Origin of the sequence: Pseudonocardia sp. NPDC049635 (genome assembly GCF_040659795.1) — a bacterium.
GTDB lineage: Bacteria > Actinomycetota > Actinomycetes > Mycobacteriales > Pseudonocardiaceae > Pseudonocardia.
Genome location: NZ_JBFAON010000002.1, coordinates 226322 through 282640, shown reverse-complemented (window position 1 = coordinate 282640; position 56319 = coordinate 226322). Strand labels below are relative to the sequence as shown.

Sequence of the window (56319 nt, the reverse complement as noted above, 5' to 3'; positions counted from 1 at the left end):
GTCGTCGATCTCCCGGGTCCACGACAGCTCGAACACCAGCGGCAACGTGACACTCTGCAACGCCCCGAACAGCGCGTTCAGCGCGATCAGCCCGGGGAGCATGATCTCGCCGTAACCCTCGGCGACGAATCCGCCGCGGCCCAGCACGATCACGAAGACCAGCAGGAAGAAGAACGGCTGCACCAGCACCTGGGCCAGGAAGGAGGGCAGTTCCTTCCCGGTGACGACGATGTCGCGGCGCAGCACCGCGAGGAAGGCACGCCTGCTCATCGCAGGTCCCGGCCGGTCAGGTCGATGAAGACGTCCTCCAGGGTGGCGGAGCCCAGGCGCACGTCCCGCGCGGACGCGCCGTGCCTGCCGAGCAGGTCCACCACCGGCGCCAGCAACCGCGCCGGGTCGCCGACCACCGACAGCCGCAGCGCGACGGTGGCCTCGGTGTCGCCGGCGCGCCCCGGTGGGCTCTCGACCCGGGCGACGTCGGCCAGCTCGGACAGCGCGGACCGCAGCGGCTCGACGCCCTGCGGCCCCGGTTCGGCGACGATCTCGATGCTCCCGCTGCCGGGCAGCGAGCGCACCAGCGCCTCCGGGGTGTCGAGCGCCAGCAGCCTGCCGTGGTCGACGATGCCGATCCGGTGCGAGAGCTTCTGCGCCTCGTCCATGTCATGGGTGGTGAGCACCACCGTGATGCCCTCCTCGCGCAACCCGAGGACGTAGTCGTGCACGAACAGCCGGGCCTGCGGGTCCAGCCCGGTCGAGGGCTCGTCGAGGAAGAGCACCTCCGGCTCGTGCATGAGCGCCCTGGCGATCATGACGCGCTGCGCCTGACCACCCGACAGATCGTCGGCGACCGCCTTCGCCCGGTCGGTCAGGCCCATCCGGTCCAGCAGCTCGTCGGCCCGGCGGTTGCGCTCGGCGCGGCCGACGCCGTGATAGGCGGCGTGGAACACCAGGTTGTCGCGCACACCGAGCGAGCGGTCCAGGTTCTGCCGTTGCGGAACGACCGCGAGCTTCGCGCAGACCGCGACCGAGTCGCGTACGACGTCCAGCCCCGCCACCCGGGCGATACCCGACGTCGGCAGCACGCGGGTCGTGAGAACACCGACGGTGGTGGTCTTACCGGCCCCGTTCGGGCCGAGCAGCCCGAAGATCTCACCTTCGGCGACCTCGAAGGACAGGCCGTCGACCGCGTTGCGGTCCGCCTTCGGATAGCGCTTCACCAGGTCGAGGACCTCGACCGCGGCCCGTCCCATGACATCCCCTCACAGCGTGTGCCCGCGATGATCCTGCTCCAGCGACGCGACCACCGCGAGCAGATACTCGCGGATCACGCCGGCGTGAGCGCGCGGGGGATCGGGGACCCGCGGGACCCGGGCCGCGGACCGGGCCGCGAGCAACCGTCCACGGCCGGCGTCGGTGATGGCCACCCGGCGGACCCGCCGGTCGCCCCGCACCGTCGCACGCACGGCGAGACCGTCGTGCTCGAGTGCGTCGAGCACCGGCGTGAGCGTGGTCGGGCCGACCCGGACGCGGGCGGCCAGCTCGCGCTGGACGAGCCCGTCGGTGCCGTCGAGTACCTGCAGGACCGCGAACCCGGTGCCGGACAGGCCGAGATCCGCGGCCCGCCGGCGTCGGTGCGCGGACACCCCGGCACCGGCGCGGACCAGCAGGTCCGCGAGCGTGCTCGGCCGGTCGGGGACGGCGGGGCGGGACGGACGGGGGCGCGGCTCCTCGGGCATCGCGGCAGCCTAGGGGCGGTGCACCGGTCCCCGGGGCCGATCGGGCCCACCGGGCTGCGCCTGCGAACCGCACGGCACAGGGCCCGTGCACAGCACGAGACCACAGCACGAGACCGGCCCCTGCGAGACCGGACCGTGCGGGACCTGATCCTGCGGAACCTGACGTACGGGACCTGATCCCGCGGAACCCGACCGTGCGGCCCCGGACCGAACTGCGTACCGACGGTGCGATCCACGGACGGTGCGATCCACGGACGGTGCGATCTGCGGACGGTACGGACACGGATCCGGGCCGGGCGGCCCGCCCGGCCCGGCCACGGCGCACGCTCGGCCGGTGACCACGTCGAGTCCGCCGGCCGACCCGCTGGCCCGCCCACGGACCGCGCTCCCGGCGGTGAGCGAGCACGGCGAGCTCGTCGTCCGCACACCGGAGGAGGTGCCGGTGGACCTACCGCCCGGCCTGGTGGTGGTCCTGCCGGGCGGGTTCCGGATGCGATCCGGGGCGGCCCCTCCTCCCGACCGGTCCGATCCGCCGCGCGCCCACGTGCCGCCACCCGAGATCACCGTCCCGGACGCCGAACGGACCCGGGCCCGGGCGGCGGAGCTGGTGCGGCTCGTCCGGGAGGTGCTCACCGGACGCCGTCCGGTCGCTCAGCTCACCTGCCTGGCCACCCCGCAGGCACTGCGCTACCTCCGGGCCACGGCACGCCCCGCCCCCCGTCGCATCCGTCCGGACGGACGGGCACGGGCACCGGGTTGCGGCGGCCGCGCTGCACCGTCGGTGCACGTCGGCCAGCCGCACCCGGACGCCGCGGAGATCTGTGCGACCCTCCCGATCAGTGGCCGGGTGCGGGCGCTCAGCCTGCGGATCGACCGGGCCGACGGCAGCTCGCCCTGGGTGCTCACCGCCGCGCGGTTGCTGTGACCACGGTCAGCGACGCCTGCGGTTCGCCTTCTCCGCCCGACGGCGCTCCGCCCGGTTGACCCCGCCCTCACCCGTCGAGCCGTTGCCGTTCGGGTTCTGCGGTGCCGGATTGCGGGCAGCCGGGTTCCGGGGCGCCGGGTTCTGCCGGGCCACCGGGTGCTGCCGGGCCGGGTTCACCGGAGCCGCCCCCCGCGGCGCCGCCGCCCGGTAATGGCCGCTGCGGCCACCCGGCGCCGCAGCCGGGCCCTCGCCACGCCGGGCCACGCCGCCGTCCTCACCGGGCCCGCTGTACTGCAGGTTCTGCGGCGGGGTGGTGCGGAAGAGGTTCGGGAGGACGACAGTGCTCTCGCTCGGGTCCTCCGCGGGAGCGCGGCGGATCACCGGGATCTCGGTGGTCTCCGGCTCGGCGTCCTGGACCGGCGCCGCGGGCTGCTGCACCTGGACCACGACGTTGAACAGGTGCCCGATCGTCTCCTCCTTGATGCCCTCGAGCATCGCGGTGAACATGTCGTAGCCCTCGCGCTGGTACTCGATCACCGGGTCGCGCTGCGCCATCGCGCGCAGTCCGATGCCCTCCTTGAGATAGTCCATCTCGTAGAGGTGCTCGCGCCACTTGCGGTCGATGACCTGCATCAGGACCTGGCGCTCCAGCTCGCGCATCCCGCCCTGTGGCCCGATCAGCGCGTCGATCTCGGCCTCACGGCGGGCGTAGGCCTTCTCGGCGTCCTCGAGGATCGCCTTCTCCAGCTGCTCCGCGGTGAGATCGTCGGGATCCTCGGCCAGGGTCCTCCAGTCGATCGAGACCGGGTAGAGCCCGCGCAGCGCGGTCCAGAGCTTCTCCAGGTCCCAGTCCTCGGCGTACCCCTCGGCGGTGGCCGCGGACACGTAGCCCCGGACCACGTCCTCGAGCATGTTGCGGGTCTGGCGCTGCACGTCCTCACCGTCGAGCACCCGCCTGCGCTCGTCGTAGATGACCTTGCGCTGCTTGTTGAGGACCTCGTCGTACTTGAGGACGTTCTTCCGGATCTCGAAGTTCTGCTGCTCGACCTGCGTCTGCGCGCTCCGGATGGCGCGGGTGACCATCTTGGCCTCGATCGGCACGTCGTCCGGCAGGTTGAAGCGGTTCATGATCGACTCGACCACGTGGCCGTTGAACCGGCGCATCAGCTCGTCACCGAGCGAGAGGTAGAAACGCGACTCACCCGGGTCGCCCTGACGGCCGGACCGCCCGCGCAGCTGGTTGTCGATCCGGCGGGACTCGTGCCGCTCGGTGCCCAGCACGTAGAGCCCGCCCGCCGCGCGGACCTCCTCGGCCTCGGCCTTGACCTGCTTGCGCATCCGGTCCAGGACGGCGTCCCACGCGGCCTCGTACTCCTCGCGGGTCTCGACCGGGTCGAGCCCCTGCCCGCGCAGCTCCAGGTCGGCGAGGAACTCGGGGTTGCCGCCGAGCATGATGTCGGTGCCTCGACCGGCCATGTTGGTGGCGACGGTGACGGCGCCGGCATGTCCGGCCTGGGCGATGATCGCCGCTTCCCGGGCGTGGTTCTTCGCGTTCAGCACCTCGTGCGGTACGGAGCGGCGCAGCAGCAGCTTGGCGAGGTACTCGGACTTCTCGACGCTGGTCGTGCCGATCAGGACGGGCTGACCCTTCGCGTGCTTCTCGGCGATGTCGTCGGCGACCGCCTCGAACTTCGCGGTCTCGGTCTTGTAGATCAGGTCCGGCTGGTCGACGCGTACCCGCGGCTTGTTCGGCGGGATCGACACGACCGACATCTTGTAGATCTCGTGCAGCTCGGCGGCCTCGGTCTGGGCCGTACCGGTCATGCCGGCGATCTTGTCGTAGAGCCGGAAGAAGTTCTGCAGCGTGATCGTCGCCAGGGTCTGGTTCTCCGGCTTGATCTCGACGCCTTCCTTGGCCTCGATCGCCTGGTGCAGGCCCTCGTTGTAGCGACGCCCGGCGAGCACCCGGCCGGTGAACTCGTCGACGATCAGGACCTCGCCGTTCGAGACGATGTAGTCCTTGTCCTTCTTGAACAGCTCCTTGACCTTGATGGCGTTGTTCAGGTAGCCGACCAGCGGGGTGTTCGCGGACTCGTAGAGGTTGTCGATGCCGAGCTGGTCCTCGATCAGCGCGACACCCTCCTCGGTGATGCCGACGGTGCGCTTGCGCTCGTCGACCTCGTAGTGGATGTCCTTCGACAGCATCGGCGCCAGCCGCGCGAACTCCTGGTACCAGCGGGCGCTCTGCTCCGCCGGGCCGGAGATGATCAGCGGGGTCCTGGCCTCGTCGATGAGGATCGAGTCGGCCTCGTCGACGATCGCGAAGTTGTGGCCGCGCTGCACCATGTCGGCGACGTTCCACGCCATGTTGTCGCGCAGGTAGTCGAAGCCGAACTCGTTGTTCGTGCCGTAGGTGACGTCGCAGGCGTACTGCTCGCGACGCTGGACCGGGGTCATCTCGGAGAGGATCACGCCGACGGTCAGGCCGAGCCAGCGGTGGATCCGGCCCATCGTCTCGGAGTCGCGCTTGGCGAGGTAGTCGTTCGTGGTGACGACGTGGACACCCTTGCCCTCGAGCGCGTTCAGGTAGACGGCGAGGGTGGAGGTCAGGGTCTTCCCCTCACCGGTGCCCATCTCGGCCACGTTGCCCAGGTGCAGTGCGCCGGCACCCATCAGCTGGACCGTGAACGGACGCTGGCCCAGCGTCCGCCGGGCCGCCTCGCGGACCGTCGCGAACGCCTCGGGCAACAGGTCGTCGAGAGTCTCGCCGTCGGCGAGCCGCTGCCGGAACTCGTCGGTCTTCGCGCGCAGCTGCGCGTCGGTGAGGCCCTCGAACTCGGGCTCCAGGCCGTCGATGTGCGCGGCGATCTTGCCGAGCCGCTTCACCAGCTTGGTCTCGCCGGCCCGGAGGAGTCGACTCAGGAAGGGCACTGCCGACCTCATTCACGTTCGCGGTCAGGACACGGGACGGGTGTCACTCACCGGACGAGGTCACACCGCCCCGCCGCCATGGTACGGGCCCGCCGCCGCGGGTCCCGCGCCGCTTCGGCGAGGCTTCTCACGCCGCGACCGCCGGCAGCGCGCGGGCCGGCCGCACCACCGCCGGGCGCGGGTGCCCACCGCGGACGGCCGGGCACCCGCGCCGAGCGGTCAGCCGCCGAGCCGGATCACCCCGTAGTCGTACCCGTGGCGCCGGTAGACCACCGAGGCCTTGCCCGAGTCGCTGTCGGAGAAGAGGTAGAAGTCGTGACCGACGAGCTCCATCCGCGACAGTGCCTCGTCGACCGTCATCGGATCAGCCGGGTGAGTCTTCTCCCGCACGATGCGACCCGGCCGGTACTCCGCGGCCCACTGCTGTTCGAGCTGCTCGAGCTCCGCGTCGGGAAGGTCGTCGTCGTGCGATCGGGGCGCGGGAATCGCGTCGGTGGCGGGCGGTGCCGCCTCCATCAACGCGACGGCGGAGGCGTTCGCGGCGACCCGGGACGCGTGCACGCGATCACGGCGGCTCGGCTTGCGGCGATCGTGCGAGCGACGGAGCCGCTCGGCTAGCTTGCCGACCGCCAGATCGAGAGCGGCGTAGAAGTCGGGCGCCGACGCCTCGGCGCGGGCGACGGCACCGCAGCCGCCGCGACCGGTGATCTCAACACGCTGGCAGGACTTCTGCTGGCGGCGGTTCGGCTCGTGGAAGAGCTCCACCTCCATCCCGACGATCTTGTGGTCATGGCGCTCCAGGCGGGACAGCTTCTCCTCGACCAGACCACGGAAGTGGTCGGGCACCTGGACGTTCCGGCCGGTGACGACGATTTCCACTCGGACATCCCTCGCTTCGCCTCGTGCTGAACCCGGGACTCGACGACGGCCCCGGGGGGTGGGCTATCGGTCGTTCCTCCTGGTGTGCTAGCGGGTCGGAGTTCATCGGACGTTATCGGGAAATCTGCCGGCGGGACAGGCCGCTCGTCGACCCGGAAGCGGGACGTTCGGCCCATGGGTGACACCGCTCCGCCACGAGGGAACGGCGACCGGGTGATACCCGACCGCCACTTCGCACCCTCACCGGCGGGTGGCCCGGCACTACGCTCCCCGGGCCGCGGCGCACGGCCGTCCGGTCGTACACCGGGGACCCCGGACAGGTGTGACCCTCGTCACCGACTGCGGTGGTGCGTGGTGGCGTCGGCCAGCAGCACCGAGCCGATGGGTTCGCACCCGAGCGCACGCAACGCCTGTCGGCAGGCACGCAGGGTCGCCCCGGTGGTCACCACGTCGTCGACCAGCACCACCGGCTCCCCCGGACCCGCCTCCCTCCCGCGGTTCGCCGGGCGGAGCGCGACGGACAGGTTCGCGGCCCGGGCCGCGCCGTCCAGCCCGACCGAGTCCCGGGCCCGCCGGCCGAGCGCCAGCAACGTGGCCGTGCGGGCCGGCAGACCGGCCGCCGTGAGCCGCGGTTCCAGCGCCCGGCACAACCGGAGCACGTGGTCGCCACCGCGGGCCCGGGCGGCGGCCGGGCGGGAGGGGACGGGCACGAGACGGATCCGGTCGGGCGCCCGCCCGGCCACCGCCGGCAGCACGACCGCGACCGGCGGCACGAGCAACCCGGCGAGGTCCGCCGCGAGGTCGCGGCGACCGCGCTCCTTGTAGGCGAGCACCGCGCGGCGCAGCGGCCCGCGGTAGCGGCCGGCCACCGCGACCCGCCCGGCCCCGGGCACCGCGACCGACCACGGCCCCGCGGTGCTCTCGGCACAGGCCGGGCACCAGCCCCCGCTGTCCGGAGGGCCCGCACCGCAGCCACCACAGGTACGCGGGAACAGCAGGTCGAGCAGTGCCGCGACCGGTGAGCAGGACGGAGGACCCATGCCGTGGATACTGCCCCGTGGAACGGGCCACGTGCCGCGGTCCGGCCCCGCAGGGCAGGACTTGTCCACAGGTGGCCGATCCGTCCACAGACCGCGTGACGACCGGTGATCGAGGCGCACACCGGCGCACTCTGGTCCCGGGCGCCGGCTCAGCCCGGGTAGAAGGGCCGCGCCGCGGTGGAGGCGCCGACCGTCTGCTGCCAGGCGTCCAGGTCACCCCCGCTGTAGCTCCACAGACCGGTCCGGTCGGTCACGTAGATCGGCCGCCCGGGGGCGGCGGCCACCGCGCGCAAGGGAGAGGTGAGGTTGGTGCCCGGCACCTGGTCCAGGGTCAGGCCGTCGCTCGTCACGAGTGCCACCGGGCGCTCGGAGTCGGACGCGACGGCGAGCTGTTCGCTCGACCGCCAGTCGACGGCGACGACGTCGGTCAGCTCGTTCGGGCGCAGCTCCCGCAGCGGCCCGATCGCGGCTTCCCCGTCCGCACCGGGGATCACCGGCCCCACCATCGCGGCCCCGCCCGCGACCACGGCCAGCCGGCCGCCCTCCCGCGAGTGCGCCAGGTCGTCGATCTCACCCAGTCCGTCGAGCCGGCGGGTGTCCAGCGGTGCCTCCACCGGCGGTCCGGTCGCCGGGACCAGCACCCGGCGCAGCCGGCCGTCGGCGACCGCCCAGATCTCGTCGCCGGCTCCGTTCCAGCTCAGCGAGGTCACCTCGGCCCCGGACACCGGGGTCGCGGTCAGCTCGCCGTCCATCGGGCCGGTCAGCAGCCGGTGCGTCCCGGTCTCCTCCCGGGAGACGACCGCGATCCCGTCCCCGCGCGCGGAGGCCGCCGCCTCGACCACGTCGAACGACCCGTTGCCGGCCTGCCCCCGCACCGGCGTCTCCCGCCCGCCCTCGGCCAGCTGCCGCACCCGTCCGCCGTCGACCACCAGCGGGAAAGCCGGGAGCCGGTCGGGCGCCGAGACGAGGCCGGCCACGTCGTCACGGGTGATCTCGGGCTCGTCGGGCAGCAGTGGCTCACCGTCGGAGAGCACCCGCACTCTCGCCACACTGACCTCGGCCAGTGTCAGCACGACCTGTGCGGCGAGCAGCCGCCGGTCCGCCCCCGACAACCCGGAGACCCCGGTGAGATCGACGACGCTCACCCCGTCCGGCGACTCGGCCACGGCCGACCGCAGCCGGGCCGTCGCCGGGAACATCGTCACCGCCGCCCCGGCCAGCCCCGCCGAGGGGCCGCTCAGCAGGACCTCGATCGCACGGGAGGCCAGCTGGATCGGCCGGGTACTGGGGATGTAATGGGTGTCCGACATCAGCGTTCCGCGCTGCGGATCGGTGAACCACGCCCGCAGCGAGCGGTAGTTCGTGCGGAAGTCCGAGAGCCGGACCATGACCCCGGGCGGAGGCCGGTCGATCCGCCAGTGGTCCTCCTGCCGCACGACGCCGATGTCGACCTCGATCGGCCCGGTGGCCGTCTCGAACGCACCGGAGGGGCTGACCGTGCCGAGCCTGGTCCCGCGCAACCGCACCACCGCCCGGTCCCCGCCGTGCTCGGCGCTGTCCGGCGCGAACACCGTGTCGAAACGTTCGGTGAGCACGGTCAACGAGGCACCGTCGTCCCAGTCCGCGGCGGAGGCGGCGAGATAGCGGCGGGCGGAGGCGTGCCGGTCGTCCGGCCGGCCGGAGGCGTAGACGAACTCCCGGACCAGGCCCAGCGGGTCGGCGTCCTCGATCGGGCCGTCCGGCACCGCCGCACCGGTGTCCCCGGTCTGGCGGAGCACCTGGACCGACGAGTGGTCCGGCACGCTGGCGCAGCCGGCGAGCACGATGAGGCAGACCAGCATGCCCAGGCCGGTGCCGTACCGGCGCAGCCACGAGCTCACCGCTGCACCCCCGGGTCGGTGATCGCGCGTTCCGCAGGCAGCACCGGGGCGGCCTCGGCCGGGCGGGCGGCCTCCTCGCACACCGGCCGGTCCTCCGCCCGGCGGGCGGCCACACCCCGGGGCGGTGTCGGCACCGATGTTCCCGGGCGGCCGTCCCGGCACGCCGCGTCCTCCTCACCGGAGGGCGGCCCCAGCGGCAGCGGTGAGGTGGAGATGTGACCGCCGACCAGACGGGGCAGGGTCAACCGGAACGCCGATCCGTTGCCGGGCTCGCCCCAGGCCTGCAGCCAGCCGCCGTGCAGCCGGGCGTCCTCGATGCTGATCGAGAGACCCAGTCCGGTGCCGCCGCTGCGCCGCGCGCGGGACTCCTCCGCCCGCCAGAAGCGGTTGAACACCAGGTCGGCCTCGCCGGGCCGCAGGCCGACGCCGTGGTCACGCACCAGCACCGCCACCGAAGCGGGGTCCCCCGCCATCGTCACCTCCACCGGTCGGCCCTCGCCGTGGTCGATCGCGTTCGCCACCAGATTCCGCACGATCCGCTCGACCCGCCGGGGGTCGGCCTCGACGTACTCCCCCGCAGGCAGATCGAGCACCAGTTCGGTCCCGGCATCGGCGGCCAGGCCGCGGACGGCACCGACGGCGCGACGCACCACCGCGGACAGGTCGACCTGTTCGGCGCCCAGCTCGGCGACACCGGCGTCCAGGCGGGAGATCTCCAGCAGGTCGGCGAGCAGCTCCTCGAACCGGTCCAGCTCGGTGACCAGCAGCTCGGAGCTGCGCCGCAGAGCCGGGAGCAACTCGTCACGGGAGGCGTAGAGCACGTCGGCAGCCATCCGGACCGTGGTCAGCGGGGTGCGCAGCTCGTGGCTGACGTCGGAGGTGAACCGCCGTTGCAGCGCACCGAACTCCTCCAGCTGCGCGATCTGGGCGGCGAGGCTGCCCGCCATCTCGTTGTACGACTCGGCGAGCCGGGCCACCTCGTCCTCGCCCCGCACCACCATCCGCTCGTCGAGATGACCGCCCGCGAACCGCTCCGCCACGTCGGCGGCCTGCCGGATGGGCCGCACGACCTGCCTCGTCACCAGGCTGGCGATCGCCGCGAGCAGGACCAGCAGCACCAGGCCGCCCACGATCAGGGTGCTCTGCACCAGGTTCAGCGTCAGCCGCTCCCCCTCCAACGGGAAGAGCAGGTAGAACTGCAGGTCCCGGCCCGCGGTCGAGACCGGCTGCCCGATCACCAGCGTCGGTACACCGTCGACGGTCGTGTACTGGCGGCTCACGCCACCCTCGGCGACCGTGGCCCGCTGCTCCGGGGTGACGTCGTCCACCGGGCCCGAGGAGATCTCGGGGCCGTTGCCGATCCCGCTGGTCAGCGCGGCCCGGAACTCACCGGCCGTGGAGGTGCCGGGCGAGGAGTCCTCGGTGTTGGTGAGTCGTTGCAGCGCAGCGTCCAGGATCTCCTGAGCGCCCTCGCGGTCCGGGTCGACACCGGAGAGCTCACCCTCGAGCACCACCCGGCCCGTCTCGGCCTGGACCAGCGCGCCGTTGACCTTGCTCTGCAGCAGCCGCTCGGCGATCTCGCTCTGCAGCACGAGACCCAGCACGAGCACGACCGCCGAGGACAGGGCGAGCGTCGAGACCACGACACGCAGCTGCAACGACCGGCGCCACGACGCGGCCACCAGGGCGCCGAGCTCGTGCGCCTGAGCACGCAGCGGCGCCAGCCCCCGGAGCAGGCGCTCGACCCCCGGCAGCCGACGCAACCGGCGCCGGATCCCGAGCCTGCTCATCGCGGGCGCACCGGCTCGCGCATCACGGAGGCCCGGCCTTGTACCCCACCCCGCGGACGGTCAGGACCACCTCGGGCCGCTCCGGGTCGCGCTCCACCTTCGACCGGAGTCGCTGCACGTGCACGTTCACCAACCGGGTGTCGGCGGCGTGCCGGTAACCCCAGACCTGTTCGAGCAGGACCTCGCGGGTGAACACCTGACGGGGCTTGCGGGCGAGCGCGACCAGCAGGTCGAACTCCAGCGGGGTGAGCGCGATCGGCCGGCCGGCCCTGGTCACCTGGTGCGCGGGCACATCGATGTCGATCTCACCGATGGTCAGCTGCTCGGCGGGCTCGGACTCGTTGCGCCGCACCCGGGCCCGGATCCGGGCGACGAGCTCCTTCGGCTTGAACGGCTTGATCACGTAGTCGTCGGCACCCGACTCGAGGCCCAGCACCACGTCGACCGTGTCGCTCTTGGCGGTGAGCATGACGATCGGGATGCCGAACTCCGCCCGGATGGCCCGGCAGACGTCGATGCCGTTCATCCCGGGCAGCATCAGGTCGAGCAGGATGACATCCGGCTGTGAGTCCCGGACGGCGGGCAGAGCCCGGGTGCCGTCGGACACCACCGCGGTCTCGAACCCTTCGCCCCGCAGCACGATGGTGAGCATCTCGGCCAGGGCCGGGTCGTCGTCGACCACCAGCACGCGCGACTTCATGCCTGCCAATATCCCACCCCGGGCCCGGAGCCCTGCCGGGGAGGGTCCATGGGGACGCCCCCGGGCCTCCCGAGCACCAGGTGGGCGAGCGCCGGTGCCGGATCGGGCCCGCTGCCGTCGACGACGGTCCACGGGCTCAGCCAGCCCATCCCGGCGAGCTGGCGGTACACGGCGTCGGTGCGGGCCTGCAACCCCTCGTCGCTCTCGTAGACGTCCCGGGCCCGGCCTGCATCGGCGCGCTCGCGGGCGCGGGCACGTTCGGCGGCCACCTCACGGGGCGGGGCCAGCAACAGCTGGTGGTCGGGCACCGGGATACCGAACCGCTGCACCTCCAGCGCTCGGACCCACCCGACGACCTCGCCGTGGGCGTCCTGCCCGAGCCGGGCGGCGTTGTAGGCGGCGTTCGAGGCGACGTACCGGTCGACGAGCACCACGTCGTGCGACGCGAGGTCCGCGCGCAGCCCGGGGGCGGCGGCGCGCCGGTCGAGCGCGAACAGGATCGCCATCGCGTGCACCGACGACGCCAGGTCGCCCATCCGGCCGTAGAGGGCATCGCGGGCGAGCTCGGCGTGCACGTCGTCGTCGTAGCGGGGGAACGCCGTGACGCACACGGTCCGACCGGCCGAGGTCAGCTCGGCCGCCAGCCGGGCGGCGAGGGTGCGCTTGCCGGCACCGTCGAGGCCCTCGATGACCACCAGCCGTCCCACGGGCGCAGAGCCTAACCGGTGCCGAGCAGGCGGACCCGCGGCCAGGTCGTGGCGAAACCGGGGTGCAGGGCGAGCTCGTCGAACCGGTCGGTGCGGACCCAGCGCAGCTCGGTGCTCTCCCGTCCGCGCACCGACACCGGTGGCGCAGTGGGCGTCCGGGCGACGACGGTGGTGTAGGTCCAACCGCCGTGGTCGTCGACGAACTCGTCGAGCACCTGCACGGCGGCGGTGTCCAGCGAGGACTCCTCCGCGGCCTCGCGCAGCGCTGCGACCCGGGCGGCCTCACCGCGGTCGCGTGCCCCGCCGGGGATGCCCCAGGTGCCGCCGTGGTGGCTCCAGGACGCCCGGTGCTGCAGCAGCACCCGGTCCACGCCGGGCGGGTCGGCGTCGTCGCGGTGCCGGACGAGCAGCCCGGCCGCACCGAACAGGCCCCAGTGCCGGTGGCCGGCGGAGCACTGCACCCAGCCGTCGCCGGAACCGATCTCGATCATCGTCACCGATCCTGCACGGACGCCGGCGGCGCGGTGGTAGTGCGGACCACCGCGCCGCCGGTCGGGAGAGCGGACGTGCTCAGTAGCGGTAGTGCTCGGGCTTGTACGGGCCCTCGACGTCGACCCCGATGTACTCGGCCTGGTCCTTGGTCAGCTTGGTCAGCTCCCCGCCCAGCGCCAGCACGTGCACCCGTGCCACCTTCTCGTCGAGGTGCTTGGGCAGCCGGTAGACGTCCTTGTTGTACTCGGTGTGCTTGGTGAACAGCTCGATCTGGGCGATCGTCTGGTTCGCGAACGAGTTCGACATCACGAACGACGGGTGCCCGGTCGCGTTGCCCAGGTTCATCAGCCGGCCCTCGGAGAGCACCAGGATGGTGTGCCCGTCCGGGAAGATCCACTCGTCGACCTGCGGCTTGATGTTGATCTTGTTAATGCCCGGGATGCGGGCCAGCCCGGCCATGTCGATCTCGTTGTCGAAGTGACCGACGTTGCACAGGATCGCCTGGTGCTTCATCTTCTGCATCAGGTCGGTGGTGATGATGTCCTTGTTGCCGGTCGTGGTGACCACGACGTCGGCGGTGTGGATGACATCCTCCACCCGGGCCACCTGGTAGCCCTCCAGCAGCGCCTGCAGTGCGCAGATCGGGTCGATCTCCGACACGATCACCCGCGCACCCTGACCCGAGAGGGCCTCCGCGCAGCCCTTGCCGACATCGCCGTAGCCGGCCACGACCGCGACCTTGCCGCCGATCAGCACGTCGGTGGCCCGGTTCAGCCCGTCCAGCAGCGAGTGCCGGATGCCGTACTTGTTGTCGAACTTCGACTTCGTCACCGAGTCGTTGACGTTGATCGCCGGGAACAGCAGCTTGCCCTGCTCGGCGAGCTGGTAGAGCCGGTTGACCCCGGTCGTGGTCTCCTCGGTGACGCCGCGGATGTCCGAGGCGATCGTGGTCCAGCGCTTCGGGTCCTCGGCGAGGCTGCGGCGCAGCGTGTCCAGGATCACCCGCTCCTCGGCGGCGACGGTCAGGTCGTCGTCGTCGACCGTCGGCACGACGCCGGTCTGCTCGAACTCGACGCCCTTGTGCACCAGCAGGGTCGCGTCACCGCCGTCGTCGAGGATCATGTTCGGGCCCACCACGTTGCCCTGCTCGTCGGTGAACTTGAACAGCTGCTCGGTGCACCACCAGTAGTCCTCGAGCGTCTCGCCCTTCCAGGCGAACACCGGCACACCCTGCGGGTTCTCCGGGGTGCCGTGCGGCCCGACGACGGTCGCGGCGGCCGAGTCGTCCTGGGTGGAGAAGATGTTGCAGGACACCCAGCGCACCTGCGCACCCAGGCTGACCAGCGTCTCGATCAGCACCGCGGTCTGCGTGGTCATGTGCAGCGAACCGGCGATCCGGGCCCCGCGCAACGGCTTCGCCTCGGAGTACTCCCGGCGCAGGTCGATCAGGCCCGGCATCTCGTTCTCGGCCAGCCGGATGTCCTTGCGGCCCGCCTCGTGGCCGTTGATGTCGGCGACGGCGAAATCGAGCCCGTTGACGTTCTGCAGCTTGGGGTGGCCGGTGGTCTGGGATGCGGTCATAAGGTGGGTGCGCCTCCTCAGGCGATCGGGTCGAACTCGGTGGGCGCTCCGCACGGCAGGAGTGGGCGAACGGGACCAGGACGGGTCACGTCGGCCCTCCCTCCTCGTCGGAGACAGGCGCCCTTTCCTCGTCCGTGGTGGGTCGGGCCCGAGCGTGGCGGATCCTGCCCGCTGCTCACGCAGCCGAGCGGTTCACCGCTGCAGCGCCTCTCGGCACCCGACTCTCTCGCGGGTTCCATCGTTCCCAGGCGTCCGGCGGGTGTCAACTGCTCCGGACGCCGGTGACGATCATCCCAGCAGCCGCTCGACGAGCAGGGTGCCGGCCGCCCGCTCACGTCCGTGTGCCGCCAACAGACCCGCCGGGGCCAGCACGGACTCGCTGTCGACCGCGACGTCGACCTGCGTCAGGGCGGCCCTCAGCGCCGGATCGTGGCGCACCGTCGCGGCGACCGCGGCGAGCCCGGCCGGGTCCCGCTGCCGGAACACCCCACCGGTCAGCACGACGAGACCGATATCACCGGCCCCGGCCGCACGTGCGGTGGGCGGCCCGCCCGCCCCGGGGCCCGGCAGACCGGGCATGCCTCCCGGATCACCCGCGTCGATCCGGCCGGTGTGGCGCAGGTGACGCCGCAGCGCGACGACGGCGGCCACCGCCGCGAGCCGCCGGTCCTCCGCCGCGGCGCCGCGGTCGGTCGGGACCGCCGGCCCGGAGCCGGCGAGCGCGGCCACGGCCGGGCCGAGCAGGTCCGCCTCGACCGGGTCGACCAGTCCCTCGGCCTGACCCTCGACGAGTGCTCCGGCGGCCCCGTCCCGGACACCGAGGTCTCCCTCGACCGTCATCACCACCGGCGCCGGGCGCTCACCGTCACCCGGCCCGCATCCGTGCACGTCGGTGGTGGCCGACCCGACGTCCACCACCAGCACGCCGGCCCCGGTCAGCCGGGCCAGCATCCGCGCACCGTCCGCGACGGCGACCGGCGTACGGGTGCGGGGCCGCTCCCCGGAGCGACGGGGCCGGACCCCGAGCGACTGCCGCGCCGACAGCTCGGCGACGGCCTCGCGCACCGGACCGGGCACGATCTCACCGGGCCGGGGTGTCGGGTTCGGGCAGGTCCGCACGGTGTGCCCGCCCGCGCGCAGCAGCTGCAGCGCATCGGCACGGGCGGAGGGATCGACCGCGAGCAGCACCGACCATCGGCCGCGGGCCCTCGCCAGCAGGCCCGCGTTGTGCAGGAGCACCCCGGGGTCCATGCCGTCCGGGCCGCCGAGCAGCAGCACCGCACCGGGCTGCTGGTCCGTGAGCTCGCGGACCGCACCCCCCTCGAGCGGGCCGGAGTGCACGCCGACCACCCGGGCCCCGGCCGACCGGCAGACCCGGTGCCCGGCCTCGACCGTCGCGAGCCGTTCCGCACCGACCACCGCGAGCCGCAACGGCCCGCCCGCCGACGAACAGGCCAGCACCTGCGGGGCGGGGCCCCCGCCACGGCCCGTCGAGGCCGCGGCAGCGGCCACCGCGGCCTCGACGCCCTCGTGCACGTCGGGGGTGGTCGGGTGCTCGGCGAAACCGGCGGGGCTGCCGTCGGGCAGCACGAGCACCGCCTTCGTCCAGGACGAGCCGACGTCGAGGCAGACCGCGGGGGCGGCCGGATCGCCGATCGGGTCGGTCATGGACTGCGAGCGTACTGCCGCGGGATGACCACGGACAGTGTCCGATCGGTGGTCGGGCTACTCCGAGGACGCCTGCGCCTGCGAGGGCAGCTCGCCCCGCTCCCGCTTCCCGAGCACCGAGTGCTTCCGCGAGTAGGCGAAGTAGATCACCACTCCGAGGACCATCCAGAGCACGAACCGCAGCCAGGTCTCCACCGAGAGGTTCAGCATCAGCCAGACACACGCCAGCACGGCCAGGACCGGCACCAGCGGCACCAGCGGCGTGCGGAACCCCCGGGGCAGGTCCGGCCGGGTACGGCGCAGCACGACGACCCCGATCGAGACCAGCACGAACGCGAACAGGGTGCCGATGTTGACCATCTGTTCCAGGTCGTCGGCCGGGAAGAAGGTCGCGACCAGGGCGATCGCGGTGCCGATCAGCCAGGTGGCGCGGCCCGGGGTGCCGAAGCGGTTGGTCTTCGCCAGACCGGTCGGCAGCAGGCCGTCCCGGGACATCGCGAAGATGACCCGGATCTGGCCCAGCATCAGCACCATGACGACGGTGGTGAGGCCGAGCAGCGCGCCGAGGGCGATGATCGTCGCCGCCCAGTCCACCCCGAGCGAGGCGAACGCGGTGGCGAGGGTGGCCCGGGTGCCGTCGGGCTGGGTGGCCAGCTCGGTGTACGGGACCATGCCGGTGATCACCAGGGCGACCGCGACGTAGAGCACGGTGACGATGGCCAGCGAGCCGAGGATGCCCCGCGGCAGCGCCTTCGAGGGGTTCTTCGTCTCCTCCGCGGTGGTGGCGACCGCGTCGAACCCGATGAAGGCGAAGAAGACGATCGCGGCCGCGGCGAACACCCCGTAGACGCCGAACACACTGGAGGAGGCGCCGCCGAAGAACGAGAGCAGCGACTGCTGGATCCCGGTGCCGGTCTCGGTGGTACCCGCCTCGGGCGCGGGCACGAACGGGGTGTAGTTGGCGGCGTCGACGTAGAACAGCCCGAGAACGATCACGAACAGCACGATCAGGACCTTGAGCGCGGTGATCACCAGGCTGACCCGGCTGGACAGTTTCGTGCCGCGGTAGAGCAGCAGCGCCAGGGCGACGACCAGCAGCAGGGCGCCCCAGTCGAAGGAGAAGAAGCCACCGAGGTCGTACGAGGTCGAGACCTCGATCCCGAGCAGGCCCAGCGTCTGGGCCAGGTACTCCGACCAGCCCTTCGACACGTAGGCCGAGCCGACCGCGAACTCCAGGACGAGGTCCCAGCCGATGATCCAGGCGAGGAACTCGCCGAAGGTGGCGTAGGAGAACGTGTAGGCGCTGCCCGCGACCGGCACGGTGGAGGCGAACTCGGCGTAGCAGAGCGCCGCCAGGCCGCAGGCGACCGCGGCCAGCACGAACGACAGTGACACCGCGGGCCCGGCGATGTTGCCCGCGGTGCTCGCGGCGAGGGTGAAGATGCCGGCGCCGATGACCACGGCGACGCCGAAGACGATCAGATCGACCGTCCCCAGGTCCTTCTTGAGCCGGGTACCCGGTTCGTCGGTGTCCCGGATGGACTGTTCAACCGTCTTGGTACGGAAGATTCCGCCACCACGGCTCGTGACCGTCATGGGCGGTGAAGTTACGACCGTGACCCTGCTTGCGTCACGCATCGTGGCCAAGATTTGAGGTCACGATCCGATTGCGCGGCGGAATGTCTCGTTCGTCACACTATGTGCGCGAACGGGCCCCGTGCGGCACCCCGTGCGCCTCGGCGACCTCGGCCGCCAGCAGCTGCCCCCGGTGCGTGGACAGGCCGGCGGCGAGCGCCGGGTCGGCGGCGGTCGCCGACTCCCAGCCCTCGTCCGCCAGCCGCAGCACGTACGGCAGCGTGGCGCTGGTCAGGGCCCGGGTGGAGGTGTGCGGCACCGCGCCCGGCATGTTCGCGACGCAGTAGAAGACGGTTCCGTGCACCGGGTAGGTCGGGTCGGCGTGCGTGGTCGGGCGCGAGTCGGCGAAGCACCCGCCCTGGTCGATCGCGATGTCGACCAGCACCGCACCCCGGCGCATCTGCGCGACGAGCTCGTTCGGGACCAGGGTCGGCGCCTTCGCCCCTGGCACCAGCACCGCGCCGATCACCAGATCGGCATCGGTCACGGCATCGCGCACGGCGAGCTCGGTGGAGTACACGGTGCGGACCCGGCCCCCGTAGCGCGCGTCGATCGCGCGGAGCTTGTCGACATCGAGATCCAGCACGGTCACCCGGGCCTGCATGCCGGCTGCGACGGCGACCGCGTTCGCACCCGCGACACCCGCCCCCAGCACGACGACGTCGGCCCCCGGGGCCCCGGGCACGCCTCCCATCAGCACTCCGCGACCCCCGGCCGAGCGCATCAGGTGGTACGCACCGGCCTGGGGCGCCAGCCGGCCCGCGACCTCGCTCATCGGAGCGAGCAGCGGCAGCCTGCCGTCCGCGGTCCGCACCGTCTCGTAGGCGATCGACGTGGTGCCGCCGGCGAGCAGCGCGTCGGTGCACGACCGCGACGCGGCCAGGTGCAGGTAGGTGAACAAGGTCAGACCGGACCGCAGGAAGCCGTACTCGGACTCGATCGGCTCCTTCACCTTGAGCAGCAGCTCGGCGGAACCCCACACCTCGGCGGTGTCGGTCAGGACCTGCGCGCCGGCCTCCTTGTACTCCGCGTCGGCGATCGAGGAGCCGGCACCCGGGTCGTGCTCGACGACGACCTCGTGCCCACGCCGGACCAGCTCGTGCACCCCGGCCGGGGTCAGGGCGACCCGGAACTCGCCGTCCTTGGTCTCCTTCGGCACCGCGACGCGCATGTCCCGCTCCTCACCGACGATCTCGGTCAATGGTGAAGAACGAACGCGACGCACGCACCTCGGGCGGCTACAGGCCGTCGCCGGCGAGGAACACCGTGGCACCGTCGTCGCCGGTGGTGAGCACGGCGCCGGTGTCGGTGGCCGCGAGGTACACCGCCGCACCCCGCGGCAGCTCCAGCACCTCGCCGTGTGCCTCGACCGCGGCGCTGCCCTCGGTGCACAGCAGGATCCGGGCACCCGTCCCCGGGACGTCGAGCTTGTCCCGGCCGACGGTGTCCGCTCGACGCAACAGGAACTCCTGCACGTCGACGTCGTAGCGGTACCAGCCGTCGGTCTCCGGATCGGGGCGTGCGGTGCGCACCGGCGGCGGGGGCGCGGCGAAGTCCAGCACCCGCAGCAGCTCCGGGACGTCGACGTGCTTCGGGGTCAGGCCACCGCGCAGCACGTTGTCCGAGCTCGCCATCAGCTCGATCCCGGCACCCGACAGGTACGCGTGCAGGTTCCCGGCGGGCAGGTACAGCGCCTCACCGGGGCGCAGGGTGATCCGGTTGAGCAGCAACGCGGCCAGCACGCCTGCGTCGTCGGGATAGCGCTCGGAGAGGTCGAGCAGCATCCGGGCCTCCCCGGCGTAGCGCTCGCTGTCCGGCGAACGTGCGCCCAGCAGCCGCACGGCGCCCTCCTGCAGCGCGGGGACCAGCCCGTCGAGCACCGACTGCGGCAGCGTGATCCAGGTCGTGAACAGCGCGCGCAGGCCGTCCGAGCAGGGCTGCCCGGCGAGCAGCTCGGTGTAGGAGCCGAGCTCGGGGACGTCGAGCGCCCGCAGCAGCTCGACCGTGCGGGCCGGTTCGCGGAACCCGACCAGCGCGACGAAGTCGGTGAGCGCACAGAGCAGCTCGGGCTTGTGGTTGGCGTCGCGGTAGTTGCGGTTCGGCGCGTCCACCGCGATGCCCGCCGCGTTCTCCCGCGCCCAGCCCTCGCGCGCCTGCTCGAGGCTCGGGTGCGCCTGCAGGCTCAGCGGCTCCTCCGCGGCGAGCACCTTCAGCAGGAACGGCAGCCGACCCGACCACCGTTCCCGGCCGGGCCCGAGCGCCGCCACCGGGTCCGCGGCGATGAGGGCGTGCAACGGCCTGCCGGCCGTCACCTTCGACGGTGCGGCCGGGTGCGCGCCGAGCCACAGCTCCGCCTGCGGGTGCGGTGAGGGAACGGGCTCGCCGAGCAGGTCGGCAATGACGGTCCGCGACCCCCATGCATAGGTGCGGATCGGGTTCTCCAGCAGTTCCACGGGTCTCCCGGTGTCAGCTGTTCGCGGGTGTGTCAGGTGCTCAGCGTGGCCCGGCCGGCCAGGCCCAGGTAGACCGCGGCGATGTCGGCGCGCAGCGCCAGCACGGCGGCCCGCAGCAGGACGGCGTCACGGGTACCGCGCGGCACCTCCTCCACCGGGTGCGCGACGTCGGCGTTCGGCCACTCCCGGCCCAGCGTCCGGCGGCTGACGGCCTGCGGGTCCTCCTCGCCGGTGCCGAGCAGCACCAGCCTCGGCGCGGGTGCCGCGTCGCCGGGGGCCGGGTCGTCGAACGGGTCGTGGAACACCCCGGCCGAACGCTCCGCGAGATCCACCGCGACCCGCAGCCCGGCGAGCGTGCCCGCCTGGCCGAGATCGGCGGCGTGCGCGACGACGCCGGCGTGCGCGGCCAGGGCGATCGCCCCCTGCCGGGCCACCGCCGCGGCGGCCGGATCCACCCCCCACAGCAGCGGGGTGCGTTCGGCCAGCCGCAGCGCCAGCGACTTCGCCGGGTTCACGAACGGCTCGTGGCCCGGCTGGTTCCGTTCCGCCTCGGCGTCGAGGGCGTCGGCGAGCGCCTCCAGCCCGGCCGCCGGGGCGGGGGTGATCAGCTCCAGCTCGGTCACCGTCACCAGTGCGACCGCCAGTGCCTGCGCGAACCCGAGGCCCGCGGGCAGCGGGATCCGCGGCACGACCAGCCGGGCCCGCCCGGCGCCGGCCTGGGCGACCGGTCCGGCGTCCGGCGCGGACAGGATCGTCTCCGCGCCCCGGCGGACCGCGGTCGCGACCGACTCGGCCAGCTCCGGATCGGCCGGGTCCGCCGTGTGCGCGACGACCACGTCCAGCGGGCCGATCCAACCGGGGACGACAGGGGCGTGCACCACCGGGACCGGGCAGCGGTCACCGAGCAGCGCCGTCACCAGGTCGGCCACCGCCCCGGACACACCGGGCCTGCGCAGCAGCACCAGCGCCCGCGGCCGGTGACCGCGCAACCGCGCCAGGCCGGCCTCGTCGCAGGCGTGCACCGCGGAGCGGACCTGTGCCCCGGCGGTCGCGGCGGCCCGCAGCACGCCGGTGGTGTCCCGGGCCATCAGCTCGCCCGGGTCGGCCAGCAGGGTGTCGTCGAGCACGCCGTTCACCCGTCGTCCCTCGCCGGACCGGTGCCCGGGAGGGCCTCGTCCAGCAGCAGCACCGGGATCCCGTCGGTGACCGGGAACGAGCGGCCGCAGGAGGTGCAGGTCAACGCGTCCGCGCCCGGCTCCGCCGCGGTGCCGGGCCGCAGCGGGGCGTGCGCGTCACACGGGCAGGCCAGGATCTCCAGCAGCTGGGGATCGAGCTGTACGGCCACGGTTCTCCTCGTCGTCATCTCTGGAGTCGATGCTGCCACCACCGGTCCGCGCCGCGCGGCAGCCGACCGGGTACCGGCGCCCGCTGCGGCGGTCACCCGGGGTGCGCGGCGGCTCAGGCGCGCACGACCGCCAGCACCTCGTCCACCAGGCCGCGGACCGCCGCGTCGTCGGGTGCCTCGACGTTCAGCCGCAGCAGCGGCTCGGTGTTCGACGCCCTCAGGTTGAACCACGACCCGTCCGGCAGCGACACCGTCAGGCCGTCCAGCCGGTCGAGCTCGACCCCCGGTCGCGGGCCGTAGACCGCCTCGACCCGGGCGAGGGTCGCGGCCTGGTCGGTGACCGTCGAATTGATCTCGCCGGAGGCGGCGTACCGCTCGTAGGCACTCATCAGGCCGGACAGCGTGCCGCCCTGCTGCGCGCTGCGGTGCTCACCCAGCGCGGCCAGCAGGTGCAGCGCGGCGAGCATCCCGGAGTCGGCTCGCCAGAAGTCCCGGAAGTAGTAGTGCGCCGAGTGCTCACCACCGAACACCGCGCCGGTCTCGGCCATCGTCTGCTTGATGAACGAGTGACCGACCCGGGTCCGGACCGGGCGGCCACCGTGCTCGGCGACCAGCTCCGGGACCGCCCGGGAGGTGATCAGGTTGTGGATGACGGCGGCACCGGACTCGCCCGCTGCCCTGGCCCGCCCCAGCTCGCGCACCGCGACCAGGCCGGTGATGGCGCTCGGGCCGACCGCCTCGCCCCGCTCGTCGACGGCGAAGCAGCGGTCGGCGTCACCGTCGAAGGCCAGGCCCAGGTCGGCACCCTCGGCGACGACGAGCTTCTGCAGGTCGACCAGGTTCGCCGGCTCCAGCGGGTTCGCCTCGTGGTGGGGGAAGGTGCCGTCGAGCTCGAAGTACAGCGGGACCACCCGCACGTTCAGCCCGTCGAACACGGTCGGGACGGTGTACCCGCCCATCCCGTTGCCGGCGTCGACGACGACGGTCAGCTCCGGGCCCGCGTCCAGCGACGAGAGATCGACCAGCGAACGCAGATGGTCCGCGTACCCGGCGAGCATCTCGCGTCGGCGGACCGTGCCGCGGTTCGCGACCGGCTCGATCCCGTCGCGGAGCAGCCGGGCGGCGTCGTCCCGGATGGTCGCGAGCCCGCTGTCCTGCCCGATCGGCACCGCGCCTGCGCGGCAGAGCTTGATCCCGTTGTAGCGGGCCGGGTTGTGGCTGGCGGTGAACATGGCGCCCGGCAGGCCCAGCGAACCGGAGGCGAAGTAGAGCATGTCGGTGCTGGCCAGGCCGATGTCGACGACGTCGAACCCCTGGGCGGTGACCCCGTCGGCGAAGGCGGCCGCCAGCCCGGGTGAGCTGTCGCGCATGTCCCGGCCGACGACGACCGCGTCCGGCACGGGTGCGGCGGGCACCGCCCGGTCCGCCGCGACCAGGCGCGCGGTCGCCGCGCCGAGGGCGCGGGCGGTCGGTTCGTCGAGCTGCTCGCCGACGACACCGCGGATGTCGTAGGCCTTCACGATCGCCGAGAGGTCGGGCACGACGACTGACCCTATCTCAGGCGGTTCACCCGTCCGCGCTGTCCTCTCCGGGAGTCGGCAGCACCCGCAGGTGCCCCCGCCTGCCGGTCCCGCCGGGCCGGGCGACCACCTCGACCGGCCGGTCCACCCGGCCCGCCTCGCGGACGGCGTCGGCGAGCGCGGTGAGATCCTCGCCGGTGTGCTGGGGCGGGGCGAACTCGCCCTCGAACCGGACGACCTCCCAGCCGCGGGGAGCGGTCAGGTTGTGCGCGTGCCCGGTGCAGAGGTCGTAGGAGTGCGGTTCGGCCTGGGTCGCCAGCGGCCCGACGACGGCGGTGGAGTCGGCGTAGACGTAGGTGAGCGTGGCGACGGCGAGCTCGGTGCAGCCCGTCCGTGAACATCTCCGCACACTCAACACAGGGGGGACGATAGCCCGTATGCCCGCGTCCGCCGCACTGCGACGCGCACCCGGCTCGGCCGACGGCCGTCGCGTCGGGGCCTAGACTGCAGCCGTGCCCACCGCCCACCGCCTGCTCCGCCGCACCCCACGTCGCCGGGACCGGCGCGGCCGGGGGCTGCGCGGACTGATGTACCCGGTGTCGACGCCCGCCTTCCGCACCCGTGCCGAACGGTTCGACGCGAAGGTGCTGGAGGCCCTCGAACCGATCGAGGCGCGCTGGGGGCCGGAGCTGGCCGATCTCGACCTGGCCGTCGACGACGTGCCGAGCGTGGACCGGACCTCGCCCGACGAGGTGGTCTGGGGCACCGGGGTGCTCGCCGACGTGGGCGTCCCGCTGGCGCATCTGGTGCCGGCCGGGGTGGATCCGGCGGGGCTGCCGACCCGGGCGCGGATCGTGCTCTACCGCCGTCCGCTGGAGGCCCGGGCCACGGGTGGTGAGGACCTGGCCGACCTGGTGCACGAGGTGCTGGTCGAACAGGTCGCGGAGTACCTCAACATCGAGCCGGACGCGGTGGACGGCAACTGATGCACGACGGCCCGGGCACCTCACGGTGACCCGGGCCGGTACTGCTCAGACGGCTGCTCGTCGCAGCCGCCGTCGCTCCCGCTCGGAGAGGCCGCCCCAGATGCCGAAGCGCTCGTCCTGGGCCAGCGCGTACTCCAGGCACTCGGCCCGGACCTCGCAGCCCGAGCAGATCCGCTTGGCCTCCCGGGTGGATCCGCCCTTCTCCGGGAAGAACGCCTCCGGGTCGGTCTGCGCGCAGAGCGCCCGCTCCTGCCAGTCCGGCACCTCGTCCCCGGGTACCTCGTCCAGCAGGCCCTTCAGATCCAGAACTTCAGCGACCCGGTCGTGATCCTCCACGACCGGCTGCTCGGCCCCCGGCCCGGCTTCCGCCGGCCGCAGCATCCGCATGAACCCCTCGACGTCGTCCACTCGCCCACCTCCCCGCAACGCACCGGCGAATGACACCGCTGTAAGTACAGCGCCGACATTCGCTCTGTGCAAGCCGGCTCTGCCGAACGAGTGAAGGCCCACGCGCGTCTGTTTGCCGGGTTGGGGAGGATGGGTACGTGCCTCCCCTGACGCGCCGCATCAGTCCGTGGTTCCTGCTGCTCCTCGGCGTCACCCTGTTCGGGGTCGTGCTGGCGGCGGCCGCGGTCCCGGCCGGGTCGGAGGCGCTGGCGATCACCGGTGTCTTCGTCATCGTGCTGGCCGGCTGGGTGGTCTCGCTGTGCCTGCACGAGTTCGGGCACGCGATCACCGCCTACAAGGGCGGGGACACCTCGGTCGCGATGAAGGGCTACCTGACCCTCGACATCCGCCGCTACACCGATCCCGGGCTGTCGCTGGTGCTGCCACTGATCATCCTGCTGATCGGCGGCCTGCCGCTGCCCGGCGGCGCGGTGTGGATCAACCAGTGGGCGCTGCGGTCGCGGGCCTGGCGGACCGGGGTCTCGCTGGCCGGCCCGGCCGCGAACCTGGCCGTCGGCATCGTGCTGATCATCACCGTCGCGCTGTTCCCCGGGATGCCGAGACCGGTCGCCGCCGGGCTCTCGGCACTGGCGCTGTTCCAGATCGTCGCGTTCGTGCTCAACATGCTGCCCGTCCCCGGACTGGACGGGTGGGGCGCACTGGAGCCCTACCTGTCGATGCCCGCGCAGCGGTTCGGGGAGAAGGTCCGGCCGTGGGCACCGCTGGCGCTGCTCGGGGTGCTGCTGTTCGTGCCCGGGGTGAGCGCGCTGTTCTTCGCCGGCACCCAGATCCTCTACTCCCTGGCCGGCGGGGACGCCCAGCTCGCCGGGCAGGGGTTCAGCGCGCTGTTCTTCTGGCGGAGCCTCTGACCGCCGCCGCGCCCCGGGCGGCGGTGACCATCGCCGGCACCGTGTCGCTGTCGGAGGGCAGCCCGTCCACCGGCCACCATCGCAGGTCCAGCGACTCGTCACTGATCCGCGGCTGCGCGCCGGCCGGGGCCCGGACCAGGTAGCGCACGTCCAGATGCCGGGTGGGCCGGCCACCCGAACAGGTGACCGGGTGCACGTCGACGTGCAGCGGCTGCTCCCCGATCTGCAGACCCTCGATCCCGGACTCCTCGGTCGCCTCGCGCAGGGCCGCCGCGCGCAGCGACGCGTCCCCGGGCTCACAGTGCCCACCGAGCTGGATCCAGCGACCCACCCGCGGGTGCAGGGTGAGCAGGGTGTGCTCCCCCGCCGCGTCGAGGACGAGCGCGGAGGCGGTCAGGTGGCCGGGGGCGCAGGAGCGGTCGCAGGCGTCGTCCGGCCGGGCGTCCAGGAAGGCCAGCAGGGCGTGGCGCAGTGCGCGCTGCGCCTCGTCCGGCGGGGCCCAGCCGGTCAGCTCACGGGCCGCGGTCGCGGGTGCCACCATCGTCACAGCTCCAGCAGGTGCTCGGCGGTGTCGCCCGGCTCGCGCGGGACGAGCGGCCGGGCGGGCACGCCGACCGCGACCGCACCGAGCGCCGCCCAGTCCGCGGGCAGGTCCAGCTCGGTGCGGGCCACCTCCGGGGCGAAGATCGTCGAGCCGACCCAGCAGGAGGCGAGCCCCTCCGCTGCCAGCGCCACCAGCAGCGCCTGCACCGCGGCGCCACCGGCCACGGTGAACATGTCCCGCTCGGCGCCGTCGCGGGCATCACCGTAGTGGTGCATGCCGTCGGTGGTCCGGAAGGCCAGCAGCAGCTCGGGCGCGCGGCGCAGCAGGTCGCCGCGGGCGAGCCGGCGCTCGACCTCCTCGGCCGGGCGGCCGTCGGCGGCCAGGTCGGCCCGCCAGCGCTCGCGCAGCGCGTCCAGCACCGCGGTCCGGCGGCCGGGATCGCGCAGCCACACGAACCGGAACGGGGTGCTGTGGTGCGGCGCGGGCGCGGTCAGCGCGACACCGACGGCGCGGCGCAGTGCGTCGGTGTCCACCGGCTCGTCGGCGAAGTCGCGGGTGCTGCGGCGCAGCAGGACCGCCTCCTGCCGGCCCTGTGCCAGCGCCTCGGCGGTACCGAGCCAGAACAGGTCGTCCTCGACGGGCCGGACCAGGTCGCGGGCGACCGAGCCGTCGTCGGTCACCGTCATCCCGCGGACGACGGCCACCGGCACCGCACCGAGCTTGCCCTTGACCAGGTCGGCGGCCGCGGCCAGCTCGTCGGCCAGGGCGATCTCGGTGACCAGCAGGTCGTTGCCCTGGGCGTCGACGGCTCCGCCGTAGCGGTGCAGCACCGGGACGCCCGCCGAGCCGATCGCGACGTCGGTCTGCCCGATCCGCCAGGTCCGGCCCAGGGTGTCGGTGACGACCACGCCGACGTCGACCCCGAGCCGCTCGCGCAGCCCGGCCCGCAGCGTCGCCGCCGAGGCGTCCGGGTCGGCGGGGAGCAGCGCCAGCTCGTCGCGGCGCACGTTCGACCCGTCGATGCCGGCCGCGGCCTGCACGATGCCGAGCTTGCCCGCGACGATCAGCGTCTTCCCGCGCCGGGCCAGCACCCGCTCGCTCTCGGCCTCGACCAGCCTGCGGCGCAGCGCGTCGCGCTCCTGTTCGTCGGCGGGGGCCGGGACCAGCCTGCCCTCCACCTTGGAGAACACCTTGCTGGTGACGACGACGACGTCGCCGTCGCGCAGCCAGGGCATCGCACCGGCCAGCGTCGCGGTCAGGTCGTCACCGGGACGGAACTCGGGCAGGCCGGGCACCGGGCGGATCTCCAGCCCGGCGGAGGCGTGGTCGCCGAACTGCTCAGACATCCACACCGGCCAGCTCGAACGCGGCGCGGGCCATCGCCGCGGTCGCGTCCACGTCGGTCATCAGCAGCGGGACCTCCCGGACGGTCGCACCCGGCACGGTCGCGGTGTCCCCGGTGTGCACCAGGTAGCCGTCGAGCAGCCCGCCCTCACCGCGGCCGCCGTAGTGCCGTCCGACGCCCTCGGCGCTGGTCTCGACGCCGATCGCGGTCAGGCAGGCGTCGGCCATCCCGCGCACCGGGCGGCCGCCCACGATCGGGGACAGCCCGACGATCGGCGCCGGGGTCGAGGCGAGCGCCTGCGGCACGCCCGGCACCGACACGATCGTCCCGATGCTCACCACCGGGTTCGACGGAGCCACCAGCACCACGTCGGCCCCGGCGATCGCCGACCGCGCCTCCGGCTGGATCGCCGCCTGGTCGGCGCCCACCGAGGCGAACCGGTACGCCTTCGGCGCGGCCCGGTGCTTGATCCACCACTCCTGGAAGTGGACGGCGACCTGCGGCGGTGCGTCCTCGCCGTCGGCCGGCTCCGGGTTGTCGATCACCACGTGCGTCTCGACCCGGTCGTCGGAAGCCGGGATCAGCCGCACGCCCGGCTGCCAGCGGTGGCAGAGCGCCTCGGTGACCTGGGAGAGCGGGTAGCCGGCCCGCAGCATCCGGGTACGGACCAGGTGGGTGGCGACGTCGCGGTCGCCGAGCCCGAACCAGGTCGGGTCGGCCTCGTAGGCGGCGAGCTCCTCGGCGATCGACCAGGTCTCGTCCGCGCGGCCCCAGCCCTTGCCGGTGTCGATGCCACCGCCGAGCGTGTACATGCAGGTGTCCAGGTCCGGACAGACCCGCAGGCCGTGCAACCAGATGTCGTCGCCGACGTTGACGATCGCGTCGACCTCGTGCGGGTGTCCCTGCGGCGCGGGGCCGGTCGCGGGCAGGCCGAGCGCCGCCTTCACGCCTTGCAGGAAGCGGGCCCCGCCGACCCCGCCGACCAGAACGGTGACCTTCACGGGATCGACCCTACGGCGGTCACAGGGCGCGGTAGTCGCGCGGGGAGAACCTGGGGCCGAACCGTGGCCGCCGGAAGCCCGACGCCTCGATGTAGCGGACCGCCCGCTGGCGCTGTCCGGCGTAGGGCGCGAGCACCTCGGCCAGGCCGGCGTCGTCGAGGCCGTGCCCGAGCAGCGCGTGCCCGACCGTGTCCGGGATGTGGAAGTCGCCGAAACTCACCGCGTCCGGATCGCCCCACACCCGCTGGGCGATCTCGGCGGCGGTCCACACCCCGATCCCGGGCACCCGGCGCAGCAGCACCCGCCCCGGCTCACCGCCCAGCGCGGCGGCCCCCTCCAGCCGGTGCGCGACGAGCGCGGCGTGCAGGATCGCCGAGCGCCGGGCGTGGTCCACCCCGGCCCGGTGCCACTCCCAGTCGGGGATCGCGCGGACCTGCTGCGGGGTGGGCGGCACCCGCATCCCGTCCGGCACCACCCCGGTGGGCCCGGGCGCCGGATCGCCGAACCGGCGGGCCAGCTCCCGGAACGACCGCCGGGCCTCGGTGCCGGTCACCTTCTGTTCCAGCACCGCCGGGAGCAGGGCGTCCCACACCCGTCCGGACGAGCCCAGGCGCAGCCCCGGCAGCCGCCGGGCGGCGTCGGCGACCAGCGGATGGTGCGCGACGAACACCGACGGGTCGTCGTCGCCACCCAGCAGCGAGGGCAGCCGCGCGATCTCCCGGCCCGCGCCGGGACCCCAGCCGGTGGCCCGCACCGTGCCGTCGGTGCGACGCCGGTAGGCCACGGTGGCCGGGCCGTCCGGCGTGGTGCTCACCCGCCAGATCACCGCGCCGTCGCTCACCGTCCGCCACGTGGGGTCACCGCGGCCGCGGCGCAGCGGCGACAGCACCCCGTACAGGTCGAGCGGGTACGGGGGCCGCCACTCGCGGTCGAGCACGCTCACACGTCGGGGGAGAACCGGATCCCGTGCGGCGGGAGCGTCACGTCCGGCCAGATCCGCAGGTGGTGCCGCAGTTCGCAGTGCGCGCCGATCACCGCGCGGTCACCGACGACGGTGTCCCGCACGCTGGCCCCCTCCTCGACGACCGCGCCCGCACCGATCACCGAGTTCTCCACGACCGCCCCGGCCGCGACCTGCGCGCCGTCGAACAGCATCGACCCCTCGATCTTCGCGCCGGAACCGATCCGGGCGCCGCGACCGACGGTGGACCCGCCGAACACCAGCGCGTCGGAGGCCACCTCGGCACCGTCGAGGATCATCGCCTCACCGGTGGGGCCGGGCAGCGCCGCCGACGGCGCCACCCCGCGGACCAGGTCCGCCGAGCCGTGCACCAGGTCGGCCGGGGTGCCCATGTCCCGCCAGTACGCGACGTCGACGTGCCCCTGCACGTGTGCGCCGGAGGCCAGCAGGTCCGGGAACGTCTCGCGCTCCACCGAGACGGGGCGCCCCTCGGGGATGGTGTCGATCACCTCGCGGCGGAACACGTAACAGCCGGCGTTGATCTGATCGGTGGGCGGGTCCTCGGTCTTCTCCAGGAACTCCAGCACCCGGCCGCTCTCGTCGGTCGGCACGCAGCCGAACGCGCGCGGGTTCTGCACCCGGACCAGGTGCAGCGTCACGTCGGCGCCCGATCCGCGGTGGGTGTCCGCGACGGCCCGCAGGTCGGTCCCGGCCAGCACGTCACCGTTGAAGATCATGATGTGCTCGGCGGAGAGCTTCTGCGCGACGTTGCGGATCCCGCCGCCGGTGCCCAGCGGCTCGGACTCGGTGACGTAGGTCAGGTCCAGGCCCAGCGCCGAGCCGTCCCCGAAGTGCTCCTCGAAGGTCTCGGCCAGGTAGCTCGTACCCAGCACGGCCCGCCGGATGCCCGCCTCCCGGATCCGGGACAGCAGGTGCGCCAGGAACGGCACCCCCGCGGTGGGCAGCATCGGCTTGGGCGCCGACAGGGTCAGTGGTCGCAGCCGGGTGCCCTTGCCCCCGACCAGCACGACCGCCTCGACGTCCTGCAACGCGGTTCCCCCTCAGGTGTTCTCTCGTCAGCTGTCGTCTCGCCCGGCAGTGGTCTCGTCGGCGGTCGTCCCGACCGTCACCGGCCCGCACGGGCCACGAGCCGCGAGCGGACGGCGAGCCCGGCCCGGACGGCGATCCGGAGCGGCGCCCGGGCCGGGCCCGGGTGCCGTCCCGCCAGGAACCGGTAGGCACTGCGGTGGTGCTCGGCGAGCATCCGCGCCGACACCCCCGGCTTGCCGGTGGACGCACCGCCCACGTGCACCACCTCGGCCGAGGGTACGTAGACGTTTCGCCATCCGGCAGCGGTGAGACGCAACCCGAGGTCGACGTCCTCGAAGTACATGAAGTAGCGCGGGTCGAACCCGTCGACCGAGTCGAACGCGGTGCGCCGCAGCAGCAGGCACGACCCGGACAGCCAGCCCGCCGATCGTTCGGTGAGGTCCTCGCGGGAACGCCGGTAGGCCACGGTCCACGGGTTCCCCGGCCAGACCGGCCCGAGCGCCGCGTGCCCGGCGCCTGCGAGGAGCGACGGGACCTCGCGCGCCGAGGGGTAGACCTCCCCGGAGGGTTCCCGGACGAGCGGGCCGAGCGCACCCGCCCGCGGGTGCCGCGCACTGGCGGCGAGCAGCGCGTCCAGCGAGCCGGGGGCCCACTGCAGATCCGGGTTCGCGACGACCACCCAGCCGTAGGCGTCGTCCAGCTCGGCGACGCCGCGGTTGGCCGCGGCCCCGTAGCCGACGTTCTCGCCGATCGGCAGGAACCGCACCTCGTCCCGCTCGCGGGCGGCCCGCTCCGGGGCCCCGTCGACCGAGCCGTTGTCGGCCAGGATCACCGGCACGCCGGCCCGGGTGGTCGCCCCGGCCAGCGAGTCCAGGAAGGTGTCCAGGGTGCGCCCCGGCGAGTAGGTGACGGTGACGACCGCGACCCGGTCGCCGTAGGTCCGCTCGGAAGACTGCACGCCGGGCACGCTAGCGAGCGCGGACGGCCGACGCCCGGGCGGCGTCACGATCGCGCCACGAACATCACACCGAGTGACGACCGCGCCACGAAGGACACCCTGTCCCGAACCCCGGACGACCCTGAGAGCAGGGACGACGCGATGAGTCGAAGCGTCACCCTCAAGTCCGTGCGGGATCAAACATCCGGGCGACCGGGCCGACACGCTCGTCGTACCGGCCCCGGGGAGAGCCCTGATGCTGCACCCTGGATCCGATCGGCAGCCACCGCACCCGCCGGGTGCGCCCCGCCGGTCCCCGGGGACGGACCGACGCGAGGGAGGCGAGCATGGGCGACCCCCGCCGGGCCCGCGATCGTGCGCGTCGCGCGCCGCACGGCCACCCCGCCGGCCGGCGGCCACCTGCCGGGCCGGCCACCGGCCGGCGCTGGCTCTACCGCTTCCAGGTCGGCGTCGCCGCGATGTCGGTGCTGACCCTGCTGCTGACCGGCGCGGTCTGGACGCTCTTCCGCGACGTCACCGGTGGCATCACCACGACGAACGTGATCTTCGGTGGTTCCGCCGGTGGTGAGCAGAACATCCTGCTGGTCGGAGTGGACAGCCGCACCGACGCGCAGGGCAATCCGCTCCCCGACGAGGTGCTGGCCGAGCTGCGCAGCGGCGCCGAGGAGGGCGTACTCAACTCGGACACGATCATCGTCGTGCACGTCCCGGCGGACGGCGGCAGCGCGACGGCGTTCTCCGTGCCGCGCGACTCCGAGGTCCAGATCCCGGGGCTCGGCCGGAACAAGATCAACGCGGCCTACCCGCAGACCAAGGCACAGACCTCGGCCCGCCTGGTCGCCGACGGCGTCGCCGACCCGAGACGGATCGACGAGGAGTCCTCACAGGCCGGGCGGCAGGCCCTGATCGGCGCCGTGCAGGACCTGACCGGGCTCGGCATCGACCACTACGCCGAGGTCAACCTGCTCGGGTTCTACAACCTCACCCAGGCCATCGGCGGCGTCGAGGTCTGCCTCAAGGCCCCGGCCCGCGACGCGTTCTCCGGCATCGACCTGCCCGCCGGGCCGCAGACCATCTCCGGCGCCGACGCGCTGGCCTTCGTCCGGCAGCGGCACGGCCTCGCCGGCGGGGACCTCTCCCGGATCGCCCGGCAGCAGGCGTTCCTGGCCGCGGTGGCGAACAAGGTGCTGTCGTCGGGGACGCTCACCGACCCGACGAAGCTGAGCGCGCTGATCGACGTCGTCCACTCGTCGGTGGTGCTCGACAGCGGCTGGGACATCCTCGGGTTCGCCGACGAGGCGTCCCAGATCGCGGCCGGACAGATGGACTTCCTCACGATCCCGACCCGCGGCCCGCGCGACACCAGCAACGGTGACGTGCTGGTCGTCGACCCGCACGACGTCCAGGAGTTCGTCACCCGGCACACCCGGCCGGAACCGGAACCGGACCCGGAGCCCGCCCCCGCGCCGACGCCGGTCGTCGCCGACGTCGCCAACGGGTCCGGCGCCACCGGCCTCGCCGCCCGGGTCGCCGGCGTGCTCGGGCAGAACGGCATCACCCCCGGGGAGATCGGGAACGCTCCGGACCGGACCACCTCGGTGGTCCGCTACAGCCAGGCCGACGGTGACGCCGGGGCGCGGCGGGTCGCCGACGCGCTGGGCGGCATCGGGATCGAGCAGTCCGACGCCGTCGGGCAGGGCCGGGTCCAGGTGCTGATCGGGTCCGACTACGCCGGCGCGGGCTCGTCCTCGTCCACGGGCGGTGGCCGGGCGGGCGGCACCGGATCCGGCCCGTCCCCCGCACCCGCGCCGCCCACACCGCCGATCTCGGCCGGCGGGGTGCCCTGCATCGACTGAGGCCCGGGGCTGGGTAGCGTCGGCAGGCGATGACCACCGTCTTCGGCTCCGGCCTGTACCTCACCGACGCCCTGCTCGGCCCGGCGCTCGGCGCGTCCGCGGCCCGCCCGTTGTTCACCCACTACGACGACGCCACCGGTGAGCGGGTGGAGCTCTCCGGCACCACCACCGCGAACTGGACGGCCAAGGCCGCGAACCTGCTGCGCGACGAGTGCGACGTCGAGCCCGGCACCCGGGTCTCGGTGCTGCTGCCCGCGCACTGGCAGACCGCCGCGGCCCTGCTCGCGGTGTGGTCCTGCGGTGCGGAGCTGGTCGGCGATCCCGCCACGGCGGGGGTGGTGCTGGCCGACGCCGCCCGGCTGGACACGGCACTGGCCGCGGGCGCGGACGTCGTGGTGGCGTTCTCGCTGGACGCGTTCGGGCGCGGGCTGACCGGGCTCCCCACCGGGGTGCTGGACTTCGCCACCGAGGTACGCGTGCACGGCGACGACTTCGTGCCGTGGGACCCGGTGCCCGGTGACGCCGCCGCCTGGGACGGTGCGACCGGCACCGAGGTGCTCGACGCGGCGCTGGCCCGGGCCGCCGCCCTGGATCTCGGCGAGGGTGCACGGGTGCTGTCCACCCTGGCCTGGGACTCGCCGCAGGGCCTGCGCGACGGGTTGCTCGCGGTGCTGGCGGCGGGAGCCTCCCTGGTTCAGGTGGTGAACGCCGGTGAGTCGCTGGACCGGCGGGCCGAGACCGAACGCTGCACCGTACGGCTGGACTGAACACTCCCTGGTGCGGGCCCCGCACCGGCGGCGTGAGACGCTGGTCGACCGTGACCCCCAGCACCTCCTCAGCGCCCGGCACCCGGGTGAGCGCCGCGGACGTCGACGACGCGGCGGCCCGGCTGCGCGCCGTGATCGGCCCGACCCCGCTGCAGCTCAACCCGCGGCTGTCCGACGCGCTCGGCAGCGAGGTCTGGGTGAAGCGCGAGGACCTGCAACCGGTCCGCTCCTACAAGATCCGCGGTGCGTACAACCTGATTGCCCAGCTGCCCGAGACCGACCGGGCGGCCGGTGTCGTCTGCGCGAGCGCCGGCAACCATGCGCAGGGGGTCGCGTTCGCCTGCCAGCGGCTCGGCGTGCGCGGACGGGTGTACCTGCCGGGGACGACACCGCGCCAGAAGCGCGACCGGGTCGCCCGCCTCGGCCGCGACGCGGTCGAGATCCGGGTCGTCGGCAACACCTACGACGACGCCGCCTCGGCCGCCCGCGCGGACGCCGAGTCGACCGGGGCGACCCAGGTCCCGGCGTTCGACGACCCGCGCACGGTGGCCGGGCAGGGCACCATCGTCCGCGAGATCCTCGGTCAGCTCGCCGACCCGCCGGACGTGCTCGTGGTGCCGGTCGGTGGTGGCGGACTGCTCGCCGGGGCCGTCACCTACCTGCGGGAACACTCGCCGTCGACCCGGATCGTCGGGGTCGAGCCGGCCGGCGCGGCGAGCATGGCGGCGGCGCTGGCGGCCGGTGAACCGGTGGAGCTGGACGCGTTGGACCCGTTCGTCGACGGTGCCGCGGTGCGCAAGGTCGGTGCGGCGACGTTCGACGTCGTGCGCGACTCGGACGTGCAGCTGGTCACCGTGCCCGAGGGCCGGATCTGCGTCGAGATGCTGGCGCTCTACCAGTCCGACGGGATCATCGCCGAGCCCGCCGGCGCGCTCTCCCCTGCCGCGCTGAGCCTGCTCGACATCCCGCGCGACGCGACGACGGTGTGTCTGCTGTCCGGCGGCAACAACGACGTCAGCCGCTACGCCGACATCGTCGAACGGGCCCTGGTGTTCGAGGGCCGCAAGCACTACTTCCTGGTGGAGTTCCCGCAGGAACCCGGCGCCCTGCGCCGGTTCCTCGACGACGTCCTCGGCCCGGACGACGACATCACCCTGTTCGAGTACACCAAGCGCTCGAACCGGGAGACCGGGCCCGCGCTGGTCGGGGTCGAACTGGGATCACCGGAGGACCTGCCGGCGTTGCTCAAGCGGATGGAGGAGGCCCCGCCGCACATCGAGCAGATCCCGCCGGACAGCCCGCTGTTCGGGTTCATCCTGTAGACCTCGCGGGGCGCAGCACCAGGTGCAGGACGATCCCCACCGCCAGCCCCCAGAACGCCGAACCAATCCCGCCGATCGTGAACCCCGCGGCGGCGAACAGGAACGCCATCGCCGCCGGCACCCTGGCCACCGGAACGGCCTCGGCGCCGGCCGGGACGGCCATCGCCCCGGTCACCGCGGCCGCGAACGCCCCGAGCAGCGCCAGCCCCGCGACGGACTCCACCACCCCGGGCGGTGCGGCCGCGACCAGCGCGGCCAGCGTCGTCGCGAGCGGCGCCAGCACCAGACAGGTGACGCCGTTGGACTGTGAGGCGATCCACCGCCGGGCCGGGTCCGGATGCGCCTCGGGCGAGGCGGGCAGTGCAGCGGTGATCGCGGCCAGGTTGATCGCGTGTCCGCCCGCGGTGGCGCCGAGCATCGTCCCGGTGCCGGTGACCACCATCGCCTGCCGCCACGGCACCGCATAGCCCGCGGCACCCAGCACGGCGACGCCCGGCAGGTTCTGGGACGCCATCGTGACGACGTAGAGCGGCAGCGCCACCCCGACGACGGCCGCCACCGACAACGACGGCGCGGTCACCGCCAGCGCCGGCGGCCGCAGCCAGGACCAGCCGTCGGCGAGCGCGATGACGATCCCGAGCGCCAGCACGAATGCGGCGGGGGCGGCCCAGCGCGGCGCGAACCGCTGCAGCACCACCCAGACGACGACGATCGGCGCCACCAGCAGCGGTTGTTCGGCCAGTGCCCGCACCGGCGCCAGGCAGAGCGGCAGCAGCACGCCGGCGAGCATCGCCTGGGCCAGCGGTGCCGGGATCGCGCCGACGAGACGCCCGAGACGGCCCCACAGCCCGGTGAGGACGATCAGCGCGCCGGTGACCAGGAACGCACCGACCACGGCGGGCCAGCCCCCGGCGACCGCCCCCGTCGACGCGAGCAGCGCGGCACCGGGGGTCGACCAGGCCACGGTGATCGGGCGGCGGGAGCGTCTGCTGAGCCAGATCGTGGCCAGGCCCATCAGCGCGGTGAGCACCACCAGGCCGGACGACGCCTGCGCCGGATCGGCGCCGGCGGCGGTGAGCCCCGCGAGTACGACCGCGAACGAGCTGGTGACCCCGACGACGGCAGACACGATCCCGACCAGGATCGGCTGCAGCGGTGGTCGTTCCACGAACAGAACTCTAGGGAGCTACACGCTCACGCTGACCCCGGGAGCCGTGCACGTCTCCGCCGGACACGGCCCGCACGTCGTCGAGCACCTCCTGGTGACCCGCGGCGCCGCACGGGCGGGGCGGGCAGGCGCGGAGGCCGGCCTGGCTGCCGGCGCAGCAGCGACGTGGACCGACGACGGCGAGCACGGCTACCGAGCACTCGGAGACCGGCCCGCCGACGCGGTCCTCGTGATCCGGACCGGCGCGCCCGGCTGAGGTAGGTGTGCCCGGTCGGCGTGGTGGTCCGCACGGTGTGCGGCAGGTTGCCCAGGCCGTCGGCCAGCACCTCGACCGACCAGCCCGGGAGCTCGCGGACGAGGTTGCCGCGGACGCAGACCGCCCGCCCGTTCGCCAGGCTCGTCGGCCCTCCCCGGCGGGCCGGGACGACGTGGTCGATGTGCCGGGCCGGGGCGTCGCAGAAGGGATCGCGGCAGCGGTCGCCGTCGCGGATCCGGATCAGGCCGGCGAGCACCCCGTCGAAGAACCGGCGTCGCGGATCGGCGCCGACCAGCGGCCCGTCGCAGGGACGCGCGAACAACCGCCGCCACCAGTGCCGCCCCTCGCTCCCGGCAAGGATGTCGCGCGCGATGCCGGCCGGGACCGGCCCGTGCCCGACGATCTCGGCGGTGCCACCGGCAGCGGGATCGACCAGGTCGTCGACCTCGATCACGATGCCGAGCTCGACGTTCACGTCGGTCGCCCGCTGCTGCCCCGTCAGCCGCTCGACCAGCGTGTCGGCCATGACCTGGTCGCGGTTGCGGTCGGAGCCGGTGGCGACGACCGAGTCGGCATGGCGTCGCAGCGCGGCGAGGCAGGCGACGCCCTGTTCGACCGGGAGACAGGCCGAGAGCACCGCCATCGTGTCCGGCGCAGGCCGCAGGCCGACCCGGCGGTCCTTGCGCGCGGTGCGGCCACGGGCGACGTAGGCCGCCGGATCGTGCTCGTAGGCCAGACGCCGGGCGAGCGCGGCCGCGGCCCGGCGGCCGAGCTCGTGGATGCCGGCGCCGACGATCTGCTCGTCGACCGAACGCCGGGCCTGCCGGTCGAGGTGGCGGCGGGTCTCCGACACGACGTGTTCGGCGACCTCCTCGCTGATCCGCCCCGCCCGCAGCAGGGCGCACACCCGGGGCAGGTCGAGGTGCAGCGCGCGGGCGCTGCCGAGCCGGCGCGAGCCGGCCGACGGGGAGATGCGGCAGGCCAAGGCCACCTGGTCGGCGATCCCCCGCTCCGCGGTGCGCGGATCGAGATCCCCGCCGGCGATGCCCTCCTCGACCACGGCACGCGCGAACGCGACGATCTCCGCACCGTGACCGGCGGCGACCACGGCACGGAGGCGCTCGAACAGCGCGATCCGGTCGATCCGGACGGCCGGAACGGCGACGGCAGTGCCGGGACCAGTACCGGGATCGACACCACCGGGCACGCCGGGAAGGCCGGACAGCACACCGAGTACCGACTCGAGCGCGAGGACGACCGGATCGTCAGGTGGAGCCGGTGCACAGCTGACCGGGGCACAGCTGGCCCGCCCCGCCTCGCCAGTCATCGACCGCATGTTCGAACTCTAGCGCACCACCAGACGTTCTATCGAGCACTCTGGCCCTCGGATTCCCACCAGCCGAGCACCCGGAGCGCGTACAACGTCAGCCACCGCGACGGCTCCCCCGCCGGCACGTCCACCTCGAACCACACCGCGCCCGGATCCCGTACACCTTGCGGCCAGCGGCCGTCGGCCCGCTGCGCGGAGCGGACCAGCTCGATCGCCTCGGCGAGCCGGGGATCCGGAGGCCCCCCGTCGAGCGCGGCAGCACGACGGAAGTGGTCGGTCGCCCGGAGCACGTCGTAGCGCCAGCGAAACGGGAAGGCGAACCGGTCCACCCAGGACCCGACCCGCTCGCCCGTCGAACGGCGGTACAGCAGGCGACGGCTCAGCAGGGATTCCTCGCCCGCCCGGCGCGCCGCGCGGGTCGCCTCGCCGCCACCGGTCGCGATCTCGTGCGCGAGGAGCCCGATCAGCGAGTTCAGCGTCGAGTGGAACGACGAGCGCCGTGCACCGTCCACCCGGTCGCAGTTCCAACCGCCGTCGTCGAGGCGGTGCTCGACGAACCGGTGGGCGAGCGGCTCGATGTCCCGGCCGAGCCACAGTCCGTTGGCGAGCGTGGCGGCGTTGATGCAGCAGTCGACCTCGCCCTCCCAGTAGGGGAGGTCGTCGCGCTCCCAGCGGCAGTGCCGTTCGAGCAACTCGACCGTGCGGCGCTCACGCAGCACCTGCGGGTCCAGCCCCCACTCGCGCAGCGCGGTGAGCGACCAGGTCGTGGCGGTCCAGGGCTGCCCCTCCACCGAGGACGGCTCGGCAGGGAAGTAGGCGCCGCCCGCCCAGCGGCCGTCCGGGTCCTGACGGGCGAGCAATCGTGCGCCGATCCCCTCCGTCGCGACCCGGCTCCTGGTCCGTTCCCAGACCTGCGCCGGCGCGCCGAGCAGGTCCCGCTCGACCTGCCAGCGCAGTGCCGGGTCGGAGTCGAGCAGCCAGTCGAGCGTCACGGCCCCATGGTGCGCCGCACACCTCGCGTCGGATAGAACGGTTCCGTGAGCGCACTGCTGTGGACCGGGGCGCTCGGCTCATGGCTGTTCGTCGTCACCTTCCTGGTCGACGGCGCCACGCGGCCGGGCTACAGCCCGATCCGGCATCCGGTCAGCGCGCTCGCGCTGGGACCACGCGGCGGGATCCAGACGGCGAACTTCGTCGTCTGCGGGCTCGCGATCACGGCCGGTGCCGTCGCGCTCGTGCCGGACACCGTCCTGCTCGGCCTGGCCGTCGGGCTCTTCGGACTGGGACTGGTCGCGTCCGGGGTGTTCCCGATGGATCCGATGCGCGGCTATCCCCCCGGGGCACCCGGCGGCACGCCGGAGCACACGTCCCGCCGGCACGACCTGCACGACCACGCCGGAGCGGTCGTCTTCCTCACGCTGCCGGTCGCGGCCGCGGTCGCCGCCCTCACGCTCGGCGACACCGGCTGGCGGTGGTACTCGGGTGTGACAGCTGTGCTGCTGATGGTGGGGTTCCGTGTGTTCGGGTCCGCCTGGGAGAACGACGACCCGCGCACCGGGCTGGTCCAGCGCGTCGTGATCGGGGTGGGCTGGTCGTGGCTGGGCCTGGTGTTCGCGCACAGCGCGACGGCGTCCGTATGAGCGGGGCGCAGCACGGCGTGCGACGCCCCGCGCACCTCACTTGAGCAGGTTGCGCGCCATCACCATCCGCTGGATCTGGTTGGTGCCCTCGTAGATCTGGGTGATCTTCGCGTCGCGCATCATCCGCTCGACCGGGAAGTCCCGGGTGTACCCGGCCCCGCCGAGCAGCTGGACGGCGTCGGTGGTCACCTGCATCGCGGTGTCGGAGGCGAAGCACTTCGCGGCGGAGGAGATGAAGCCCAGGTCCGGCTCGTTGCGCTCGGCACGCGACGCCGCGACGTACACCAGCTGCCGCGCGGCCTCCACCTTCATGGCCATGTCGGCCAGCATGAACTGCAGCCCCTGGAACTCGGCGAGTGCCTTGCCGAACTGCCTGCGCTCCTTCACGTACTGCGTCGCGACGTCCAGCGCGCCCTGCGCGATCCCCACGGCCTGCGCCCCGATCGTCGGCCGGGTGTGGTCGAGGGTGCGCAGCGCGGTCTTGAAGCCGGTGCCCTCCGCGCCGATGATCCGGTCGGCGGGGATCCGGCAGTCGGTGAAGTAGATCTCGCGGGTCGGCGAACCGTGGATGCCGAGCTTGCGCTCCTTCGGGCCGACCTCGAACCCCGGGTCGTCGCGGTGCACGACGAACGCGGAGATCCCGTTGGCCTTCTTCTCCGGGTCGGTGACCGCCATGACGGTGTACCAGGTGGACTCGCCGGCGTTGGTGATCCAGCACTTGGTTCCGTTGAGGACCCACTCGTCGCCGTCGCGACGGGCCCTGGTCTTCATCGAGGCGGCGTCGGAGCCCGCCTCCCGCTCGGAGAGCGCGTAGCTGACCATCGCGTCACCGGCGGCGACCGAGGGCAGGACCTGCTTCTTCAGGTCGTCCGACGCCGACAGCAGCACCGGGGTGAGGCCCAGCCCGTTCACCCCGGGGATCAGCGACGACGAGGCACAGACCCGGGCGACCTCCTCGATCACGATGCACCCGGCAAGCTCGTCGGCCCCCTGCCCGCCGTACTCCTCCGGGATGATCACGGCGTGGAACCCGGCCCTGACCAGCGCGTCACGGGCCTCGACCGGGAACCGGCCCTGCTCGTCGACCTCGGCGGCGTGCGAAGCGATCTCCTTCTCCGACAGGTCACGCACCGCCTCGCGCAGGGCCTGGTGCTCGTCACTGAGCCGGTAGCTGTCGAAGTCGCTGTTCATAGCACGGATGCTAACGGCACTCCGTGCCACAGAGCAACGTATCTTGCTACCCTCCGTGCCATGACGAGCAGCACTCGCCGCGGGCGTTCCCCGGAGGGACGTGCGGAGGTCCGGCGAGGGCTGGTCGCCGCAGCCGCTCGGCTGTTCACCGAGCGGGGTTACGACGACACCACGGTCGACGACATCGCAGCGGCGGCCGGTGTCGGCCGGCGGACCTTCTTCCGCTACTTCCGGGGCAAGGAGGACGCGCTCTCACCGGACCACGGACGCGGACTCGCCCGGATCGGCGAGGTGTTCGCCGGCGCCCACCCGGACGAACCGCTGCCGTCGCTGGCACTGCGTGCCGCGGAGACCGTGTTCGGGCTCTACACCGAGGACCCGGAGGTGGCACGGCTGCGGTTCGCGCTGGTCGGCACGGTGCCTGCGCTGCGCGACCGGGAGGCCGCGTCGGTACATCACTACCGGCGGCTGTTCACCCGCGAGCTCGCCGTCCGGCTGGCCGGCCAACCGGACGGCGAGCTGCGCGCCGCGGTGACCGCGGCGGCGCTGGTCGCCGCGCACAACCAGGCACTGCGCCGCTGGCTGGCCGACGGCGCCCGCGAGGCCGACCTGCCCGCCTGCGTCGACCACTTCCGCCGGGTCGCGCCGATGCTCCCGCTCGCCGGCGCCACCGAGCCGGACCTGGCCGACCTCACCCGGCGGCTGGAGCGGGCGGCGCAGGTGCTGGAACGCAACCCCGACCGGCAGACCGGCTGACCTCGGACATGCGTGATCCCCGGGCCGATGCTTCGGACCCGGGGATCACGGGTGACCGTCTGGTATTGCCGGCACCACACCGGCTTCCACGACCGTCTCCGGGGGCGGGACTCCCCGCCCGGCAGAACGTGGTGCTAGCTGAGGGCCACCTCACGTGTCCTGTAGCTCATCTGCTCGGACCACCTCCTTTCCCGTGTACCGCCACGGTAGTCGCGAGTTCAGCGGTGGCGCCAGGAGATTTCAGGCCTCGCCGCGGGCGGTGGCCCGCAGCGCCGCGTCCTTGTCCAGCACGGTGCGCTCCAGGTCGGCCTGGAACTCGATCATCGCCTGCCGCAGCGTCTCGTCGCCCGCCCCGAGGATCCGCACGGCGAGCAGGCCCGCGTTGCGGGCGTTCCCGACCGCGACGGTCGCCACCGGCACCCCGGCGGGCATCTGCACGATGGACAGCAGCGAGTCCATCCCGTCGAGGTACTTCAACGGCACCGGGACACCGATCACCGGCAGCGGGGTCGCGGCGGCGACCATCCCGGGCAGGTGGGCCGCACCGCCGGCGCCGGCGACGATCACCTGCAGCCCGCGGTCGGCCGCGGAGGCGGCGTAGTCGAGCATCCGCTGCGGGGTGCGGTGCGCCGAGTAGACGCCGACCTCCCACGGCACACCGAACTCGTCCAGCGCCGCGCCGGTCGCGCTCATCACGGGCCAGTCGGAGTCGCTGCCCATGACCACACCCACCCGGGGGGTGCTCGCCTCGGCCATCAGGAGTCCTTTCGGGGGTCGTCGGCGTGCGCGGACCAGCCGTCGGCCCAGCGCGCCGTGGCCAGCCAGCCGGCCGCCAGCTCGGCGCGCTCCCGCACGGTCCGCTCGTCGGAGCCCAGCACGGTCACGTGACCGATCTTGCGGGCCGGCCTGCCGTCCTTCGCGTAGAGGTGCACCCGCGCGTCCGGGAACCGGGCGAAACAGTGGTGCAACCGCTCGTCCATCGACATCACGGGCTCCTCGGGCGCGCCGAGCACGTTCGCCATCACCGCCACCGGGGCGACCGGGGCGGTCGCACCGAGCGGGTAGTCGAGCACCGCCCGCAGGTGCTGCTCGAACTGCGAGGTGACGGATCCCTCGATGGTCCAGTGCCCGGAGTTGTGCGGCCGCATCGCGAGCTCGTTGATCACGACCTCGCCGGGGCCGGTCTCGAACAGCTCGACCGTCATCAACCCGACGACGCCGAGCTCCGCCGCGATCCGCAGGGCGATCTCCTGGATCCGCGCGGCCGCGTCGTCGGCGAGCCCGGGGGCGGGCGCGGTGACCCGGGCGCACTGGCCGTCGACCTGCAGGGTCTCCACCACCGGCCAGGCGGCCGCCTGACCGAACGGCGACCGGGCGACGCTCGCCGCCAGCTCCCGGACCATCGGGACCGCCGTCTCGGCCATCAGCGGGGTGCCGCGGTCGAGCAGGTCGGTGACCAGCGCGGCGTCCGGGCCGCGCAGGAACCAGACACCCCGGCCGTCGTAGCCGCCACGGGTGGCCTTGAGGACCACCGGCCAGCCGTGCGCCGCACCGAACGCGTCCACGTCGGCCGCGCTCTCCACGACCGTGAACTCCGGCACCGCCAGGCCCATCGAGGACAACCGCCTGCGCATCACCAGCTTGTCCTGCGCGTGCACCAGCGCCGAGGGCGGCGGCCGCAGCGGGATCCCGGCCTCGGCCAGCGGGCGGAGCACCTCCTGCGGGACGCCCTCGTGGTCGAAGGTGACGGCCGAACAACCGCTGGCGAGCTCGCGCAGCGCGGCGCCGTCGTCCGGATCGCCGACGACGACGTCGGGTGTCACCCGGGCCGCCGGATCGTCCGGCGAGGCCGCCAGCACCCGCAGCGTCTGCCCGAGCGCGACGGCGGCCTGGGCGGTCATCCGGGCCAGCTGCCCGCCGCCGACCATGCCGACCGTGGGCAGCCCGCTCTTCCCTGCGCTGTCAACCCTCTCCACAGGACGTGCAGCCTAATCTGGCACGATCGCCCACGTGACGGTGGTGGAGGCGACGCTCGCTCGGATCCCCCAGCCGTACCGCGACAAGGCCATCAAACACCGGGAGCTCATCAAGTTCCTGATGGTCGGCGGCACCACCTGGGTGATCGACACCGTGGTCTTCCTGCTGCTCAAGACGACGGTGCTGGACACGAAGCCGGTCACCGCGAAGGTGTTCGCGGTGCTGGTGGCGACGATCGTGTCGTACGTGCTCAACCGGGAGTGGTCGTTCCGTACCAGGGGCGGGCGCGAACGCCACCACGAGGCCGCGCTGTTCTTCCTGATCAGCGGGGCCGGGGTGGCGGTGTACTCGGCGCCGCTGGCGATCTCGCGGTACGTGCTCGAACTACAGGTCCCCGGGGTCTCGCTGTTCACCCAGGAGATCGCGGACTTCGTGTCCGGGCAGATCGTGGGGACCCTGGCCGGGATGGCGTTCCGCTGGTGGGCGTTCCGCCGGTTCGTCTGGCCGGAGCAGTTCGTGCGCCGCCAGCCGGTGCCGCCGCCCGCCGACTAGACCCGGACGAGCCCCGGGCGGCCGGCCCGCACCAGCAACGGCATGATCTGGTGCACCTCGGCGCGCAGCGTGTCGAGGGCCGCCGGCTCACCCGACAGGTGACCGAGCAGGGCCTGCTGGAAGACGCCGTCGAGCATTCCGTAGGCGGTGTGCGCCGGCAGCGAGGGCTCGGTGCCGGCGAGCTCGGCGTAGCGGGCGACGACCCGCCCGACCATGTCCTCCAGGGTGCGGTCGATCTGCTCGACGGCCTCGCGCAGGCTCTCCTCGAACATGCTCTGCGCACGCAGGTCGTACCAGAGCCGGTGCATCGGGGCGTCGTCGACGATCGTCTCGCACAGCCGGTCGGCGAACGCCGCCACCAGCCCGTCCGCGGTCGTCGCGTCGGCGACCGCACCGTCGTAGCGGGTGACGCAGACGGCCTTGTACTGCCGCACGCAGTAGACGATCAGGTCCAACTTGTCGGCGAAGTAGTAGTGCACCACGCCGTGACTGAACGGCGAGTTGTTCGCGATCTCACGCAGCGACGCCCTGGCGTAGCCGAGCTCACCGAGCGTCCGCAGCGCGGAGTCCGCCAGCGCACGACGACGTGCGTCGTGCTTGTCGACCGGATTCGCCCGCGCCATGTCGCGGACTCTAACCGATCCCAGGACGACCGGTCACAGAAAACTTGACACCTGACCAGAGAAATCTGGACAGCCGGATACATCGTCGCCATGGCGTGGTCCCCATCACCCGCACACAGGAGTGCCAGTGACTCAGATCGATCTGACCGGCCGCACCGCACTCGTCACCGGAGGTGCCCAGGGCCTGGGCGAGGGCATGGCCCGCGCGCTGGCCGCCGCGGGGGCACGCGTCGTGGTCGCCGACATCCAGGAGGAGCTCGGGGCCAAGCTCGCCGAGGCGCTCGGCGAGCAGCACGGCTCGGTCCACCTCGACGTGACCGACGACGCGTCGTGGACCGCCGCCGTCGCCACCACCGTCGAGCGGTTCGGCGGCCTCGACGTCGTGGTCAACAACGCCGGGATCGAGGTCACCCAGCTGCTCGTCGACACCGAACCGGACGACGTGCGCCGGATGCTGGAGATCAACGTGATCGGCACGACGCTCGGGATCAAGCACGCCTTCCGGGCGATGCGCCCCGGTGGTCGGGCCGGGCGCGGCGGCACCGTGGTCAACGTCGCCTCCGTCGCCGCGACCATCGCGTTCCCCGCGATCGGCGGGTACTCGGCCACCAAGTCCGCCGTCGACCGGCTGACCCGCGTCGCGGCGATGGAGTCGGGCAAGCTCGGCTACGGGGTGCGGGTCAACTGCGTGTACCCGGGGCTCGTCCCGACCGCGATGGGGCAGAAGCTGGCCGTCGAGACCTCCGGGCTCGGGCTGTTCGAGAGCCCGGAGGCGGCCGTCGGCGCGGTGGTCGAGCTGACCCCGTCCGGCCGGCTCGGCGAGGTCACCGACATCGCCGACGCGGTCGCCTTCCTGGCCTCCGACGCCGCCCGCTTCGTCAACGGTGCCGGGCTGCCCGTCGACGGCGGGATGGGCATGTGAGATGCGGCTGATCGACCACCTGGACAAGGGCTTCTCGCTGGGCCCCGACGCACCGTGCCTGGTCTGCGAGGGTGTGGTCCGGACCTACGGCGAGGTGCGCGGGCTCGGCGACCGCATCGCCGCCGCCCTCGTCGCCGCGGGGGTCGAGCCGGGCGACCGGGTGGCCGTGCTGTCCGCGAACGACCCGACCGCGTTCACCTGTGTGTTCGGGATCAGCCGGGCGGGCGCGGTGTGGTGCCCGGTCAACCCGCGCAACGAGGCCGCCGAGAACCGGGAGCTGCTCGACCTGTTCGGGTGCTCGGTGCTGATCTTCCAGGCGTCGTTCGCGCCGCTGGTGGACGCGGTCCGGCACGACCTGCCCGGGTTGCGGACCCTGGTCTGCCTGGACGGGGACCCCGGGTGGGCGCTCGGCTGGGAGAGCTTCCTGGCCCGCGGGGCCGGCCCGGTCGACCGGTCCTGCCCGGAGGACGTGGCGATGATCGTCGGCACCGGGGGCACCACCGGGCGCCCCAAGGGTGTCGTGCTGACCGGCACGAACATCGAGACGATGACGGCGATCACGCTGATGAGCTACCCGTGGCCGCCGCGCGGCGGGCGACCGACCTACCTGGCGCTCGCCCCGCTCACCCACGCCGCCGGGGTGCTGTGCTTCCCGGTCCTGTGCCGCGGCGGTTCGGTCGTCGTGATGCGCAGCCCGGACGTCGGGGCTTCCTCGACCACGTCGAGCAGCACCGGGTCACGCACACCTTCCTGCAACCGACGCTGATCTACATGGTGCTCGACCATCCCTCGCTGGGTGGGCGGGACCTGTCGTCGCTGCAGTGCTTCTGGTACGGCGCCGCGCCGATGTCGGTGGCCCGCCTGGAGGAGGCGCTCACCCGGATCGGACCGGTGATGGCCCAGCTCTTCGGGCAGACCGAGGCACCGATGATGATCTCGACGATGGCCCCGGAGGACCACTTCGGCCCCGACGGACGCCCCGCACGGGGCCGGCTGGCCTCGGCCGGGCGTCCCGCACCGCTGGTGACCGTCGCGATCATGGACGACGCCGGCCGGCTGCTCGGCCGGGGCGAGCGCGGTGAGATCGTCGTCCGCGGCTCGCTGGTCATGCGCGGCTACCACCGCGACCCCGAGGCCAGCGCGCAGGCCTCGGCACACGGCTGGCACCACACCGGTGACATCGGCTATCTCGACGACGACGGGTTCCTGTTCATCGTCGACCGCGCGAAGGACATGGTCATCACCGGCGGGTTCAACGTGTACTCCGCCGAGGTCGAGCAGGCGCTGATGGCCCATCCCGCGGTCGCCGACTGCGCCGTCGTCGGGCTGCCGGACGACAAGTGGGGCGAGCGGGTCACCGCCGTCCTCCAGCTGCGGCCCGGTGCCGAGCTCGACGCTACGGAGCTGACGTCGTTCGTCAGGACCCGGATCGGTGGCGTCAAGACACCGAAGCAGATCGAGGTCTGGCCCGACCTGCCGCGCTCGAAGATCGGCAAGGTGTTGAAGGCGGAGATCAGGAAGCAGTTCGCCGGACAGGGGGCAGCGTCGTCGTGACGCCCGCGCTCCCCATCGGTTACCGGGGCCCGCCCCGCTCCGCGACCGAGGCACCGGCTGCGACGTCGTCGGTGCGGGCGGGCGGGAGGTAGATCCGGAAGACCGGCGGGCGGGCCCGGTGGAGCTCCAGCCGCCCGCCGTCGGCCTCCACCAGCGTGCGGGCCAGCGCCAGCCCCAGCCCGGTGGACGACTGCGCGGACACCCCGCGGTCGAACACGTGCGGCACGAGCTCCTCCGGCACACCCGGCCCGGCGTCGGAGACCTCGACCTGCAACGCGTTGTCCGCGGCCCGCGCGCTGATCGTCACCTGACCGTCGCCGTGCTGCACCGAGTTGTCCACCAGCGCACCCACGGCCTCCCGGAGCCGGGCCGCGGTGACCCGGGCGAGCATGCCGTCCGGCACCCGCACCCGCAGCGAGCGCCCGGCCCGCGACAACGGCACCCGCCACTCCTGCGCGACCTCCTCCAGCGCCTCGGCCAGATCGACCGGCTCGGCGCCCACCGCGCGGGCGGCGCGGGCGGAGTCCAGCAGGTCGTCCAGCACCGCGGTGAGCCGTTCGGTCTGCTCCAGCGCCGCCAGGGCCTCCCGGCGGGCGTCCGGATCGGGATGGGTGGAGAGCTCGTCGAGCCGCAGCTGCAGCGCCGTGATCCGGCTGCGCAGCTGGTGCGAGACGTCCCCGACCAGTGCCCGCTCACGCTGCAGCAGCTGGGCCAGCGCGGTGGCCGACGAGTCGAGCACCTCCGAGACCCGGTCCAGCTCGGCGATGTCGTAGCGGGCCGGGGAGCGGCGGAAGTCGCCCGCGCCGAGCCGCGCGGCGCGCGCCGCGAGATCGCGCAGCGGATCGGACAGCCGGCGCGCGGTGTAGATCGCTACCCCGGTCCCGACCGTCACCGAGAAACCCACCAGCAGCATCACGACGAGCACGACCTGGGTCTGCTGGGCCCGCATGATCGCGGTCGGCTGGGCGAGGGTGATCGTGCCGCCCGGGCCGAACGGCAGCGACTCGGCGACCGGGTCGACGACCTCGCGCACGCCGTACTCGGCCGTCGGCGCGTCCGGGACCTCGATGGTGAGCCTGCTGTTCGCCGGGATCGCCAGCTCGATCGCACCCGGCGGGGGCGTGGCGGTCCCGCTGTCCTCCAGGGTCCCGGTCAGCTGTTCGAGCCGCTGGGTCAGTTCGGCGCGGGTGAAGTCCTCGACCAGCTGCCAGGTCGCGAGCGCCAGCGGACCGCCCAGGAACAGCGCCGTCACCGCGACGGTGAGCAGCGTCGAGACCAGGATCCGGCGGCGCACCGGTCAGTCCGCGTTGTACCGGAAGCCGACGCCGCGGACGGTCGCGATGCGCTTCTCGCCGCCGATCTTGCGGCGCAGCCACGACATGTGCATGTCCAGCGTCTTCGACGACTTCATGTCGGCGTCACCCCACACCGCGTGCAGGATCTCCTCCCGGGTGACGACCTGCCCGGCGTGCGTCATCAGCACCCGCAGCAGCTCGAACTCCTTGTTCGCCAGGGTCACCTCCGCACCGTCGAGCAGCACCCGGCGCCCGGAGAGCTCCATCCGCAGGCCGTCGACCTCGACCACGTCCTGGGTGCGCCGGCGCAGCAGCGCGCGCACCCGGGCGAGCAGCTCGGCGAGCCGGAACGGCTTGGAGACGTAGTCGTCGGCGCCGGCGTCCAGGCCGACCACGAAGTCGACCTCGTCGGTGCGCGCGGTGAGCATCAGCACCGGGAGATCGGACCGGGCGGCGCGGACGCGCCGGCACACCTCCAGACCGTCCATCCCGGGCAGCCCGAGATCGAGCACGAGCAGGTCCACCGGGTCACGGGTCACCCGGTCCAGCGCCCCGGGCCCGTCCGCCACGACCTCGACGTCGTACCCCTCCCGCTGCAGTGCGCGGGAGAGCGGCTCGGCGATCGCCGCATCGTCCTCGGCAAGCACCACAATGGTCATCGTGCCGAGCATAGGGCTGCCCGGCCGGGACTGGGGCGCAGCGCCGAAGGTGTGGACTGGCATGCTCGCCGAACGTGAGCCCCGAGCAGAACGTGCCCGCCGAACCGCGTGACCTCGATCTCGCGCTGCGGCTGGCGGACCTCGCCGACGCGATCACCCTGCCCCGGTTCCGGGCCGCCGACCTGCGGGTGAGCCGCAAACCGGACCGCACGCCGGTGACCGACGCCGACACCGCCGCCGAGGACGCGATCCGCGCCGCGCTCGGCCACGAACGCCCACGGGACGCGGTCCTCGGTGAGGAACGCGGCGCGAGCACCGGGGCGCCGACCGGGCGCGGCTGGGTGATCGACCCGATCGACGGCACCAAGAACTTCTCCCGGGGTGTACCCGTCTGGGCGACGCTGATCGCCCTGGTGGTCGACGGCGTCCCGGTGGTCGGCGTGGTCAGCGCGCCGGCGCTGCACCGTCGCTGGTGGGGCGCGGCCGGGGCCGGGGCGTGGGCGCGGGACCTGCCGTCCGGGACACCGCACCGGATCGCCGTGTCCGGGGTGTCCCGGATCGGCGACGCCTACGTCTCCACCACCGACCAGGAGACCTTCCGCACCGAGCCCGGCCCGGTCACCCGGGACGGCTGGACCGCGCTCACCGAGCAGTGCTGGGAGTCCCGGGCGTTCGGGGACTTCTGGCAGCACTGCCTGGTCGCCGAGGGGGTGCTCGACGTGGCGGTGGAGCCGGCCGCGAACCCGTGGGACCTGGCCGCACCCGCCGCCGTCGTCGCGGAGGCCGGCGGGCGGCTGACCGACCTGAGCGGGAACCCGACCTACGCCGGCGGGCACGGGCTGACCAGCAACGGACTGCTGCACGACGACGTGCTGGGGGTGCTCGGTGGCTGAGCTGTACTTCGAGGACCTCGTCCCCGGATCGGTGTTCGACCTGGGGACGACGGTGGTCGACGAGGCGGAGATGGTGGCCTTCGCCCGCCGGTTCGATCCGCAGCCCTTCCACCTGGACCCCGAGGCCGGCGAGCGGGTCTTCGGCGGTCTGGCCGCGTCCGGCTGGTTCACCGCGGGCCTGTGGATGCGTGCCTACGTCGACAACCTGCTCACCCGCTCCGCCGGGCTCGGGTCGCCGGGTGGCGACGAGATCGCCTGGCCCGCCCCGGTGTTCGCCGGGGACGAGCTGGCCGCGGCGATGGAGGTGCTCGACGCGCGGGTCTCCCGCAGCCGCCCGGAGCTGGGGTTGATCACCTTGCGCGGCACGATGACCCGCACATCGGACGACCGGCTGGTCTACCGGTCGAGGTTCACCGGCATGTACGCGGTCAGGAACCCTGCGCCAGGGCCGTGACCACCCGCGACGGCGACGGGCGGCCCAGGTGCCCGGCCATCCAGGTGCTGGTGGCGACGAGCGCCCGCAGGTCGACGCCGTGGGCGATCCCCAGGCCGTCGAGCATCCACACCAGGTCCTCGGTGGCGAGGTTGCCGGTCGCCGAGCCGGCGTAGGGGCAGCCGCCCAGGCCGCCGGCGCTGGCGTCCACCGTCGTGACCCCACGGCGCAGCGCGGCCAGCGTGTTGGCCAGCGCCTGGCCGTAGGTGTCGTGGAAGTGCACCGCGATCCGGTCGACCCCGACGCCGCGCTCGGCGCAGGCGTCGAGCACCGCACCGACGTGCGCCGGCGTCGCGACACCGATCGTGTCGCCCAGCGACAGCTGGTCGCAGCCCATCTCCATCAGCCGGGCGCCGACCGCGGCCGCCTGGTCCGGGTCGACGCCGCCCTCCCACGGGTCGCCGAACACCATCGACACGTACGCCCGCACCCGCAGCCCCTCCCGTACCGCGCGGGTGACGGTCGGCTCGAACATGGCGAACTGCTCGTCGAGGGTGCGGTTGAGGTTGCGCTTCGCGAACGTCTCGGTGGCCGAGGCGAACACCGCCACGTGGTCGCAGCCCGCCTCGATCGCCCGGTCCAGGCCGCGCTCGTTCGGCGTCAGCACCGGGTAGTCCAGCCCGTCGCGGCGGTGCAACCGGGCCAGCAGATCGGCGGCGTCGGCGAGCTGCGGGACCCACTTCGGGTGCACGAAGCTGGTCGCCTCCAGGGTGCGCAGACCCGCGTCGGCGAGCCGGTCCAGGAACTCGGCCTTGACCTGCACCGGGATCACCGCGGACTCGTTCTGCAGGCCGTCGCGCGGACCGACCTCGTAGATCTCGACGCGCTCGGGCAGGTCCGGGTCGCGCACCGTCATCGGCAGGCTGCTCACGCCCCCATCCTCTCCCGGACCGCGGCGTCCGCGTGCCCCCGCCCGGATGTGCGCTGTGTCTCCCCCGCCGTCTCCCCCGCCGTCTCCCCCGCGGCCCGCCGGGCCCGCTCCCCGCGCGCGATCTCGCGGTGCAGCAGCGCCTGTACCCGCTCCACGGCGGGGACGTGGTCGAACCTCAGCCGCTCGCCCGCCACGTCGAGGGTCAGGGTGCCGCAGCCCAGCACCCGTTCGAGAAAGGTGCTGCGGACCCGCACGGCGTCGATCCGCTCGATCGGCACGTCCAGCCCGTCCCGGGCGGTGACGCCCTCCCGCACGAGGAACCGCAGGTTCGTCACGGCCAGGTGCGAACACCGCCAGCGGACCAGCGGCAGCACCGTGGCGCGGGCCAGCGCGAGCCCGGCCAGCACACCGAGCAGCGCCCACGCCTGCGGCGCCCACACCTGCAGCCGGACCACGGCCGCCGCGAACCCGGCCACGGCACTCACCAGCAGCAGCGCGCAGACCGGGCGCAGGCACAACCGCCAGTGCGGTCCGCCGTGCGCCACGACGTGCTCGTCCTCACCGAGCACGTCCTCCGGGAACGCCATGTGCCGACGGTAGGGCGCCGCGGGCCGGCCGCGGGGGTCGACGCGCGGCGCGACCGCACAGGTCAGCGCAACAGGTGCGGCCGGCGGCGCTGCTAGGGGCCGTCGGCCGGGCGCAGGTGCACGATGTCACCGGCCGCGACCGCGACCCGCTCGCCGTCCTCCGGGTGCACGAGCAGTCTGCCCTGGGGGTCGACGTCCTCGGCCGTCCCGACGATCTGGTCACCACCGGGGCGCTCCACCCGGACCCGGGAGCCGAGGCTGGCGCAGCGGGACCGGTAGTCCGACCGGAGCCCGCACGCGTCGGCGTCCCCGCCCGCGTCGCGCCACTGCGCCTCGCGCAGGTACAGGTGGCCGAGCAGGGCGACGACGACCTCCGCGCGGGTCGCGCCCAACCCGTGCGCGGCCAGCGAGGTCGCCCCCCACGGCAGCTCGTGCGCCGGAGTGGCGACGTTGAGGCCGATGCCCAGCACGACACCCGGGCCACCACCGGACACCGCCGTCATCTCGGCCAGGATGCCGGCCGCCTTGCCCCGCGACGGCCCGACGAGCAGGTCGTTCGGCCACTTCAGCACGGCCTCGACGCCAGGGCCCACCTCGGAGATCGCGTCCACCAGCGCCACCCCGGCCAGCATCGGCAACCAGCCCAGCCGATCGGCCGGGACCCCCTCGGGGCGCCACAGCACCGACATCGTCACCGCGGCACCGGGCCGCGAGGTCCAGGTGCGGTCGAGCCTGCCGCGCCCGCGGACCTGCGCCTCGGCGATCAGCACCGACCGGTCCGGTGCGCCGCGACCGGCCTCGGCCAGCAGGTCGGCGTTCGTGGAACCGGTCGACGCGACCACCTCCAACGCCGTCCAGCCGCCCGCCGGACGCAGCACCGCCGTGCGCAGGGCGTAGACGTCCAGCGGTTCGTCGGTACCCTCGTCGGGGTTCGTCCCGGTCGTCATCACCGCGAACCGTAACGGCCCGGCCGCACACCGTCGCCCTCGGCAGGACCCGGATCGATAACGCTCGGGACACGTCCCGGGTGCACTGCGGCGCACATCACCACGGTCGGCCGTCATCGGGCGGGTTAGGCTCCCGCCTCATGAGCGCCGCAACGGAGCCGATGGCGACCCCGGACGACGGTGGGGCCGCGCCTGACGTGCACACCACGGCGGGCAAGCTCGCCGATCTCTACCAGCGATTCGACGAGGCGATCCACGCCGGGTCCGCCGCCGCCGTCGAGCGTCAGCACGCCAAGGGCAGGCAGACCGCGCGCGAGCGGATCGACCAGCTCCTCGATCCCGGTTCGTTCGTCGAGCTGGACGCGCTGACCCGGCACCGGTCGACGAACTTCGGGATGGCCGACAAGCGCCCGTTCGGCGACGGCGTGGTCACCGGCACCGGCACGATCGACGGTCGCCCGGTCGCGGTGTTCTCGCAGGACGCCACGGTGTTCGGCGGGGCGCTCGGCGAGGTCTACGGCGAGAAGATCGTCAAGGTGATGGACCTCGCCGCCAAGATCGGCTGCCCGATGATCGGGATCAACGACGGCGGCGGCGCCCGGATCCAGGAGGGCGTGGTCGCGCTCGGCCTCTACGGCGAGATCTTCACCCGCAACGTGCGCAGCTCCGGGGTGATCCCGCAGATCTCGCTGATCATGGGCCCCTGCGCGGGCGGTGCGGTGTACTCCCCCGCCATCACCGACTTCACCGTGATGGTCGACGAGACCAGCCACATGTTCATCACCGGCCCGGACGTGATCAAGACCGTCACCGGTGAGAACGTCGACATGGAGGAGCTCGGCGGCGGCCGGGCGCACAACTCGAAATCGGGCGTCGCGCACTACCTGGCGGGCGACGAGTCGGACGCCTTCGACTACGTCAAGCAGCTGCTCAGCTTCCTGCCGTCGAACAACCTGTCCGAGCCGCCCTCGTTCCCGGCCCCGGAGCCGGTCGAGGGCTCGATCGCGGACGGCATCACCGACTCCGACCGTGAGCTCGACACCCTGATCCCGGACTCGGCGAACACCCCCTACGACATCCGCGAGGTCATCAACCGGGTGGTCGACGACGAGGACTTCCTCGAGGTCCAGCAGCTGTGGGCGCCCAACATCGTGATCGGCTACGCGCGGGTCGAGGGCCGCAGCGTCGGCATCGTCGCGAACCAGCCGACCCAGTTCGCCGGCTGCCTGGACATCGACGCCTCGGAGAAGGCGGCCCGGTTCGTCCGCACCTGCGACGCGTTCAACATCCCGGTGCTGACCTTCGTCGACGTGCCGGGCTTCCTCCCGGGTACCGACCAGGAGTGGAACGGCATCATCCGGCGCGGTGCCAAGCTGATCTACGCCTACGCCGAGGCCACCGTCCCGAAGGTCACCGTGATCACCCGGAAGGCCTACGGCGGGGCGTACGACGTGATGGGGTCCAAGCACCTGGGCGCCGACGTCAACATCGCCTGGCCGACCGCGCAGATCGCGGTGACCGGGGCGCAGGGCGCGGTGTCCATCCTGTACCGCAAGGAGCTCAAGGGCCTGGAGGGCGACGAGCTGGCCGCCCGTCGCGCCGAGCTCCAGCAGGACTACGAGGACACCCTCTGCAACCCCTACATCGCGGCCGACCGGGGCTACATCGACGCCGTCGTGCCGCCGTCGCACACCCGCGGCTACGTCGGCCGGGCGCTGCGGATGCTGGCCACCAAGCGGGAGCAGGGTCCGACCCGCAAGCACGGGAACATCCCGCTGTGAACGGCGGGGAGGCACCGGACCGGACCCCGGAGGAACGCCGCGCGCTGTTCCGGGTGGTCCGGGGCGACCCCGACGACCACGAGCTGGCCGCGCTCACCGCCGTCGTCGCGGCGGCGACGAGCGCGGCTGCGCCGGAGCGGGCCCCGGCCGCGCCGGACCTGTGGTCGCACCCGGCGTCGCAGCTGCGGGCCCCGCTGGTCGCGGGGCGCGGGGCGTGGCGCGCCTCGGGGATGCCCCGCTGAGGTAGCCGGTGGGCGGGCGCGTCCCGCGAGATCGGCGGCGCAGCACCGCGGGCGGATAGGGTCCACCCGTGCGTCTGGTTCTCGCCTCCGCCTCCCCCGCCCGGCTCGGCGTGCTCCGGGCCGCAGGTGCCGATCCGCTCGTCGAGGTCTCCGACGTCGACGAGGACGCGCTGCTCGCCGCACATCCGGACGCCGATCCGGCCCGCAAGGTCACCCTGCTCGCCGCGGCCAAGGCGGCGGCGGTCGCCGCACGGATCGCCGGTGAGCAGCCGGACGCGCTCGTGATCGGTTGCGACTCGATGCTCCTCGTCGACGGTGAACTGGTCGGCAAGCCCGGTGACGCCGACACCGCACGCCGCCGCTGGTCGGCGATGGCCGGGCGGAGCGGTGAGCTGCTCACCGGGCACGCGGTGCTGCTGCTCGTCGGCGGCGCGGTCGCCAAGGAGGCGGAGGGGCACGCGGTGACCGGTGTCCGGTTCGCCGAGCCGTCCCCCGAGGAGCTCGAGGCCTACCTCGGCACCGGGGAGCCGCTGAACGTGGCGGGCGCCTTCACCCTCGACGGGTTCGGCGGCTGGTTCGTCGACGGCATCGACGGCGACCCGTCGAACGTGATCGGGATCAGCCTTCCGCTGGTCCGCAGGCTGCTCGGTGGGATCGGTGTGAGCCCGGTCGACCTCTGGCGCAAGGAGTCCTGGTGAGCGACGGTTCCCGTCCCCCGTTCCCGCCGTTCGACGAGGCGGGCGCCCGGCGCAAGGTGCTCGCCGCCGAGGCCGCCTGGAACACCCGCGACCCGGAGAAGGTGGCGCAGGCGAGGAGCGCACGATCCACGGGTCCGCGGCCCGACGGCGACGACTCCGACTTCGGGGTCTGAGCGGGCGTGTGGGTGCCCGGCCGCGCGGTTACCCTCCCGCCATGGCTGTCACGAACGACCCCGACCCCAAGCTCGCCGAGTACGCGCATCCGGAGCGCCTGGTCACCACCTCGTGGCTGGCCGGGCACCTCGACGACCCGGGCATCGTCGTCGTGGAGTCCGACGAGGACGTGCTGCTCTACGACACCGGGCACATCCCGGGTGCGGTGAAGGTCGACTGGCACACGGAGCTGAACGACCCGGTGACCCGCGACTACGTCGACGGGGAACGCTTCGCCGAGATCATGTCCGAGCGCGGCATCAGCCGGGACACCACGATCATC

55 protein-coding genes and 2 pseudogenes (2 of these 57 only partly in view) are annotated in these 56319 nt (G+C 73.5%); 18 read left to right on the top strand and 39 right to left on the bottom strand.

Annotated features, from left to right (window positions below; genetic code table 11):
* The 3 genes in view from AB0J24_RS04050 to AB0J24_RS04040 are tightly spaced (at most 9 nt apart) and all read right to left on the bottom strand, a layout consistent with a single transcriptional unit that may run on beyond the window.
* Positions 1 to 270, bottom strand: partial view of an ABC transporter permease gene (locus AB0J24_RS04050; RefSeq protein WP_358675070.1) — the beginning only. 495 nt of this gene lie to the left of the window's left edge; the window shows 270 of its 765 coding nt (coding positions 1–270); it begins with the start codon at positions 268 to 270; its stop codon lies beyond the left edge, outside the window.
* A complete protein-coding gene (locus AB0J24_RS04045; protein ID WP_358675067.1) occupies positions 267 to 1250 on the bottom strand; it encodes an ABC transporter ATP-binding protein in 984 nt (327 codons plus the stop codon). Before AB0J24_RS04045 ends, AB0J24_RS04050 begins: the two co-directional genes overlap by 4 nt.
* 9 nt (positions 1251 to 1259) lie before the next feature.
* Positions 1260 to 1736, bottom strand: a complete 477-nt coding sequence (locus AB0J24_RS04040; protein WP_358675064.1) for a MarR family winged helix-turn-helix transcriptional regulator — start codon at positions 1734 to 1736, stop codon at positions 1260 to 1262.
* Between the two features lie 334 nt (positions 1737 to 2070).
* On the opposite strand from AB0J24_RS04040, the gene AB0J24_RS04035 reads away from it, so the two are divergent.
* Positions 2071 to 2661: an Rv3235 family protein gene (locus AB0J24_RS04035; protein WP_358675062.1), complete on the top strand. Its 591-nt coding sequence runs from the start codon at positions 2071 to 2073 to the stop codon at positions 2659 to 2661.
* A 6-nt stretch (positions 2662 to 2667) separates the two neighbouring features.
* On the opposite strand, the gene secA is transcribed toward AB0J24_RS04035, so the two are convergent.
* The 17 genes from secA to AB0J24_RS03950 form a co-directional block, all read right to left on the bottom strand.
* Entirely contained in the window at positions 2668 to 5592 is a 2925-nt protein-coding gene (secA, locus tag AB0J24_RS04030; protein ID WP_358675059.1) for a preprotein translocase subunit SecA, read from the bottom strand.
* 219 nt (positions 5593 to 5811) lie between these two features.
* Positions 5812 to 6471, bottom strand: a complete 660-nt coding sequence (gene raiA, locus AB0J24_RS04025; protein WP_358675056.1) for a ribosome-associated translation inhibitor RaiA — start codon at positions 6469 to 6471, stop codon at positions 5812 to 5814.
* A gap of 332 nt (positions 6472 to 6803) precedes the next feature.
* On the bottom strand, positions 6804 to 7511 hold the full coding sequence (locus AB0J24_RS04020) for a phosphoribosyltransferase family protein (protein ID WP_358675053.1): 708 nt from the start codon (positions 7509 to 7511) through the stop codon (positions 6804 to 6806).
* A gap of 149 nt (positions 7512 to 7660) precedes the next feature.
* Positions 7661 to 9391 carry an LpqB family beta-propeller domain-containing protein gene (locus tag AB0J24_RS04015; RefSeq protein WP_358675050.1) on the bottom strand — a complete coding sequence of 577 codons (1731 nt, stop codon included), beginning with the start codon at positions 9389 to 9391 and terminating at the stop codon, positions 7661 to 7663.
* Positions 9388 to 11181, bottom strand: coding sequence for an MtrAB system histidine kinase MtrB (gene mtrB, locus AB0J24_RS04010; protein ID WP_358675047.1), 1794 nt, complete (start codon positions 11179 to 11181; stop codon positions 9388 to 9390). Before mtrB ends, AB0J24_RS04015 begins: the two co-directional genes overlap by 4 nt.
* Positions 11182 to 11203: 22 nt before the next feature.
* Entirely contained in the window at positions 11204 to 11881 is a 678-nt protein-coding gene (mtrA, locus tag AB0J24_RS04005; RefSeq protein ID WP_358675044.1) for an MtrAB system response regulator MtrA, read from the bottom strand.
* Entirely contained in the window at positions 11878 to 12588 is a 711-nt protein-coding gene (locus tag AB0J24_RS04000; protein ID WP_358675041.1) for a dTMP kinase, read from the bottom strand. The genes mtrA and AB0J24_RS04000 overlap by 4 nt, the downstream gene beginning before the upstream one ends.
* A gap of 11 nt (positions 12589 to 12599) precedes the next feature.
* A complete protein-coding gene (locus AB0J24_RS03995; RefSeq protein ID WP_358675038.1) occupies positions 12600 to 13079 on the bottom strand; it encodes an NUDIX hydrolase in 480 nt (159 codons plus the stop codon).
* Between the two features lie 79 nt (positions 13080 to 13158).
* Entirely contained in the window at positions 13159 to 14661 is a 1503-nt protein-coding gene (gene ahcY, locus AB0J24_RS03990; RefSeq protein WP_358675035.1) for an adenosylhomocysteinase, read from the bottom strand.
* Between the two features lie 288 nt (positions 14662 to 14949).
* Complete coding sequence (locus AB0J24_RS03985) at positions 14950 to 16329, bottom strand: glutamate mutase L (protein ID WP_358675032.1); 1380 nt, start codon at positions 16327 to 16329, stop codon at positions 14950 to 14952.
* A 57-nt stretch (positions 16330 to 16386) separates the two neighbouring features.
* The gene (locus AB0J24_RS03980; RefSeq protein WP_358675029.1) at positions 16387 to 17925 is read right to left on the bottom strand and encodes an amino acid permease; all 1539 of its coding nucleotides are present in this window, start codon (positions 17923 to 17925) and stop codon (positions 16387 to 16389) included.
* A gap of 100 nt (positions 17926 to 18025) precedes the next feature.
* Positions 18026 to 19135: an alanine dehydrogenase gene (gene ald, locus AB0J24_RS03975; RefSeq protein WP_358675432.1), complete on the bottom strand. Its 1110-nt coding sequence runs from the start codon at positions 19133 to 19135 to the stop codon at positions 18026 to 18028.
* 67 nt (positions 19136 to 19202) lie between these two features.
* Positions 19203 to 20417 (bottom strand): mannose-6-phosphate isomerase, class I, encoded by a 1215-nt coding sequence (manA, locus tag AB0J24_RS03970; RefSeq protein WP_358675026.1) that lies wholly within the window; start codon positions 20415 to 20417, stop codon positions 19203 to 19205.
* Between the two features lie 32 nt (positions 20418 to 20449).
* Positions 20450 to 21553, bottom strand: a complete 1104-nt coding sequence (locus AB0J24_RS03965) for an SIS domain-containing protein (protein ID WP_358675023.1) — start codon at positions 21551 to 21553, stop codon at positions 20450 to 20452.
* Complete coding sequence (locus AB0J24_RS03960; protein WP_358675429.1) at positions 21550 to 21762, bottom strand: Trm112 family protein; 213 nt, start codon at positions 21760 to 21762, stop codon at positions 21550 to 21552. The genes AB0J24_RS03965 and AB0J24_RS03960 overlap by 4 nt, the downstream gene beginning before the upstream one ends.
* A gap of 113 nt (positions 21763 to 21875) precedes the next feature.
* Positions 21876 to 23303 carry a phosphomannomutase/phosphoglucomutase gene (locus AB0J24_RS03955; RefSeq protein ID WP_358675020.1) on the bottom strand — a complete coding sequence of 476 codons (1428 nt, stop codon included), beginning with the start codon at positions 23301 to 23303 and terminating at the stop codon, positions 21876 to 21878.
* 25 nt (positions 23304 to 23328) lie between these two features.
* Positions 23329 to 23691, bottom strand: coding sequence for a DUF3499 domain-containing protein (locus AB0J24_RS03950; protein WP_358675427.1), 363 nt, complete (start codon positions 23689 to 23691; stop codon positions 23329 to 23331).
* Positions 23692 to 23794: 103 nt separating this feature from the next.
* On the opposite strand from AB0J24_RS03950, the gene AB0J24_RS03945 reads away from it, so the two are divergent.
* Positions 23795 to 24268, top strand: a complete 474-nt coding sequence (locus AB0J24_RS03945) for a metallopeptidase family protein (RefSeq protein ID WP_358675017.1) — start codon at positions 23795 to 23797, stop codon at positions 24266 to 24268.
* A 45-nt stretch (positions 24269 to 24313) separates the two neighbouring features.
* Here the strand turns inward: AB0J24_RS03945 and AB0J24_RS03940 are convergent, their stop codons facing one another.
* A complete protein-coding gene (locus AB0J24_RS03940; protein ID WP_358675424.1) occupies positions 24314 to 24649 on the bottom strand; it encodes a WhiB family transcriptional regulator in 336 nt (111 codons plus the stop codon).
* Positions 24650 to 24813: 164 nt separating this feature from the next.
* Between AB0J24_RS03940 and AB0J24_RS03935 the strand changes: the two genes are divergently transcribed.
* On the top strand, positions 24814 to 25584 hold the full coding sequence (locus AB0J24_RS03935; protein ID WP_358675014.1) for a site-2 protease family protein: 771 nt from the start codon (positions 24814 to 24816) through the stop codon (positions 25582 to 25584).
* On the opposite strand, the gene AB0J24_RS03930 is transcribed toward AB0J24_RS03935, so the two are convergent.
* The 6 genes from AB0J24_RS03930 to AB0J24_RS03905 all read right to left on the bottom strand — a co-directional run bounded on the left by AB0J24_RS03930 (position 25553) and on the right by AB0J24_RS03905 (position 31452).
* Entirely contained in the window at positions 25553 to 26125 is a 573-nt protein-coding gene (locus AB0J24_RS03930; protein WP_358675012.1) for an NUDIX domain-containing protein, read from the bottom strand. The two genes, AB0J24_RS03935 and AB0J24_RS03930, sit on opposite strands and share 32 nt — an antisense overlap.
* Before the next feature lie 2 nt (positions 26126 to 26127).
* Positions 26128 to 27474 carry a coenzyme F420-0:L-glutamate ligase gene (locus AB0J24_RS03925; protein ID WP_358675009.1) on the bottom strand — a complete coding sequence of 449 codons (1347 nt, stop codon included), beginning with the start codon at positions 27472 to 27474 and terminating at the stop codon, positions 26128 to 26130.
* Positions 27467 to 28474: a 2-phospho-L-lactate transferase gene (cofD, locus tag AB0J24_RS03920; protein WP_358675006.1), complete on the bottom strand. Its 1008-nt coding sequence runs from the start codon at positions 28472 to 28474 to the stop codon at positions 27467 to 27469. Before cofD ends, AB0J24_RS03925 begins: the two co-directional genes overlap by 8 nt.
* Before the next feature lie 19 nt (positions 28475 to 28493).
* A complete protein-coding gene (locus tag AB0J24_RS03915) occupies positions 28494 to 29417 on the bottom strand; it encodes a DNA-3-methyladenine glycosylase 2 family protein (RefSeq protein ID WP_358675003.1) in 924 nt (307 codons plus the stop codon).
* Positions 29414 to 30484, bottom strand: coding sequence for an NDP-sugar synthase (locus AB0J24_RS03910; protein WP_358675001.1), 1071 nt, complete (start codon positions 30482 to 30484; stop codon positions 29414 to 29416). The genes AB0J24_RS03915 and AB0J24_RS03910 overlap by 4 nt, the downstream gene beginning before the upstream one ends.
* A gap of 77 nt (positions 30485 to 30561) precedes the next feature.
* Positions 30562 to 31452 (bottom strand): glycosyltransferase family 2 protein, encoded by an 891-nt coding sequence (locus AB0J24_RS03905; RefSeq protein WP_358674998.1) that lies wholly within the window; start codon positions 31450 to 31452, stop codon positions 30562 to 30564.
* A 317-nt stretch (positions 31453 to 31769) separates the two neighbouring features.
* On the opposite strand from AB0J24_RS03905, the gene AB0J24_RS03900 reads away from it, so the two are divergent.
* The 3 genes from AB0J24_RS03900 (at position 31770) to ilvA (ending at position 35388) form a co-directional block, all read left to right on the top strand.
* The gene (locus tag AB0J24_RS03900) at positions 31770 to 33299 is read left to right on the top strand and encodes an LCP family protein (protein WP_358674995.1); all 1530 of its coding nucleotides are present in this window, start codon (positions 31770 to 31772) and stop codon (positions 33297 to 33299) included.
* A 29-nt stretch (positions 33300 to 33328) separates the two neighbouring features.
* A complete protein-coding gene (locus AB0J24_RS03895; RefSeq protein WP_358674992.1) occupies positions 33329 to 34066 on the top strand; it encodes a TIGR03089 family protein in 738 nt (245 codons plus the stop codon).
* Positions 34067 to 34152: 86 nt separating this feature from the next.
* Complete coding sequence (gene ilvA / locus AB0J24_RS03890; protein ID WP_358675421.1) at positions 34153 to 35388, top strand: threonine ammonia-lyase IlvA; 1236 nt, start codon at positions 34153 to 34155, stop codon at positions 35386 to 35388.
* Here ilvA and AB0J24_RS03885 read toward each other — a convergent pair.
* The 3 genes from AB0J24_RS03885 to AB0J24_RS03875 are packed head-to-tail and all read right to left on the bottom strand — an operon-like array spanning position 35378 to position 39134.
* A complete protein-coding gene (locus AB0J24_RS03885; RefSeq protein WP_358674989.1) occupies positions 35378 to 36556 on the bottom strand; it encodes a benzoate/H(+) symporter BenE family transporter in 1179 nt (392 codons plus the stop codon). The two genes, ilvA and AB0J24_RS03885, sit on opposite strands and share 11 nt — an antisense overlap.
* Before the next feature lie 26 nt (positions 36557 to 36582).
* Complete coding sequence (locus AB0J24_RS03880) at positions 36583 to 38148, bottom strand: DUF222 domain-containing protein (RefSeq protein ID WP_358674987.1); 1566 nt, start codon at positions 38146 to 38148, stop codon at positions 36583 to 36585.
* 29 nt (positions 38149 to 38177) lie between these two features.
* Complete coding sequence (locus AB0J24_RS03875) at positions 38178 to 39134, bottom strand: squalene cyclase (RefSeq protein WP_358674984.1); 957 nt, start codon at positions 39132 to 39134, stop codon at positions 38178 to 38180.
* Positions 39135 to 39179: 45 nt separating this feature from the next.
* On the opposite strand from AB0J24_RS03875, the gene AB0J24_RS03870 reads away from it, so the two are divergent.
* On the top strand, positions 39180 to 39782 hold the full coding sequence (locus tag AB0J24_RS03870; protein ID WP_358674981.1) for a DUF998 domain-containing protein: 603 nt from the start codon (positions 39180 to 39182) through the stop codon (positions 39780 to 39782).
* Positions 39783 to 39818: 36 nt separating this feature from the next.
* Here AB0J24_RS03870 and AB0J24_RS03865 read toward each other — a convergent pair whose 3' ends face one another.
* Positions 39819 to 40973 carry an acyl-CoA dehydrogenase gene (locus AB0J24_RS03865; RefSeq protein ID WP_358674979.1) on the bottom strand — a complete coding sequence of 385 codons (1155 nt, stop codon included), beginning with the start codon at positions 40971 to 40973 and terminating at the stop codon, positions 39819 to 39821.
* A gap of 60 nt (positions 40974 to 41033) precedes the next feature.
* Between AB0J24_RS03865 and AB0J24_RS03860 the strand changes: the two genes are divergently transcribed.
* Positions 41034 to 41729 carry a TetR family transcriptional regulator gene (locus tag AB0J24_RS03860; protein WP_358674976.1) on the top strand — a complete coding sequence of 232 codons (696 nt, stop codon included), beginning with the start codon at positions 41034 to 41036 and terminating at the stop codon, positions 41727 to 41729.
* Positions 41730 to 41969: 240 nt separating this feature from the next.
* Here the strand turns inward: AB0J24_RS03860 and purE are convergent, their stop codons facing one another.
* Both purE and AB0J24_RS03850 read right to left on the bottom strand, forming a co-directional pair.
* Entirely contained in the window at positions 41970 to 42485 is a 516-nt protein-coding gene (gene purE / locus AB0J24_RS03855; RefSeq protein ID WP_358674973.1) for a 5-(carboxyamino)imidazole ribonucleotide mutase, read from the bottom strand.
* The gene (locus AB0J24_RS03850) at positions 42485 to 43705 is read right to left on the bottom strand and encodes a 5-(carboxyamino)imidazole ribonucleotide synthase (protein ID WP_358674970.1); all 1221 of its coding nucleotides are present in this window, start codon (positions 43703 to 43705) and stop codon (positions 42485 to 42487) included. The genes purE and AB0J24_RS03850 overlap by 1 nt, the downstream gene beginning before the upstream one ends.
* 34 nt (positions 43706 to 43739) lie before the next feature.
* Here AB0J24_RS03850 and AB0J24_RS03845 point away from each other — a divergent pair, with 34 nt between their 5' ends.
* Positions 43740 to 44258: a GtrA family protein gene (locus AB0J24_RS03845; protein ID WP_358674967.1), complete on the top strand. Its 519-nt coding sequence runs from the start codon at positions 43740 to 43742 to the stop codon at positions 44256 to 44258.
* Here the strand turns inward: AB0J24_RS03845 and AB0J24_RS03840 are convergent.
* The gene (locus AB0J24_RS03840) at positions 44255 to 44881 is read right to left on the bottom strand and encodes a TetR/AcrR family transcriptional regulator (RefSeq protein WP_358674964.1); all 627 of its coding nucleotides are present in this window, start codon (positions 44879 to 44881) and stop codon (positions 44255 to 44257) included. The two genes, AB0J24_RS03845 and AB0J24_RS03840, sit on opposite strands and share 4 nt — an antisense overlap.
* A 127-nt stretch (positions 44882 to 45008) precedes the next feature.
* On the opposite strand from AB0J24_RS03840, the gene AB0J24_RS03835 reads away from it, so the two are divergent.
* Together AB0J24_RS03835 and AB0J24_RS03830 are read left to right on the top strand one after the other, a co-directional pair.
* Entirely contained in the window at positions 45009 to 45803 is a 795-nt protein-coding gene (locus tag AB0J24_RS03835; protein ID WP_358674962.1) for a glucose 1-dehydrogenase, read from the top strand.
* A gap of 1 nt (position 45804) precedes the next feature.
* Positions 45805 to 47357 (top strand): annotated as a pseudogene (locus tag AB0J24_RS03830) (long-chain fatty acid--CoA ligase).
* A 19-nt stretch (positions 47358 to 47376) separates the two neighbouring features.
* Here the strand turns inward: AB0J24_RS03830 and AB0J24_RS03825 are convergent.
* Positions 47377 to 48651 carry a HAMP domain-containing sensor histidine kinase gene (locus AB0J24_RS03825; RefSeq protein WP_358674959.1) on the bottom strand — a complete coding sequence of 425 codons (1275 nt, stop codon included), beginning with the start codon at positions 48649 to 48651 and terminating at the stop codon, positions 47377 to 47379.
* Between the two features lie 3 nt (positions 48652 to 48654).
* Positions 48655 to 49311, bottom strand: coding sequence for a response regulator transcription factor (locus tag AB0J24_RS03820; RefSeq protein WP_358674956.1), 657 nt, complete (start codon positions 49309 to 49311; stop codon positions 48655 to 48657).
* Between the two features lie 74 nt (positions 49312 to 49385).
* Between AB0J24_RS03820 and AB0J24_RS03815 the strand changes: the two genes are divergently transcribed.
* Positions 49386 to 50204, top strand: a complete 819-nt coding sequence (locus AB0J24_RS03815) for an inositol monophosphatase family protein (protein WP_358674953.1) — start codon at positions 49386 to 49388, stop codon at positions 50202 to 50204.
* A complete protein-coding gene (locus tag AB0J24_RS03810; protein ID WP_358674950.1) occupies positions 50197 to 50658 on the top strand; it encodes a MaoC family dehydratase in 462 nt (153 codons plus the stop codon). The genes AB0J24_RS03815 and AB0J24_RS03810 overlap by 8 nt, the downstream gene beginning before the upstream one ends.
* On the opposite strand, the gene AB0J24_RS03805 is transcribed toward AB0J24_RS03810, so the two are convergent.
* The 3 genes from AB0J24_RS03805 to AB0J24_RS03795 form a co-directional block, all read right to left on the bottom strand.
* Positions 50633 to 51553 carry a hydroxymethylglutaryl-CoA lyase gene (locus AB0J24_RS03805; RefSeq protein WP_358675418.1) on the bottom strand — a complete coding sequence of 307 codons (921 nt, stop codon included), beginning with the start codon at positions 51551 to 51553 and terminating at the stop codon, positions 50633 to 50635. The two genes, AB0J24_RS03810 and AB0J24_RS03805, sit on opposite strands and share 26 nt — an antisense overlap.
* A gap of 11 nt (positions 51554 to 51564) precedes the next feature.
* Positions 51565 to 52155, bottom strand: a complete 591-nt coding sequence (locus AB0J24_RS03800) for a PH domain-containing protein (RefSeq protein WP_358674948.1) — start codon at positions 52153 to 52155, stop codon at positions 51565 to 51567.
* Positions 52156 to 52247: 92 nt separating this feature from the next.
* Complete coding sequence (locus AB0J24_RS03795) at positions 52248 to 53102, bottom strand: biotin--[acetyl-CoA-carboxylase] ligase (protein ID WP_358674945.1); 855 nt, start codon at positions 53100 to 53102, stop codon at positions 52248 to 52250.
* A gap of 140 nt (positions 53103 to 53242) precedes the next feature.
* Here AB0J24_RS03795 and AB0J24_RS03790 point away from each other — a divergent pair, with 140 nt between their 5' ends.
* The 5 genes and pseudogenes from AB0J24_RS03790 to AB0J24_RS03770 all read left to right on the top strand — a co-directional run.
* Positions 53243 to 54883 (top strand): acyl-CoA carboxylase subunit beta, encoded by a 1641-nt coding sequence (locus AB0J24_RS03790; RefSeq protein WP_358674942.1) that lies wholly within the window; start codon positions 53243 to 53245, stop codon positions 54881 to 54883.
* Entirely contained in the window at positions 54880 to 55125 is a 246-nt protein-coding gene (locus AB0J24_RS03785; protein WP_358674939.1) for an acyl-CoA carboxylase epsilon subunit, read from the top strand. Before AB0J24_RS03790 ends, AB0J24_RS03785 begins: the two co-directional genes overlap by 4 nt.
* 68 nt (positions 55126 to 55193) lie before the next feature.
* Positions 55194 to 55823, top strand: a complete 630-nt coding sequence (locus AB0J24_RS03780) for a Maf family protein (RefSeq protein ID WP_358674936.1) — start codon at positions 55194 to 55196, stop codon at positions 55821 to 55823.
* Positions 55820 to 55936: pseudogene (locus tag AB0J24_RS03775) on the top strand (DUF1348 family protein); the annotation flags it as partial. The gene AB0J24_RS03780 and the pseudogene AB0J24_RS03775, both read left to right, overlap by 4 nt.
* Positions 55937 to 56037: 101 nt before the next feature.
* Positions 56038 to 56319 carry the start of a sulfurtransferase gene (locus AB0J24_RS03770; protein ID WP_358674933.1) on the top strand. 603 nt of this gene lie beyond the right edge of the window, so only the first 282 of its 885 coding nucleotides appear in the window; its start codon is at positions 56038 to 56040; its stop codon lies off the right edge, out of view.

What these genes read in the sequence shown, in the direction of transcription:
- AB0J24_RS04045 (WP_358675067.1), bottom strand. Translation starts at nt 1,250, where the DNA reads ATGGGACGGGCCGCGGTCGAGGTCCTCGACCTGGTGAAGCGCTATCCG.
- AB0J24_RS04040 (WP_358675064.1), bottom strand. Translation starts at nt 1,736, where the DNA reads ATGCCCGAGGAGCCGCGCCCCCGTCCGTCCCGCCCCGCCGTCCCCGAC.
- AB0J24_RS04020 (WP_358675053.1), bottom strand. Translation starts at nt 7,511, where the DNA reads ATGGGTCCTCCGTCCTGCTCACCGGTCGCGGCACTGCTCGACCTGCTG.
- mtrB (WP_358675047.1), bottom strand. Translation starts at nt 11,181, where the DNA reads ATGAGCAGGCTCGGGATCCGGCGCCGGTTGCGTCGGCTGCCGGGGGTC.
- mtrA (WP_358675044.1), bottom strand. Translation starts at nt 11,881, where the DNA reads ATGAAGTCGCGCGTGCTGGTGGTCGACGACGACCCGGCCCTGGCCGAG.
- AB0J24_RS03995 (WP_358675038.1), bottom strand. Translation starts at nt 13,079, where the DNA reads ATGATCGAGATCGGTTCCGGCGACGGCTGGGTGCAGTGCTCCGCCGGC.
- ahcY (WP_358675035.1), bottom strand. Translation starts at nt 14,661, where the DNA reads ATGACCGCATCCCAGACCACCGGCCACCCCAAGCTGCAGAACGTCAAC.
- AB0J24_RS03985 (WP_358675032.1), bottom strand. Translation starts at nt 16,329, where the DNA reads ATGACCGACCCGATCGGCGATCCGGCCGCCCCCGCGGTCTGCCTCGAC.
- AB0J24_RS03980 (WP_358675029.1), bottom strand. Translation starts at nt 17,925, where the DNA reads ATGACGGTCACGAGCCGTGGTGGCGGAATCTTCCGTACCAAGACGGTT.
- ald (WP_358675432.1), bottom strand. Translation starts at nt 19,135, where the DNA reads ATGCGCGTCGCGGTGCCGAAGGAGACCAAGGACGGCGAGTTCCGGGTC.
- AB0J24_RS03940 (WP_358675424.1), bottom strand. Translation starts at nt 24,649, where the DNA reads ATGCTGCGGCCGGCGGAAGCCGGGCCGGGGGCCGAGCAGCCGGTCGTG.
- AB0J24_RS03930 (WP_358675012.1), bottom strand. Translation starts at nt 26,125, where the DNA reads ATGGTGGCACCCGCGACCGCGGCCCGTGAGCTGACCGGCTGGGCCCCG.
- AB0J24_RS03925 (WP_358675009.1), bottom strand. Translation starts at nt 27,474, where the DNA reads ATGTCTGAGCAGTTCGGCGACCACGCCTCCGCCGGGCTGGAGATCCGC.
- AB0J24_RS03900 (WP_358674995.1), top strand. Translation starts at nt 31,770, where the DNA reads ATGGGCGACCCCCGCCGGGCCCGCGATCGTGCGCGTCGCGCGCCGCAC.
- AB0J24_RS03895 (WP_358674992.1), top strand. Translation starts at nt 33,329, where the DNA reads ATGACCACCGTCTTCGGCTCCGGCCTGTACCTCACCGACGCCCTGCTC.
- AB0J24_RS03880 (WP_358674987.1), bottom strand. Translation starts at nt 38,148, where the DNA reads ATGCGGTCGATGACTGGCGAGGCGGGGCGGGCCAGCTGTGCCCCGGTC.
- AB0J24_RS03865 (WP_358674979.1), bottom strand. Translation starts at nt 40,973, where the DNA reads ATGAACAGCGACTTCGACAGCTACCGGCTCAGTGACGAGCACCAGGCC.
- AB0J24_RS03860 (WP_358674976.1), top strand. Translation starts at nt 41,034, where the DNA reads ATGACGAGCAGCACTCGCCGCGGGCGTTCCCCGGAGGGACGTGCGGAG.
- purE (WP_358674973.1), bottom strand. Translation starts at nt 42,485, where the DNA reads ATGGCCGAGGCGAGCACCCCCCGGGTGGGTGTGGTCATGGGCAGCGAC.
- AB0J24_RS03840 (WP_358674964.1), bottom strand. Translation starts at nt 44,881, where the DNA reads ATGGCGCGGGCGAATCCGGTCGACAAGCACGACGCACGTCGTCGTGCG.
- AB0J24_RS03820 (WP_358674956.1), bottom strand. Translation starts at nt 49,311, where the DNA reads ATGACCATTGTGGTGCTTGCCGAGGACGATGCGGCGATCGCCGAGCCG.
- AB0J24_RS03805 (WP_358675418.1), bottom strand. Translation starts at nt 51,553, where the DNA reads ATGACGGTGCGCGACCCGGACCTGCCCGAGCGCGTCGAGATCTACGAG.
- AB0J24_RS03800 (WP_358674948.1), bottom strand. Translation starts at nt 52,155, where the DNA reads ATGGCGTTCCCGGAGGACGTGCTCGGTGAGGACGAGCACGTCGTGGCG.
- AB0J24_RS03795 (WP_358674945.1), bottom strand. Translation starts at nt 53,102, where the DNA reads ATGACGACCGGGACGAACCCCGACGAGGGTACCGACGAACCGCTGGAC.
- AB0J24_RS03790 (WP_358674942.1), top strand. Translation starts at nt 53,243, where the DNA reads ATGAGCGCCGCAACGGAGCCGATGGCGACCCCGGACGACGGTGGGGCC.